This window comes from Shewanella sp. 10N.286.51.B2, from assembly GCF_041469265.1.
Lineage (GTDB): Bacteria > Pseudomonadota > Gammaproteobacteria > Enterobacterales > Shewanellaceae > Shewanella.
On record NZ_JBFRKH010000021.1, the window covers coordinates 1 to 57,671 of the forward strand.

Annotated in this window: 52 protein-coding genes; 20 read left to right on the plus strand and 32 right to left on the minus strand. The window is 41.1% G+C overall.

From position 1 onward, the window contains the following. The first annotated feature begins 143 nt into the window (after positions 1-143). The 3 genes from AB4140_RS05950 (at position 144) to AB4140_RS05960 (ending at position 3,565) form a co-directional block, all read left to right on the plus strand. Positions 144-647 carry a VC2046/SO_2500 family protein gene (locus AB4140_RS05950; RefSeq protein WP_372000138.1) on the plus strand — a complete coding sequence of 168 codons (504 nt, stop codon included), beginning with the start codon at positions 144-146 and terminating at the stop codon, positions 645-647. 199 nt (positions 648-846) lie between these two features. Then, positions 847-1,134 carry a DUF406 family protein gene (locus tag AB4140_RS05955; RefSeq protein WP_102435554.1) on the plus strand — a complete coding sequence of 96 codons (288 nt, stop codon included), beginning with the start codon at positions 847-849 and terminating at the stop codon, positions 1,132-1,134. Positions 1,135-1,387: 253 nt separating this feature from the next. Beyond that, a complete protein-coding gene (locus AB4140_RS05960; protein ID WP_102435552.1) occupies positions 1,388-3,565 on the plus strand; it encodes a bifunctional diguanylate cyclase/phosphodiesterase in 2,178 nt (725 codons plus the stop codon). A gap of 27 nt (positions 3,566-3,592) precedes the next feature. On the opposite strand, the gene AB4140_RS05965 is transcribed toward AB4140_RS05960, so the two are convergent. Together AB4140_RS05965 and AB4140_RS05970 are read right to left on the minus strand one after the other, a co-directional pair. Next, positions 3,593-4,075 (minus strand): YchJ family protein, encoded by a 483-nt coding sequence (locus AB4140_RS05965; RefSeq protein ID WP_102435550.1) that lies wholly within the window; start codon positions 4,073-4,075, stop codon positions 3,593-3,595. 128 nt (positions 4,076-4,203) lie between these two features. Next, positions 4,204-4,752 carry a nuclear transport factor 2 family protein gene (locus AB4140_RS05970; protein WP_241900987.1) on the minus strand — a complete coding sequence of 183 codons (549 nt, stop codon included), beginning with the start codon at positions 4,750-4,752 and terminating at the stop codon, positions 4,204-4,206. A 186-nt stretch (positions 4,753-4,938) separates the two neighbouring features. Here AB4140_RS05970 and smrA point away from each other — a divergent pair, with 186 nt between their 5' ends. After that, positions 4,939-5,529, plus strand: coding sequence for a DNA endonuclease SmrA (gene smrA, locus AB4140_RS05975; protein WP_102435546.1), 591 nt, complete (start codon positions 4,939-4,941; stop codon positions 5,527-5,529). A 113-nt stretch (positions 5,530-5,642) separates the two neighbouring features. Here the strand turns inward: smrA and AB4140_RS05980 are convergent, their stop codons facing one another. Further along, on the minus strand, positions 5,643-7,526 hold the full coding sequence (locus AB4140_RS05980) for a M2 family metallopeptidase (protein WP_102531115.1): 1,884 nt from the start codon (positions 7,524-7,526) through the stop codon (positions 5,643-5,645). 193 nt (positions 7,527-7,719) lie between these two features. Here AB4140_RS05980 and AB4140_RS05985 point away from each other — a divergent pair, with 193 nt between their 5' ends. Continuing rightward, complete coding sequence (locus AB4140_RS05985; RefSeq protein WP_076541009.1) at positions 7,720-8,361, plus strand: TetR/AcrR family transcriptional regulator; 642 nt, start codon at positions 7,720-7,722, stop codon at positions 8,359-8,361. A 12-nt stretch (positions 8,362-8,373) separates the two neighbouring features. Further along, positions 8,374-10,650, plus strand: a complete 2,277-nt coding sequence (locus AB4140_RS05990) for an acyl-CoA dehydrogenase (protein ID WP_102435542.1) — start codon at positions 8,374-8,376, stop codon at positions 10,648-10,650. Positions 10,651-10,855: 205 nt separating this feature from the next. Here the strand turns inward: AB4140_RS05990 and pyk are convergent, their stop codons facing one another. Next, entirely contained in the window at positions 10,856-12,295 is a 1,440-nt protein-coding gene (gene pyk, locus AB4140_RS05995) for a pyruvate kinase (RefSeq protein ID WP_102435540.1), read from the minus strand. A gap of 209 nt (positions 12,296-12,504) precedes the next feature. Continuing rightward, entirely contained in the window at positions 12,505-13,359 is an 855-nt protein-coding gene (locus AB4140_RS06000; protein ID WP_102435538.1) for a MurR/RpiR family transcriptional regulator, read from the minus strand. A 330-nt stretch (positions 13,360-13,689) separates the two neighbouring features. Here AB4140_RS06000 and zwf point away from each other — a divergent pair, with 330 nt between their 5' ends. The 6 genes from zwf (at position 13,690) to AB4140_RS06030 (ending at position 20,322) form a co-directional block, all read left to right on the plus strand. Next, positions 13,690-15,162 (plus strand): glucose-6-phosphate dehydrogenase, encoded by a 1,473-nt coding sequence (gene zwf / locus AB4140_RS06005; protein ID WP_102435536.1) that lies wholly within the window; start codon positions 13,690-13,692, stop codon positions 15,160-15,162. A 9-nt stretch (positions 15,163-15,171) separates the two neighbouring features. Continuing rightward, positions 15,172-15,870, plus strand: coding sequence for a 6-phosphogluconolactonase (gene pgl / locus AB4140_RS06010; protein ID WP_102476736.1), 699 nt, complete (start codon positions 15,172-15,174; stop codon positions 15,868-15,870). Positions 15,871-15,881: 11 nt separating this feature from the next. Beyond that, positions 15,882-17,708 carry a phosphogluconate dehydratase gene (edd, locus tag AB4140_RS06015; RefSeq protein ID WP_372000143.1) on the plus strand — a complete coding sequence of 609 codons (1,827 nt, stop codon included), beginning with the start codon at positions 15,882-15,884 and terminating at the stop codon, positions 17,706-17,708. 19 nt (positions 17,709-17,727) lie between these two features. Then, entirely contained in the window at positions 17,728-18,369 is a 642-nt protein-coding gene (locus AB4140_RS06020; protein WP_102435530.1) for a bifunctional 4-hydroxy-2-oxoglutarate aldolase/2-dehydro-3-deoxy-phosphogluconate aldolase, read from the plus strand. A gap of 137 nt (positions 18,370-18,506) precedes the next feature. Beyond that, positions 18,507-19,214: a class I SAM-dependent methyltransferase gene (locus AB4140_RS06025; RefSeq protein WP_372000145.1), complete on the plus strand. Its 708-nt coding sequence runs from the start codon at positions 18,507-18,509 to the stop codon at positions 19,212-19,214. Between the two features lie 4 nt (positions 19,215-19,218). Continuing rightward, on the plus strand, positions 19,219-20,322 hold the full coding sequence (locus tag AB4140_RS06030; RefSeq protein ID WP_303461513.1) for a hypothetical protein: 1,104 nt from the start codon (positions 19,219-19,221) through the stop codon (positions 20,320-20,322). A gap of 41 nt (positions 20,323-20,363) precedes the next feature. Here the strand turns inward: AB4140_RS06030 and AB4140_RS06035 are convergent, their stop codons facing one another. Further along, positions 20,364-20,960, minus strand: a complete 597-nt coding sequence (locus tag AB4140_RS06035; RefSeq protein WP_372000147.1) for a DUF1569 domain-containing protein — start codon at positions 20,958-20,960, stop codon at positions 20,364-20,366. A gap of 71 nt (positions 20,961-21,031) precedes the next feature. After that, complete coding sequence (locus AB4140_RS06040) at positions 21,032-21,880, minus strand: LysR family transcriptional regulator (protein WP_102519521.1); 849 nt, start codon at positions 21,878-21,880, stop codon at positions 21,032-21,034. Between the two features lie 139 nt (positions 21,881-22,019). Between AB4140_RS06040 and rimK the strand changes: the two genes are divergently transcribed. The 4 genes from rimK to AB4140_RS06060 are packed head-to-tail and all read left to right on the plus strand — an operon-like array spanning position 22,020 to position 25,307. Further along, positions 22,020-22,925 carry a 30S ribosomal protein S6--L-glutamate ligase gene (rimK, locus tag AB4140_RS06045; protein WP_102519522.1) on the plus strand — a complete coding sequence of 302 codons (906 nt, stop codon included), beginning with the start codon at positions 22,020-22,022 and terminating at the stop codon, positions 22,923-22,925. Between the two features lie 13 nt (positions 22,926-22,938). Further along, positions 22,939-23,961 carry a succinylglutamate desuccinylase/aspartoacylase family protein gene (locus AB4140_RS06050; protein ID WP_102435519.1) on the plus strand — a complete coding sequence of 341 codons (1,023 nt, stop codon included), beginning with the start codon at positions 22,939-22,941 and terminating at the stop codon, positions 23,959-23,961. Positions 23,962-23,972: 11 nt separating this feature from the next. After that, positions 23,973-24,398 (plus strand): RimK/LysX family protein, encoded by a 426-nt coding sequence (locus AB4140_RS06055; protein ID WP_102435517.1) that lies wholly within the window; start codon positions 23,973-23,975, stop codon positions 24,396-24,398. Between the two features lie 45 nt (positions 24,399-24,443). Further along, entirely contained in the window at positions 24,444-25,307 is an 864-nt protein-coding gene (locus AB4140_RS06060) for a mechanosensitive ion channel family protein (RefSeq protein ID WP_372000150.1), read from the plus strand. A gap of 164 nt (positions 25,308-25,471) precedes the next feature. Here the strand turns inward: AB4140_RS06060 and adhE are convergent, their stop codons facing one another. The 3 genes from adhE to yfbR all read right to left on the minus strand — a co-directional run bounded on the left by adhE (position 25,472) and on the right by yfbR (position 30,542). Beyond that, positions 25,472-28,084 carry a bifunctional acetaldehyde-CoA/alcohol dehydrogenase gene (adhE, locus tag AB4140_RS06065; protein ID WP_102435513.1) on the minus strand — a complete coding sequence of 871 codons (2,613 nt, stop codon included), beginning with the start codon at positions 28,082-28,084 and terminating at the stop codon, positions 25,472-25,474. Positions 28,085-28,475: 391 nt separating this feature from the next. Continuing rightward, positions 28,476-29,840, minus strand: coding sequence for an anti-phage deoxyguanosine triphosphatase (locus AB4140_RS06070; protein WP_102519551.1), 1,365 nt, complete (start codon positions 29,838-29,840; stop codon positions 28,476-28,478). A 93-nt stretch (positions 29,841-29,933) separates the two neighbouring features. After that, the gene (gene yfbR / locus AB4140_RS06075; RefSeq protein ID WP_102435511.1) at positions 29,934-30,542 is read right to left on the minus strand and encodes a 5'-deoxynucleotidase; all 609 of its coding nucleotides are present in this window, start codon (positions 30,540-30,542) and stop codon (positions 29,934-29,936) included. Positions 30,543-30,751: 209 nt separating this feature from the next. Here yfbR and AB4140_RS06080 point away from each other — a divergent pair, with 209 nt between their 5' ends. Beyond that, positions 30,752-31,660, plus strand: coding sequence for a hypothetical protein (locus tag AB4140_RS06080; RefSeq protein ID WP_102435510.1), 909 nt, complete (start codon positions 30,752-30,754; stop codon positions 31,658-31,660). 14 nt (positions 31,661-31,674) lie between these two features. Here the strand turns inward: AB4140_RS06080 and AB4140_RS06085 are convergent, their stop codons facing one another. Beyond that, complete coding sequence (locus AB4140_RS06085; protein WP_372000152.1) at positions 31,675-32,460, minus strand: endonuclease/exonuclease/phosphatase family protein; 786 nt, start codon at positions 32,458-32,460, stop codon at positions 31,675-31,677. 179 nt (positions 32,461-32,639) lie between these two features. Here AB4140_RS06085 and cls point away from each other — a divergent pair, with 179 nt between their 5' ends. Next, positions 32,640-34,091, plus strand: a complete 1,452-nt coding sequence (cls, locus tag AB4140_RS06090; RefSeq protein ID WP_102531127.1) for a cardiolipin synthase — start codon at positions 32,640-32,642, stop codon at positions 34,089-34,091. A 151-nt stretch (positions 34,092-34,242) separates the two neighbouring features. Here cls and AB4140_RS06095 read toward each other — a convergent pair whose 3' ends face one another. From AB4140_RS06095 to AB4140_RS06125, 7 genes are all read right to left on the minus strand, one after another. After that, entirely contained in the window at positions 34,243-35,457 is a 1,215-nt protein-coding gene (locus AB4140_RS06095) for a pyridoxal phosphate-dependent aminotransferase (RefSeq protein WP_102476748.1), read from the minus strand. A gap of 331 nt (positions 35,458-35,788) precedes the next feature. Next, positions 35,789-36,349, minus strand: a complete 561-nt coding sequence (gene efp / locus AB4140_RS06100; protein WP_076540967.1) for an elongation factor P — start codon at positions 36,347-36,349, stop codon at positions 35,789-35,791. Positions 36,350-36,395: 46 nt separating this feature from the next. Beyond that, positions 36,396-37,589 (minus strand): elongation factor P maturation arginine rhamnosyltransferase EarP, encoded by a 1,194-nt coding sequence (gene earP, locus AB4140_RS06105; protein WP_372000155.1) that lies wholly within the window; start codon positions 37,587-37,589, stop codon positions 36,396-36,398. Positions 37,590-37,710: 121 nt separating this feature from the next. Next, entirely contained in the window at positions 37,711-38,238 is a 528-nt protein-coding gene (gene fldA, locus AB4140_RS06110; protein WP_076540963.1) for a flavodoxin FldA, read from the minus strand. A 49-nt stretch (positions 38,239-38,287) separates the two neighbouring features. Next, the gene (gene ybfE, locus AB4140_RS06115; protein WP_076540961.1) at positions 38,288-38,560 is read right to left on the minus strand and encodes a LexA regulated protein; all 273 of its coding nucleotides are present in this window, start codon (positions 38,558-38,560) and stop codon (positions 38,288-38,290) included. Positions 38,561-38,568: 8 nt separating this feature from the next. Beyond that, positions 38,569-38,790, minus strand: a complete 222-nt coding sequence (locus tag AB4140_RS06120) for a DUF2788 domain-containing protein (RefSeq protein WP_076540959.1) — start codon at positions 38,788-38,790, stop codon at positions 38,569-38,571. Positions 38,791-38,899: 109 nt separating this feature from the next. Beyond that, positions 38,900-39,664, minus strand: coding sequence for an alpha/beta fold hydrolase (locus tag AB4140_RS06125; RefSeq protein ID WP_102435500.1), 765 nt, complete (start codon positions 39,662-39,664; stop codon positions 38,900-38,902). 307 nt (positions 39,665-39,971) lie between these two features. Here AB4140_RS06125 and seqA point away from each other — a divergent pair, with 307 nt between their 5' ends. After that, complete coding sequence (gene seqA / locus AB4140_RS06130) at positions 39,972-40,571, plus strand: replication initiation negative regulator SeqA (RefSeq protein WP_372000158.1); 600 nt, start codon at positions 39,972-39,974, stop codon at positions 40,569-40,571. A gap of 34 nt (positions 40,572-40,605) precedes the next feature. Next, entirely contained in the window at positions 40,606-42,246 is a 1,641-nt protein-coding gene (gene pgm / locus AB4140_RS06135) for a phosphoglucomutase (alpha-D-glucose-1,6-bisphosphate-dependent) (protein ID WP_372000160.1), read from the plus strand. A 91-nt stretch (positions 42,247-42,337) separates the two neighbouring features. On the opposite strand, the gene AB4140_RS06140 is transcribed toward pgm, so the two are convergent. The 14 genes from AB4140_RS06140 to hyaA form a co-directional block, all read right to left on the minus strand. Continuing rightward, entirely contained in the window at positions 42,338-43,501 is a 1,164-nt protein-coding gene (locus AB4140_RS06140; protein ID WP_372000162.1) for a DUF1501 domain-containing protein, read from the minus strand. Between the two features lies 1 nt (position 43,502). Beyond that, positions 43,503-44,909 carry a DUF1800 family protein gene (locus tag AB4140_RS06145; protein ID WP_372000164.1) on the minus strand — a complete coding sequence of 469 codons (1,407 nt, stop codon included), beginning with the start codon at positions 44,907-44,909 and terminating at the stop codon, positions 43,503-43,505. Positions 44,910-45,342: 433 nt separating this feature from the next. After that, positions 45,343-45,507, minus strand: coding sequence for a hypothetical protein (locus AB4140_RS06150; protein WP_198589276.1), 165 nt, complete (start codon positions 45,505-45,507; stop codon positions 45,343-45,345). Between the two features lie 59 nt (positions 45,508-45,566). After that, a complete protein-coding gene (locus AB4140_RS06155) occupies positions 45,567-45,914 on the minus strand; it encodes a hydrogenase maturation nickel metallochaperone HypA (RefSeq protein ID WP_102435491.1) in 348 nt (115 codons plus the stop codon). After that, positions 45,914-46,927 (minus strand): hydrogenase expression/formation protein HypE, encoded by a 1,014-nt coding sequence (hypE, locus tag AB4140_RS06160; protein ID WP_372000166.1) that lies wholly within the window; start codon positions 46,925-46,927, stop codon positions 45,914-45,916. The genes AB4140_RS06155 and hypE overlap by 1 nt, the downstream gene beginning before the upstream one ends. After that, positions 46,914-48,041, minus strand: coding sequence for a hydrogenase formation protein HypD (gene hypD, locus AB4140_RS06165; protein WP_372000168.1), 1,128 nt, complete (start codon positions 48,039-48,041; stop codon positions 46,914-46,916). Before hypD ends, hypE begins: the two co-directional genes overlap by 14 nt. Continuing rightward, the gene (locus AB4140_RS06170; protein WP_102435486.1) at positions 48,038-48,283 is read right to left on the minus strand and encodes a HypC/HybG/HupF family hydrogenase formation chaperone; all 246 of its coding nucleotides are present in this window, start codon (positions 48,281-48,283) and stop codon (positions 48,038-48,040) included. Before AB4140_RS06170 ends, hypD begins: the two co-directional genes overlap by 4 nt. Position 48,284: 1 nt before the next feature. Then, complete coding sequence (gene hypB, locus AB4140_RS06175; RefSeq protein WP_303446323.1) at positions 48,285-49,004, minus strand: hydrogenase nickel incorporation protein HypB; 720 nt, start codon at positions 49,002-49,004, stop codon at positions 48,285-48,287. A gap of 102 nt (positions 49,005-49,106) precedes the next feature. Continuing rightward, positions 49,107-51,485, minus strand: coding sequence for a carbamoyltransferase HypF (hypF, locus tag AB4140_RS06180; protein ID WP_372000171.1), 2,379 nt, complete (start codon positions 51,483-51,485; stop codon positions 49,107-49,109). 4 nt (positions 51,486-51,489) lie between these two features. Beyond that, the gene (locus AB4140_RS06185; protein ID WP_372000173.1) at positions 51,490-53,451 is read right to left on the minus strand and encodes a hypothetical protein; all 1,962 of its coding nucleotides are present in this window, start codon (positions 53,449-53,451) and stop codon (positions 51,490-51,492) included. After that, a complete protein-coding gene (locus tag AB4140_RS06190; protein ID WP_102476759.1) occupies positions 53,444-53,998 on the minus strand; it encodes a HyaD/HybD family hydrogenase maturation endopeptidase in 555 nt (184 codons plus the stop codon). Before AB4140_RS06190 ends, AB4140_RS06185 begins: the two co-directional genes overlap by 8 nt. 3 nt (positions 53,999-54,001) lie before the next feature. Then, positions 54,002-54,667 (minus strand): Ni/Fe-hydrogenase, b-type cytochrome subunit, encoded by a 666-nt coding sequence (gene cybH / locus AB4140_RS06195; RefSeq protein ID WP_076540932.1) that lies wholly within the window; start codon positions 54,665-54,667, stop codon positions 54,002-54,004. Positions 54,668-54,696: 29 nt separating this feature from the next. After that, positions 54,697-56,400 carry a nickel-dependent hydrogenase large subunit gene (gene hyaB / locus AB4140_RS06200; RefSeq protein ID WP_372000175.1) on the minus strand — a complete coding sequence of 568 codons (1,704 nt, stop codon included), beginning with the start codon at positions 56,398-56,400 and terminating at the stop codon, positions 54,697-54,699. A gap of 3 nt (positions 56,401-56,403) precedes the next feature. Next, the gene (gene hyaA, locus AB4140_RS06205) at positions 56,404-57,540 is read right to left on the minus strand and encodes a nickel-dependent hydrogenase small subunit (RefSeq protein WP_102435474.1); all 1,137 of its coding nucleotides are present in this window, start codon (positions 57,538-57,540) and stop codon (positions 56,404-56,406) included. Between the last annotated feature and the right edge of the window lie 131 nt (positions 57,541-57,671).

Sequence of the window (57,671 nt, forward strand, 5' to 3'; positions counted from 1 at the left end):
GGCCACTCGGGAACCCCTCCTCAATTGCGGCGGCAATAGTAGTCACGAATTAAATATAAGTAAAGGAAAAATCGAAAATAATGCTCAAGTATTTGTTTAAGTGGTCGATAAAATATCAACCTAGATAAATTTGATGTAATTATATGCAAATTGAGTCGCCATTAGTCAACGAACTGCAATTAGGCAATCGCCTTAATGATGCAGTTGAACACCATAGAAGAGGCGAATTCGCGCTACTACTTTCTATGTTGTCTAATGACGCTTGCGATATGTCGCAATTTCAAGTCGATAAAAATTTATCCATTGATGAAAAATTATATAAACAGTTACATATTCCTAAACCCCAAGCATTAGTGTGCGATATATCTCAGCAACAGGCGATTAATCATGCCGGTGATTTTTATGAAAGCGGTTTAAGCCAATTTCATTTACAGCAGGCGTTAAAACCTGAAGCTGTAGTGACGCGGGGAAAATATGATGAAGATTTGCAAATCACCTTAGCGAATTGTGATCTACTGACTAAACTTAAGCACCAACAATTAGTCCCAGATACATCAGCTCTAGCGCAAAATGAATTTCTTGAGCAATTAACCATACAAAGAAAGATGAGCGAAACCCTAGCATCACAACTTTATGCCGTTGCCTAGTTAATGCAGGTGCTTAGTAAATGCCGTGGCAGTGATTAAGCCGTTAATTGAGTTAGTTGCTACTAAGCGTTAAGCGCCCGCTGGTTAGACAGCCCCAATTAGGTGTATTACTGATTGGTAATATTGTGAGGCATATAAAAATTTTATTTCAGTTTTTGGGCTATGCTGACGTTTTAATGTGTATTGATAGGTGATAAAAGTGATAAAAACGATTACTAAGCAAGAAGTACAAGTCAGTGACAACTGTAATGATTGTGGCAGCTTTGTCGATATTGGTGCTGTTATCGAAGAAGAAGATACACAACTTATCTTGCAAGTTGATGGTGAAAACTTTCAGCAAATTGCAGATGACTTAGTTAGCAAAGCCAAAGAACGTTTTAGCAATGTCAAAGTACAGCAGCAAGTAACCGAGCAAGATGTGGTGGTTACTTTTGAGTTTGACGTTACGGTAGAAAAAATGATTTTCCAATTAGAAAACGGCCTTTAATTAGTCGTTTCTATGAGGTGTTGAAGGTTACAACTTGCTGTTTTAAAATAGGAAGTGTAACCTTCATTTACCGAAGTTGAGTAAAATTCAACATCATGATTTTGATAATAACATTTTTGTAAATATCTCTTTTTAGCAACACTTCTTAACATTTTTAGAGTGTTATTAACGGCTAAGTTCCGTTATTTTAAGTAGAAAAAACCTCCACAGAAAGAGGTTTACCCGACTGTTAAGTTGTCCTTTGGGAATAATAATGAAGCAAACTGAGCAACAACATTTATTAGAGTTAATTGTAAACTCTGTCGCCAAAGAACAAGGCGACTTTAAACAGACCTCAGAGTTAGTCTGTAAATTACTACTAAAGTTTTTTAATGCTAGTAGCGTTTCAGTTATTTCATTACGTAACAAGTCACTAAAGCAAGAAATCATTGCTTGTCTGTCTGCTGATGACAGCCTAAAACAATTAATTTACCAACACCGCAACGATAATCTTGTTGCAAATGCCTACTTTGATGATATACGCCGTTACCGTCATATTGTCAGTGACAGTTCTCAAACTGACACCCGTCTGCAGGGCTTAAGTGCTTATTATAAGCAAGCCAATGTTCACGCAAATTTAGATGTTGCCATCCGTATCAATGGTCATATAGAAGGGCTATTGTGCATTGAGTTTGAACATCCTCTAAAGCTAACAAGCGATCAAATACAATTTGCTTGTCAATTTGCCGATCAATTGGCTTTAACCCTTGCCACCCGCTATGCCTACGATAAAGATGAGCGAATAACACTATTTCATAGTGCTACAGAGCAAGCTAAGCATGTATTGATGCTTATTAATCTTAAAACCCAAATTATTGAATATATAAATCCAGCTCATGAAAAAATGACTGGCCTAAGTCGCGATATTGTTCAAGATAATCAATTAGTCAGCTTAGATTTTTTTCGTGGCAAACGAGAGCTTGCTGATGAAATGACCCAAGCGTTAATCAATGGCAATGTGGTAGAAGGTGAAAGTGAGCTAACTCGTCTTGATGGCTCGAACTACTGGGTGCAGTATCAAGCCAACCGCTTTGTCACAGAGCAAGGAAACGATTACGCCTTAGTGTCATGCCTTGATGTTACTGCTCAGCGTAAAAGCAAAGAGCAGCTTGAGCATCTTGCTTGGAATTGCAGCCTCACCGGCCTGAGTAATCGCCTTCATTTTACTCAGCAATTAGAAAGGCTCTCACAAGGCACGTTGATCCTTATCGACTTAATGGGCTTTAAGCGGTTTAACGATACCAATGGTCATGAGCAAGGCGATGCCTTGTTATCCGAAGTCGCTCGACGATTAAAACATTTTGCTAACAGCCATGATGCTATTGATGTGGCGCGAGTCGGCAGTGACGAATTTGCAATGATTTTACCGCAATTTGATGCTGCTGAATTACTCGAGAACAATATTAATAAGTTATATCAACAATTACTGGTCACCTCGGTAATTGGTCGTGAAAAAGTTGACCCTAAAGCGGCGCTAGCCATTGTTGATATAGCTGCGGTTGCAGATCAGTTTTCACCACTATCCTGTGCTGATATTGCTCTGCAGTACGCGAAAAAGAAGCCATCACTGAATTACCAAGTCTTTAATGATGACTTATTAGCAACCTTTAAAAATAACGCCGAAATAGAGCGAGATTTACAAACCGCGGTACGTAACAGGCAATTTGAACTGTATTATCAGCCACTGATGGATTTAAAAAATCATAAATTTATTGGCGCAGAAGCATTAATCCGCTGGCATCACCCCAAAAAAGGTGTGCTTTACCCGGGGGCATTTATTGATATCGCTGAACAAACCGGCATGATCACTGTCATTGGCGAATGGGTATTGGAAGCGGCCTGTAAGCAACTTAACTTATGGCAGCATAAGAATGTTGATATCGTCATGCATGTTAATGTTGCTGCAAGGCAATTTTTCAGTGGCAATTTATTTGAGCAAGTTTGGAGCTTAGTTACCCGCTACCGGATTAAACCACAAAGCTTAATTTTAGAAATTACTGAAACTGAGTTAATGGGAGATATTCGCCATGCAACCCGACTTTGCCAAGAATTAGCCGATTTAGGCGTTGGCTTAGCCATCGATGATTTTGGTACAGGTTACAGCTCTATGCGTTATTTAAAGCAGTTTCCAATTACTAAGTTAAAAATCGATCGCTCATTTATTGCCGATTTAACCACCAGTCATCAGAGCCGTGAAATTGTCAGCGCCATTATTGCTATGGCCAAGGCGTTAAATATATCCCTAACAGCAGAAGGGGTTGAAACCAAGGAGCAAGAGCTGTTCCTTGAAGATAGCTGTTGCCATCACGCACAGGGTTATTTATACAGCCCAGCCATAAGAGAAAACGAATTTTCACAGTTTATTTTTGAAAAAAATGAAGTCGTGCATTAGCACGACTTGTTGTTTTTTGATGGTGTGTTAGCCTGTTAACTTCATGCAGCAGGCTTTAAATTTTTTACCACTATGGCAGATACATGGGTCATTTCGCTTTGGTAAATCCGCGTTAAATTGCTCACCAGTGGTGTAAAACCACTTAGCGTCTTCTCGAACAAATTGTGATTTTTCATAGATCGCATCGATTTCACCGTCATGATAAAACCAAGCTTTAAAGGTCACCGTTGCCGTGGCGAGCTCATCTTGTGGCTCAAAATTAATCACCTCTAATCCAAGCCATCGAGTAAGCTCAGCCCCTTGAGACAAATCATTAATAGATAGGCCGCCGCGATAGTTAGCATGATGAGTCTCGATTAAATAGGGATAGTGTTGTAATACAAAGGCGCAATAACGCGAGCGCATCAGGATCTCAGCTGTGGCTGCAACTTGAACATTACTGTGGTATGGCTTACAACAATCTTCATAAGTTGAATCACTGCCGCAGGGACAATGTATTTTAGTCGTCATAGTAGCTGTCTTTTAAATGCAATGAGTAAAAATGGGTTAAAAAGTGTTGAAGGCTTATCTTTAATGGCTTAAAGCACTGATTATTAAACTGGTTAATAAGAGTTTTAAACTAGTGGCTTTAACAATTGCTATGGAATTCGATGTTCTGCTTCAACGGGTACAGAACCCACTTCAGCTTCATTTTCAACTGATATTGATTTAGCTTCAGTATTGAATTGGCGACCATAATATAAGTTAGAAATGGGTTTTGCCGAATAGTAAAGCTCAGGGTTCATTTTGGTGTTTGAATCAACAATAAACTGCCATTGATTGTTAGTATCTTTTTGTGACACAAAAACAAATTTACCTGAAAATACACTAATTTGATCGCCTGTTTCTTTTTTAGGGTGGAATCGAACCAAATAAAAGCCAACGTCAGTAGCACTATCGTTAGTTAGCTTTCTATTGATGACTCGAAAATCGACTTCAATACGGGCTTCTCTTTTAGCAATTTTTTCAAAAAAATGCTGATAAAGTTCAACTATTTGTGGTTTACCGGTAATGATACCTTGATTTGGTGTTTCAGAAAGGTACACCGCATCATCGGTATACATGGTCTCGATGATACTGATATCTAAATTTTCAAAACCTGACGCAAAAGTTTTATAGTTTTGGTTTATGATTTCGTTATCTGTCAAGGTCACAGCTTGATTGAAAAAACTGATTAATGAGAAGCAGGCAATAAAAAATATTTTATAATGAGGCATGCAATTATTTTGCTCTTAGTGATTCTAACAATAGTCATTACGACAATGGCAACACTATAAATTATTCGGTAGTGATACTAAAGTGGATAATCTTTACAAAGTGTGTAGGAACCAATAATGAATAACGATGACAGCGCACTGTTTTTAGCAGAAATGGCAGGGGTAAAACCCATTAAGGCCAGTGATAGTATTTTTAGCTTCGATTCCGACATCGCAACAGAAGCGCAATTAGCCAGACGAGCTGCTGCAGCGCAGAATGAGTACATTAGTAAACTTACTGTAGATCCGATGATGATTAGCGCGGTAAAACCGGAAGACATGGTGAGTTACAAGCTTGATGGGGTTCAAGATGAAGTGTTTAGTCATCTGCGGCTTGGTAAATATAAATATCAAACAGTGGTTGATTTACATGTTTATCGCTTAGCTCAAGCGCGGGAATACCTTATCGAGGCGATTATCAAAGCACATCATCGTGGTGAGCGTAATATTTTGGTTATTCACGGTAAAGGCTTTAAAAGTAAGCCATACCCAGGGTTAATGAAATCAGCAGTGTGCCAATGGTTGATGCAGTTAGACGAAGTGCAAGCCTATCATTCTGCTACTCGTACTCAGGGTGGCACCGGTGCAGTATTTGTTATGCTGGTTAAATCCGCTCAGCAACGAATTGAGGCAAGTGAAACTAATCGTAAAGGAAGCGGTTTTAGGTAGTCTATATTATCGGCATCACATAGCGTTATTACCCTTATAATAAGGCCTACTCACTAAAACAGTCAGTGGGCCTATTTGTTATTGGCAGTTCATTTCAAACAGCTAACGATGAGTTACCAACCGCATTGACGGTTTTGTTGGCTATTTTGCTTATCTAACCACACTTGTAATGGCGCAAAATAATCGAGTACCGCTTTAGCATCCATGTTTTTAGTGCCAGTGACGATATTTAACGCTTCAGGCCACGGCTGACTTAAACCTGACTCAAGCATTTGATTAAGCTTATCTCCGGCGTCTTTATTACCATAAATACTACAACGGTGCACTGGGCCTTCATTACCGGCGATCTCACATAATGCTTTATGGAACTGGAATTGAAGTACGTGGGCTAAAAAGTAGCGTGTGTAAGGAACATTGCCAGGGACGTGATATTTAGCGCCCGGATCAAAGTCTGCTTCAGTACGTGCTATAGGCGCTTTAACGCCTTGGTATTTTTCACGTAAATCCCACCAAGCTTGGTTATATTGAGCTGGGCTAATTTCGCCATTAAATACTTTCCAGCGCCATTGATCGATCATCAAACCAAATGGCATGAAGGCAATTTTATCAAGGGCTTGACGCAGTAACAGTCCGATGTCTTTTGATTCATCAGGCACTTCATCTAATAGACCGATTTGTTTGAGGTAACTCGGCGTAATTGATAGCGCAATCGTGTCACCAATGGCTTCATGGAAACCGTCGTTTGCAGAACCTTTAAATAGGTGAGGTTGGTTTTTATAAGCGCGCTGATAATAGTTGTGACCTAATTCATGATGAATAACGGTAAAGTCTTCGGCGGTTTTTTGAATACACATTTTAATGCGAATATCGTCTTCGTTATCTAGATCCCAAGCTGAAGCATGACAAACGACATCGCGATCTTTAGGTTGCACAAATAATGAGCGAGTCCAAAATGTTTCTGGTAGCGCTTCAAAGCCTAATGATGAGAAAAACCCTTCAGCTTGCTTAACCATTTTAATTTCATCATAGTTATTGGCCGCTAAAAGCTCGGTAACATTGTAGCCAGGATCTGCATCATCAGGGGCGACAGTATTGTAAATGGTTCCCCATTGCTGAGCCCACATATTACCCAATAGATGCGCAGGAATAGGACCATTATCTGGTGCTACCTCGTCTCCATATTGCTGATTTAGTTCGCCACGGACATAACAATGTAGTGAATCATATAAAGGTTTAATATCACCCCAAAGTCGGTCTAATTCGGCTGAAAACGCCTCAGGCTCCATATCATATTGACTACGCCAAAGTTCTGATAAATCGCTAAAGCCTAAATCTTGCGCGCCTTCATTAGCCAGCTCAACTTCACGTTTAAATAATGGACGCATAGGTTTGGCTATTTCACGCCATCCTTGCCATGCTTCTAATAGCACCGCAGGATCTTGAGATTCAGCCATCAAATTTGATAATTCTGGCTGGGTTAAGCAGCGACCATCGGCAAAACAGTATTTCCCTTTACCGTATAAGCCATTCAGTTCTGAGCTAATTTGTGCAAGCTCAGCGTTTTTAGCAGGATCTAATGGCGCAGGTAATACCAAGCTACTTCGTAAAATATGTAACTTGCGGGCGTTAACAGGATCTAATTCGACCTTGGCATATTTAGCCGCTTCGGTGGCAAAGCCAACTGACATCGAAGTCATTTTTTCACTAATTGCAGCAGAAAGCGCAGCAGTATCTTCAGTGATAAAATTGCTATAAACCCATTCGGTGCGTGCGCCTTCTACAGAGAGTTTGGCCAACTGTGCTTCAGCATCATTAATAAATGCGATTGCTGAAGCGCTATCAATTTTGGTTGTTTTTTCATTTGATTGGCTAGCTGGTGGCAGAGGATTTGTGGTGGTTAAATTAATCTCTTCATCCATTTGTTGGCAGGCTGAAAGGCCAAGCGCCATTGAAATAACAACAGCGATAGTAGACGGTTGTTTAAAAGTTAACTTCATCTTACAGGTTTCCTTATTTTTATTTTCGACGACAGTTTACATAATTAACTTAAATATTGCATTTTAGTTGCAACTTGGCGTGCAAAGGGTTGGTGCTATTGTGTTGAGATGTAATAGCTACAAGAAATTAGATTGACAACTGTGCGCTCAATGTTTAATTTAAACGAGTGTTTTAATTGATTTGGGTCATGGAATGGCAGGCAGAACAGATACAAAAACAAGAATATTAGATGCTGCTGAAAAACTTTTCGCTGAGAGGGGCTTTTCAGAAACATCTTTACGTCTAATTACTAGCAAAGCCGAAGTTAATTTAGCTTCAGTTAATTATCATTTTGGTTCAAAGAAAGAGCTGATTAGAGCCGTATTAGCACGCTATTTAGATGTGTTCATGCCAAGTGCAGCTGCTGAAATAGATAGATTATTTAAAAATCCACAACTAGCTAATTTGAATGAGATATTTTCATCTCTAATTAATCCATTATTGGAATTAAACCAAGTAAGGCAGGGTGGAACAACGATATTTCTGCAATTGTTAGGTCGTGGTTATATCGAAAGTCAGGGCCATTTAAGGTGGTTTATCACCACGCATTATGGTGATTATTTAAAAGTTTTCGTTAAAGCGGTATCAGAAAGTGCGCCGCATATTCCGCCTGCAGAAATGTTTTGGCGACTACACTTTACCTTAGGGACCATAGTATTCACCATGGCTTCAGCTGATGCACTTAACGAAATTGCAGAAGCTGATTATGGTGAACATAATGATACTGAAGCAATCATTCGTAAGGTGATTCCATATATGGCCGCTGGTGTTTCAGTGCCAATTTTAGCTAAGTAATAAGGGATTAACATGACTGTCGTTATACTGGTTTTAATAGCACTTGCTGTGTTATTTGGTGTGCGTAATTTAAGGATGCGATTTATCACGCGTCCGGTTTTTTCGTTTTTTAAGAAAGTACTTCCGCCATTATCTAGTACTGAAAAAGAGGCGATGGAAGCGGGTGATGTGTGGTGGGAAGGTGAATTGTTTGGCGGAAATCCAAACTGGAACACGCTTCACAATTACGGTAAACCCCAATTAACAGCAGCTGAGCAAGACTTTATCAATAACCAAGTGCAAACAGCGCTGAGTATGATTGATGATTATGACATTGTTCACAACCGCAAAGACTTACCACCTGAGTTATGGGATTACTTCAAAAAAGAAGGTTTTTTTGCATTAATTATTCCCACTAAATTTGGTGGTCGAGAGTTTTCTGCCTACGCCAACTCAACCATTGTCAGTAAAATTGCCTCTCGCAGCATTAGTGCGGCCGTTACGGTTATGGTTCCTAACTCTTTAGGCCCTGGTGAGTTATTAACTCATTATGGTACTGAAGAGCAAAAACAGCGTTGGTTACCTGCGTTAGCTAATGGTGATGAGCTACCGTGTTTTGCGTTAACTGGCCCAGAGGCGGGATCAGACGCTGGTGCAATACCTGATACTGGTATTGTGTGTCGCCGCGAATTTAATGGTGAAGAAGTATTAGGTTTAAGTCTTACTTGGGATAAACGTTACATTACCTTGGCACCTGTAGCTACAGTGCTTGGTCTTGCATTTCAAATGCGTGACCCTGAGGGCTTATTAGGTGATACGGTTAATCTTGGTATTACCTGTGCGTTAATTCCAACCGATCATCCCGGTGTTGAAATTGGTCGTCGTCATAATCCATTGATGATGGCCTTTATGAACGGCACCACAAGTGGTGAAGATGTATTCATTCCACTGGATTGGATTATTGGCGGCCCTCAGTTTGCGGGTAAAGGCTGGAGAATGCTGGTTGAGTGTTTATCTGCCGGCCGTGGTATTTCATTGCCAGCATTGGCAACTGCATCGGGTCATATGGCCACTAAAACCACAACAGCTTATAGTTATGTAAGACAGCAGTTCGGTATGCCAATTGGTAAATTTGAAGGTGTACAAGAAGCGCTAGCGCGTATTATCGCTAACACTTATCAATTAGAAGCGGCCAGATGTTTAACCACCACCGGTATTGATTTAAAAGTGAAACCATCGGTGGTTACCGCGATTGCTAAATATCACATGACTGAATTAGGTCGAGATGTGGTAGAAGATGCGATGGATATTCAGTCTGGTAAAGGTATTCAGTTAGGGTCGAAAAACTATCTCGGTCATGCTTATATGGCCAGTCCTATTTCTATCACTGTTGAAGGGGCGAATATTTTGACCCGTTCGCTGATGATTTTTGGTCAAGGGGCAACACGCTGTCATCCTTATGTATTGGCTGAAATGGAAACTGCGGCGATGGAAGATCAAAAAGCAGCCATTAACCGTTTCGATTCATTATTAATGGGCCATATGACTTATGCTATTCGAAATGGCGTCATGGCTTTCTTTAATGCATTAACAGCCAGTAAAACCAATTCATCGCCAGTTAGTGGTACCACTCAGCAATATTATCGTGATATGAGCCGTATCTCGGCAGCTTTAGCGATAATGACTGATTTAGCTATGTTGGTCATGGGCGGTGATTTAAAACGTAAAGAGATGATCTCAGCGCGTATGGGCGATGTGCTAAGTCAATTATACCTAGCATCAGCAACCTTAAAGCTGTTTGAAGATAATGGCCGTCAACAAGATGATTTACCGGCAGTGCATTATGTTATGACTGAAAGATTACATCTTGCCGCTAAAGCATTGGAAGAGGCTATTCGTAACTTCCCAAATAAGTTTGTTAGCGTATTGCTTAGAGTGATCATATTTCCATTAGGTAATCACTTTAATGCGCCAACTGACAAACAAGCAACGACCTTAGCAGATGGTTTCATGCAACCTTCGCCAGCAAGAGATAGGTTAACTTTCTTATGTGCTGATTTTGACGGAGATAGCAGCGGCATTGCTGAAGTTGAGCAAGCATTTACAGCTAAATATGCTTGTAAAGGTTTGTACTCTCGCCTTAAGAAAGCCCAAAAAGCGGGGACTCTTGATGCGAAACAGCCAATGGTTGACTTGTTTAACCAAGCTTTAGCCAATGACGTGATTAATCAAGCAGAGCTTGAGCAGCTACTTGATGCCAATGAAAAGCGCTTAGCTGCGATTCATGTCAATGATTTTGAAAGCCTATAATCGAAAGTTAACTGACGTTTGACTGTAACGGTCTAGCGTTACCTGAGGTTTGAATGTTAAACAAGTAATGTTTATGCCTTGGGTACTGTTAGCCTGAAATAATGACGACACACAATTTTCTAAATCAAAACACACATATTTAGCACATAAAAAAACCACCTAATCAGGTGGTTTTTTATTAGCTATTTGAAGCAATTAACTCATATTAAGCAACAACAAGTACTTTACAAGTGTTAGTGCCACCAACAGTTTCCATTGCATCGCCTTTAGTCATTAATACCATGTCACCTGATTTAAGGTAACCAGCAGCTGCAACCGCTTTTAACGCTTCTGATGCTAATGCATCAGCTGGGAAAGCTGTAGAATCAAACTGAACTGGCATAACGCCACGGAATAAAGCTAATTTTGCTAAGGTCTTTTGATGACGAGACAGTGCGAAAATTGGTAATGCAGAGCTGATGCGCGACATTAACTTGGTGGTTTCGCCTGATTCAGTCAAGCTGATGATAGCTTTAACACCTTTTAAATGGTTTGCAGCATACATAGTTGAAAGGGCAATGGTTTCTTCAATAGTATCGAATGTTTCGTTCATTCTATGCTTAGAAGACATCACTGATGGATGCTGTTCTGCACCAGCACAAACATTGCTCATTGCTAACACAGTTTCTTCAGGGAAGTCACCGGCAGCAGTTTCAGCTGAAAGCATCACAGCGTCAGTGCCATCTAGTACGGCGTTCGCTACGTCCATAACTTCAGCACGAGTTGGCATAGGGCTTGAAATCATTGATTCCATCATTTGAGTTGCAGTAATCACAACTTTGTTCAATTGACGTGAACGACGGATAAGTTTCTTTTGTACTGCAACCAATGCAGCATCGCCAATTTCAACACCTAAGTCACCACGTGCAACCATTACCGCGTCAGATGCTTTAATGACATCGTCCATCGCTTCATCAGTACCAACAGCTTCTGCACGTTCTACTTTTGATACAATAAGTGCAAAACTGCCCGCATCTTCAGCAAGCTTACGTGCTAAATCTAAATCAGCGCCAGTACGTGGGAAAGAAACGGCTAAGTAATCAACCTGAATTTGCGCAGCCGTTAAAATATCTGCTTTGTCTTTTTCAGTTAGTGCAGGGGCTGTTAATCCGCCGCCTTTTTTGTTGATGCCTTTATTATTAGATAAAGGACCCGCAACAGTAACACTAGTGAAAACTTTACGACCTTCTACAGATTCAACTTTAAGCTGAACACGGCCGTCATCAAGCATAAGAATGTCACCTATGACAACGTCATTTGGCAATTCTTTATAATCGATACCAACTTGTTTCTCGTCACCTTCACCTTTAGCAAGATCTGCATCTAAAATGAAAGTATCACCTAAATTCAACTGAATTTTTTTGTTATCTTTAAAGGTAGATACACGAATTTTGGGGCCTTGCAAATCACCTAATACAGCTACGTGAACACCTAACTCTTTTGCAATATTGCGAGCGTCAGTAGCACGTTTAAGATGATCTTCTGGTGAGCCGTGTGAGAAGTTAAGACGTACAACATTTGCACCAGCGGCAATGATTTTACGTAGGTTATCATCGCGGTCGGTTGCAGGTCCAAGTGTCGTAACGATTTTAGTTCTGCGGAACATAGGATACTCCGTTAATTTAAAAGAAAAAGAATTCGGTACTAAATATTATGGACTTATATTAACAGAGATTTTCGAATTATGTAGGAAAGTTACGAACAAAAAGATCGTTTTTGAGATATATATCTGTGACTGAGTCGTATAAATTCAATAAAAAAGGCCGAACAGGTAATATTGTTCGGCCTTTCGGACAGGTAATTATTTAGTAATAATTAGATGGTGAGATCTTTATTTATCCGAGATTCTTTCAATACTTCTTTAACACGTTTTAGATTATCGCGAAAACGCGGGCCTCTTCTCAAGGTAAAGCCTGTGGCTAACACATCAATAGTAACCAGCTGTGCTAAACGTGAAGCCATAGGTAAATACATGTCAGTATCTTCTGGCACTTCCATGGTAACAGGCAACGTACATTCGTGAGACAGTGGCGAGTTACGAGCAGTAATCCCAATCACCGCAGCGCCATTTTCACGGGCAATTCGGGCTATTTCGATTAATGATTTAGTACGGCCAGTGTGGGATATAAGCACCACAACATCACCTTCATCGCAGCCAATACAGCTCATACGTTGCATTAATACATCATCAAAACAAATGACCGGTACGTTAAAACGGAAGAACTTATTTTGCGCATCGTGAGCAACTGATGAGGATGCTCCCAGGCCAAAAAACGATATTGTTTTAGCTTGCGTTAAAATATCTACGGCTTTATTGACTGCAACCACATCAAGGCTTTGACGGGCAGTATCAAGGGATGCCATTGAAGATTCGAAGATTTTTGTTGTATAGGATTCAGGAGAATCATCTTCTTCAACATGGCGGCTTACATAAGGTGTACCGTTAGCAAGACTTTGGGCCAAATGTAACTTAAAATCAGGGAAGCCCTTAGTATCAAGTCTGCGACAAAAACGGTTCACAGTGGGTTCGCTGACGTCAGCCATTTTGGCAAGCGTTGCAATACTAGAGTGAATCGCCGTTTGCGGAGAAGAGAGAATGACCTCTGCAACTTTTCGCTCTGACTTACTAAATTGTGTAAGGCTTTTTTGCACCTTCTCAAGGGTATTCATAAGTAATTGTCCGCTAAAATGGATGATGTAATTTTATATCATAAATTACAATTTAGGAGGAAATGAAGTAATTTTCATACCTCTAAAAACGATTATAAGCCGTTTTGTTTTATTTTTTGTAACTAATCTATGATAGTAAAGTAATTTAACAACTAAAATACTATCAGGTTTTATGTGAAAAAGGCTAGATGTAACCAATATCAATAATTGTAAAATTATAATGCACAAATTTAATTCTGTTGTTATATTACAACAAAAGTGTGCTTTTATTCACTGGCAACTAAAAATGGTTTGCCTGTGAACACGCATAATAAAGGAGTATTTTAAGCAATGAGTAACTCATCAATAGGCGCCAAGGCTTGCGACTTTGTACTTTTTGGCACCAAAGGCGATTTAGCACGCCGTAAGTTGTTACCTTCTCTCTATCAGCTTGATAAAGCGAATCTATTAGATAAAGACACCAAAGTTATTGGTGTCGCTAAAGATGCCTTTACTCAAGAAGAGTTCATTGAACTTGTCAATAAAGCATTAAACACTTTTGTAAAGGACGAGTTATGTGAAGAGACCCTCGCTCGCTTTATTGCTCGTTGTCATTATATCGGTACTAATTTTACCGATTCTGAAGGCTACAAAGCTTTCCATGGTCTTTTAGAGCCAACTAAGCGTGTAATGGTCAGCTATTTCGCCACGCCTCCGTCAATCTTTGGTGAAATCTGTCGTTGTCTTAATGAGCAAAACCTTATTCATTCCGACACCCGTATCGTGCTTGAAAAGCCAATTGGCACTTGCCTTGCGTCATCAAAAGTCATTAATGACAAAGTTTCTGAATTCTTCAATGAAAATCAAGTTTACCGAATTGACCACTATTTAGGTAAAGAAACCGTTCAAAATCTCATTGCCCTGCGCTTTGCGAATTCATTGTTTGCTTCTAAGTGGGATAACCGCACGATTGATCATGTACAAATCACCGTAGCTGAAGAAGTCGGTATTGAAGGTCGTTGGGGATACTTTGATACTGCAGGTCAAATGCGTGACATGATCCAAAACCATTTACTGCAAGTGCTGACGCTTGTGGCAATGGACCCGCCAGTAAATTTAGATGCTGATAGCATTCGTGATGAAAAAGTAAAAGTACTTAAGTCATTGCGTCCAATTACCCCAAACAACGTGTTTGAAAACACGGTTCGTGGTCAATATTCTAGTGGTTATTTAAAAGGCTCACCTGTTCCTGGTTATTTAGAAGAAGAGGGCGCCAATGTTAAATCTAACACTGAAACCTTTGTAGCGCTTCGCGTTGATATTGATAATTGGCGCTGGGCTGGCGTGCCGTTCTACTTACGTAGTGGCAAACGTATGCCGTTTAAGAGCAGTGAGATTGTGGTTTACTTCAAAAACCCGCCGCATAATTTATATCGTGACACCATGCGTAACTTACCACCAAACAAGTTGACTATTCGTTTGCAACCCCATGAAGGTGTTGAAATTCAAATGATGAATAAAGTCCCTGGTCTGGAAGAAAAGCAACGCATCCAAACCACCAAACTTGATTTAAGTTTCACCGATACCTTTAAAAACGAACGCATTGCCGACGCTTACGAACGTTTATTACTTGAAGCCATGTTAGGTAATCAAGCATTGTTCGTGCGCCGTGATGAAGTTGAGCAAGCCTGGACTTGGGTCGATGGCATCATCAATTCTTGGGAAAATGGCGGCGAGAAGCCTAAGCCATATCCAGCAGGTACATGGGGCCCTGTGGCTTCAGTTGCTTTAATCACTAAAGATGGTCGTTCTTGGGACGAGTAAGGAAATATTATGATTAAAGAATCTGTATTTAAAGCATTTGCAACCCCAGCGGATCTCGAAGCCAAATTAGCTGACAAAATTGCCAGTCAGTTGCAGGATGCGGTTGATAGCCGTGGTAAAGCAAGTCTTGTTGTTTCAGGTGGCTCGACACCGCTTAAATTATTTCAATTACTAAGCAATAAAGCGATCGACTGGAGTGATGTTTATATCACACTTGCCGATGAACGTTGGGTAGATGCAGAAGCTGCAGATTCTAACGAGCGCTTAGTAAGAGCACATTTATTACAAAATCGCGCAGCAAGTGCCAAATTCCGTGGTTTAAAGAATATGTTTGATAGCCCTGAAAAGGGCTGTGACATGACGATTGAGTCTCTGGCTAACTTCCCTAAACCATTTGATGTTGTGGTATTAGGCATGGGTACAGATGGCCACACTTGTTCGTGGTTCCCTTGCAGTAAAGAATTAGAAAACGCTTTTACGACTGATTTACTTTGCGCAGCCGTTAATCCAACGACTGCTCCACATGCACGTATTACCTTATCTAAAGGTGCCATTTTAAACAGTCGCCAGATTTATCTGCATTTAGTAGGTGAGTCAAAACTATCCGTATATCGCCAAGCTTTGGAAAGCGACGATGTGAATGCAATGCCAATTAGAGCCGTATTAGCGCAGCGTAAAACGCCCGTTGATGTGTTTTATAGCGCGTAAAGGAGTTAACCATGCACTCAGTAGTTCAAGCTGTTACCGATCGAATTATCGCTCGTAGCCAAGATTCACGTAAAAAATATCTCGAAGCATTAAACGATGCTCGCGCCAAAGGCGTACATCGTAGTGCATTAAGCTGTGGTAACTTAGCCCACGGTTTTGCGGCTTGTAAGCCAGATGATAAAGACTCTTTACGTCAATTAACCAAAGCGAATATCGGTATTGTGACGGCATTTAACGACATGTTATCTGCTCATCAGCCATATGAAGATTACCCAAATTTCATTAAAAAAGCCTGCCAAGAAGTCGGTAGTGTTGCTCAAGTTGCTGCGGGCGTTCCGGCAATGTGTGACGGTGTTACCCAAGGCCAACCTGGCATGGAGCTAAGCTTACTGAGTCGTGAAGTGATTGCAATGTCAACGGCGGTGGGTTTATCTCACAATATGTTTGACGGCGCCTTATTATTAGGTATTTGCGACAAGATTGTTCCGGGTTTATTGATTGGCGCGTTAAGTTTTGGTCATTTACCAATGATGTTTGTGCCAGCAGGTCCAATGAAATCTGGTATTCCAAACAAAGAAAAAGCCCGTGTACGTCAACAATTTGCTCAAGGCAAAGTTGATAGAGCTGCATTGTTAGAAGCTGAATCAAGCTCTTATCACAGTGCGGGTACTTGTACTTTCTACGGTACTGCTAACTCTAATCAGTTAATGCTTGAAATGATGGGCTTACAGTTACCTGGTTCTTCGTTTGTGAATCCTGATGATCCACTACGTGATGAACTAACCGCAATGGCAGCTAAACAAGTGTGTCGTTTAACTGAAATGGGTACCCAATACACCCCAATCGGTGAGATTGTTAACGAAAAATCAGTGGTTAATGGCATTGTAGGCATCCTTGCAACAGGTGGTTCTACCAACCTGACTATGCACATTGTTGCTGCCGCACGCGCCGCTGGCATCATTGTCAACTGGGACGATTTTTCAGATTTATCTGATTGCGTACCATTATTGGCCAAGGTTTATCCAAATGGACATGCTGATATTAACCATTTCCACGCCGCAGGCGGCATGGCATTTTTAGTCAAAGAATTGCTAGATGCAGGGCTTATCCATGAGGATGTCAACACTGTTGCGGGCTTTGGTTTACGTAAATATACCCAAGAGCCGCGCATTCTTGACGGCAAGTTAACTTGGGTTGATGGGCCAACAGAAAGTTTAGACAAAGAAGTGTTAACTCACATCGACACACCTTTTCAAAATAACGGCGGTCTAAAATTACTTAAAGGTAACCTTGGTCGTTCAGTGATCAAAGTCTCTGCTGTACCAGCTGGCAACCGAGTTGTTGAAGGTCCAGCGGTTGTGATTGACGACCAAAACAAGCTTGATGCAATTTTCCAATCAGGTGGTTTAGACCGAGATTGTGTTGTGGTGGTAAAAGGCCAAGGCCCGAAAGCTAACGGTATGCCAGAGTTACATAAACTCACGCCATATTTAGGTACCTTACAAGATAAGGGCTTCAAAGTGGCGCTTGTTACAGATGGCCGTATGTCTGGCGCGTCAGGCAAAGTGCCTGCAGCGATTCACTTAACGCCAGAAGCATTAGATGGTGGCCTTATCGCTAAGGTTGAAGATGGCGACATGATCCGTGTCAATGCTGATACCGGCGAGCTAAGTTTACTGGTGGATGAAGCCACTTTAACTGCACGTGTAGCAGGGAAAGTAGATCTACATCACTCAAGTTATGGCATGGGCCGTGAATTATTCGGTGCTTTACGAAATAGTTTAAGCAGCCCAGAAACAGGCGCTCGTAGTACCAGTGCCATTGACGAAATTTATTAATTAAAAGGAAGATACTCGAATGCTTGAGAATAACTGGACGTTACAGCCACAAGATATTTTTAAACGCAGCCCGATTGTTCCTGTAATGGTTATCAATAAAATTGAGCATGCAGTACCGTTAGCTAAAGCATTAGTAGCGGGCGGCATCAGTGTTTTAGAAGTCACTTTACGCACAGAATGTGCTTTAGAAGCCATTGCATTGATTGCTAAAGAAGTCCCAGAGGCGTTAGTGGGGGCAGGTACTATTTTAAATGAATTGCAACTGCAGCAAGCTGTAGATGCGGGTTCACAATTTATTATTACGCCAGGTGCTACCGTTGACCTGTTAAAAGCAGCTAAGCGTGGTAATGTGCCGTTAATTCCAGGTGTTGCGAGCATCTCAGAAGTCATGGCGGGGATGGAGTTGGGTTACACCCATTTTAAATTCTTCCCAGCTGAAGCTTCTGGCGGCGTTAATGCACTGAAAGCCTTCTCGGGTCCATTGGCGAATATTCGTTTTTGTCCAACAGGCGGTATTACGCCGACAAGTTATAAAAATTACTTAGCATTAGCTAATGTTGATTGTATTGGTGGTAGCTGGATAGCGCCTACTGATGCAATGGAACAAGAAGATTGGGGTCGTATTACCCAGCTCTGTAAAGATGCCATCGGCGCTTTATAACCCGAGCGTTTAACTAACGATTAATAAAAGCCACTTTCGAGTGGTTTTTTTGTTTTTAAAATAAGTCCGATCATCAATTTTATAGTGTATAAATTAATACTGGTGAATTAACATTATAAAAATGGACACTTCTTTAAATGGACAAGTACCAGCAAACGGTAAACGTATTTGACAAAGCAGCTGATAAATATCAGCAAAAATACATGGATTGTGCCTTATATGCTGATAGTCTTAATCGTTTTGCTGCGTTAATAGACACTCAATTCAACATTGAATCTAGTTCTAAATCGGCATTTAAAACAGAAACGGGTATTTCTGTATACGATATCGGTTGCGGACCAGGTAACGCCAGTTTGTATTTGCAACAAGTATTAGCTCAGCAACGAAATGTCCCGATAAATATCAGTGGAATAGATTTATCTACGGCGATGATAACGATTGCCAAGCAGCAAAACCCGACGGGGAAATTTGAGGTTAACGATATTCGCCAGATTGCGGCAACAAATAATAGATTTAATGTACTGCTGTGCTCATTTTGTCTGCCGTATCTTGCAAAAACTGATATAGCGCCTTTTATTGAATCTTTAGCTAAGATATCGACAGCACAAGCGTTGATCTATATTGGCTTTATGCAAGATGATTACAGTCAATCATGTGTGCAAGAGTCTGCTGAAGGTGACAAGCTACATATGTATTTTTATCAACCTGAATTTATAGCGTCTTTGCTCTGCCAATATGATTTTGAAATTGTCACCAGCTTTACCCAAGATCATATCGTCGATGGTCAGAAGATGGCCACTGATAGGTTTTTATTTGCTAAGAAAACAGTGTTAATTAAGGAGTGATCGAATGCGAACATGGCCATTAGCTTCCAAAATCCCTTTTATTAGTCTGCTAGTTCTATCGTTTGCCTGGTTTTTATTTTATCAAAACGATATGTGGATTAATGATTATGGCGCAGCAAAATTCGATTGGTTGTTACTCATTGACGCTGCTATCATTTTACCCATAATTTGCTTTTTGTGTATCAAATCTACCAAGTTAGCACTCGTTAAGGCACTCGGTTATTTTGCTATTTTAATACTGCTTGGCAGTTATATTATTCCCTCAGAGCAACAAATATTATGGCCTTATTTAACTCAGATCCGTTACCTGTTACTGACGGTATTTGTATTAATTGAGGTATTTTCAATTACCTGCGTGATATTTGCCATAAAAACGGCGCTTAAATCAGGAGTTGATCCTGATATTGCAATTAAGCAGCCAATTAGTGCTTTATTTGGTAATAACTTGGTAGCCGATATCATGATTTTTGAAGCCAGAGTTTGGAGCTTCTTTTTGTGTGGCCATTTAATCAAACCGTCAACATATCACGGTGATTCACAATTTAGTTATCATCATAAAGACGGTAATCAGTCTAACGCGCTAGGATTTATAATGATGATAATGTTTGAAATACCGCTGATGCATTTACTGGTTCATTTTATGTTTTCAGCGTTCAGCGCTAATGTGGTAACGGCATTAACCTTGGTGAGTTTAGTATTCTTTATTGCTGAATACCGTGCTATGTCACGCAGACCGATCACAATAGAGACTTGTGCAGCCTCATTAGTCACTGATAATTACAACCCAAACACTCAAGCTGAGCTTGGCCTCGCAGATTTAAATTCAGGCTCAGGAGCAAGCGTCATAATTCAGAATAAATTACATATTCGCTACGGAGTGTTTAATAGCTTTAGCATTGATTTAAGTAATATTAAAACTGTCGAACCCAACAAATTAGCCATTCGACGTGCTGAAACGATAAAACGCTTTAACTTTTCTGGCGCTCCCAATGTCAAACTAACCTTAGTTGAGCCTATTAAAGGTATTGATAGTGTATATATTGGAGTCGATCAACCAGATGCGCTTATTGGTGAACTAACACTAGGTCTCGTTAAACCAAATTGCTGACACTAGGCCAATATAATGGCTGTTATTGACCTTATATAGTTTCAGCTTAACGTGCGCAGCTGTATTTGCTGCATATGATTATTAAAGTGCATTACATGGGCAAGGGCGTAGTCTTGTTTACTGAGCTTGCCATAAGCAAAGTGGGGCTGTAAATGGCCAGTATATTGTTGAAAATCTACGAGCGATTGTTGCAATCTTTTGAGGGCTAGCAAATAATCAGCCTGCTTTGAAATTAAAGGTGCACCGGGTATGACTTCTGCAAGGTTATGAGTCATCTTGCCTTTAGCACTGAATAAAGCAAATGCGCTAGCCCCAATAGTGTGTTTAAAAATCTCTGCTTTTTGCTGGGGATAACCTGTCATTGAATACTCAACACTTTGGGCGCAATGAGTAAAAATTTGGTTTAAATCCCAACCTGCTGATGTCGTGCTTAAAGTAGCCTTTGCTGCTTGCTCTGGGTTGTTGCCAATGACGGCTGCAGCAAGCAATTGCGCTATTTGAGATAAAACATTCTCTATAGTTAGCGGCTGTGGTGCTGGGCTGATACTAAACCAAGTTGCTGTTCCAGCAATCGTGGTGCCAGCGACTACAGCAGCACTGCCTTTTGCCAAGGTTGTTAAAAATGATCTTCTATCCATAGTAATCCTTGTTGGGCTTTGTTATTACCAGACTAAAAAAACGTGTAACAAATGCTAGTTGTCCATTAGCTTTATGTTTTTAAATAGGGAAATAGCTGTAGCGTTTGTTCAATAATATCCACTTTATGACCTTTTTCTAGATACACTGCATAAATTTCTCGAGAAAAAACCGGCGCATCTTCGACAATAAAAAGTCTATTGCTTTCAATATATTCAAACGCCATTTGTCTTGGCAGGTAGGCGCAGCCACCGACATCCAATAAAAAATTAAGTGCAATCCTTGGTTGGTTCATCGAGTGTTTTGCTGGCGGTGAGTCTTGAAAACTGCGGCGGTATTGGCTGTTAATCGACTCACCATAGTCCACCATAATGTAGTTTGCTAATGTCGACTTTTGTTTGGCACGATTTGATTCTGTGCTCACTAGGTATAACGGCACAGTCGCAACCTTAGTGATGACAAGATCTTCTACATAAGGCGGCTCGAATAAAAAGGCCACATCAATAACGCGACTTAACAGGCTTTTTCTTAATTCAACGGGCGATAGGGTACTGGTTAATAAACTCATCCCTTCGATATTGAGGTGAATTTTGGTGAGCCAGCCTTGTAGGACGATATCCCATATAGACATGATAGAACCTATGGCCAGTTGGTGGTTATCACCCTCAGCAATCCCCACATCTTGCTTGGCTTTTTGCCACATCAATAGCAGCTCATTGGCATGCTTAATTAAGCGGTTACCCTCTGGTGTTAATTTAAGGTGTTTCTTACTGCGATCAAACAGTAACACCCCCAAGTCCTCTTCTAAAAGCTTGATTCTGGCACTGACAGCAGATTGAGTGATAAACAAATTTTCGGCAGCGACTCTAAAATGTAGCGTATGGCTAACTTCTAAAAATGTTTTTAATAATTCTACTTTCATCAAAATCCTTTAAAAGCTGTGATTAAATTTTTTAATTAAACACATCAAAATATAACGTTATATTTATGAGAGAGATACTCTTACACTCAGCGAATTACAGCACCTTTGTGCAATAAAAGAAACATGTTCAGGACATATTATGAGAATTGCCATTCTATCAAGAAACCCAAATTTATATTCAACTCGCCGCTTAAAAGAGGCCGGTGAAGCTATGGGCCACACAGTGGATATTATTGATACATTACATTGCTACATGGATATTACCAGCAGCAAACCAACCTTGCGCTACGATGGTAAAGAGCTTCCTATGTATGATGCTGTGATCCCGCGTATTGGTGCATCAGTGACATTTTACGGTACAGCTGTGGCCAGGCAATTTGAAATGATGGGCACCTTTAATATTAACGAATCTGTCGCCATTAGTCGCTCTCGCGATAAATTACGTTCATTGCAATTATTGTCACGTAAAGGCATTGGCTTACCACGTACCGGTTTTGCTAACAAGCCTGACAATATCAAAGATTTGATTAAAAACGTTGGTGGTGCGCCTGTTGTGATTAAGCTACTAGAAGGCACCCAAGGTATCGGGGTGGTTCTTGCTGATACCGCTAAAGCTGCTGAAGCCATTATCGAAGCCTTTATGGGGTTAAAAGCCAACATTTTGGTACAAGAATTTGTTAAAGAAGCTGGTGGTGCCGATATTCGCTGTTTAGTGGTTGGCGGTAAGGTTGTTGCGGCAATGAAGCGCCAAGGGGCAGAAGGTGAGTTTCGTTCCAACTTGCACCGCGGTGGCTCTGCTGTAGTGGTTAAATTATCTAAAGAAGAGCGTGAAACAGCAGTTAATGCAGCCAAAATTATGGGGCTAAACTTATGCGGGGTTGATTTACTGCGCTCACAAAATGGCCCTATGGTGATGGAAGTTAATTCATCACCAGGGCTTGAAGGTATTGAAACGGCAACGGGTAAAGATGTCGCGTCAATGGTATTTCAATTTTTAGAAAAGAATGCCAAGCCCCATAAAAACAAAACCCGTGGTAAAGGCTGATTAGGACGTCATTATGGATAAGTTAATTATTGGCGATTTTACCATTTTACCCGGTGAGCAGCGCAAAATAGAGCTACCGGTAGCAAAATTATATACCGATGCTGATGTTTCTTTACCGGTACATATCATCCGTGCCAAAAAGCCGGGGCCAACAATATTTATCAGTGCGGCGGTACATGGTGATGAATTAAATGGCATTGAAATTATACGAAGGCTAATTAAACAAAATAAATTTAAGATCACTTCAGGGACCCTCATAGCTGTACCTATGGTCAATGTGTATGGGGTTGTGAATCAAAGCCGCTACATGCCAGATAGACGGGATTTAAATCGCTGTTTTCCTGGCTCTGCGAAAGGTTCATTAGCTGGGCGGGTAGCACATATATTTCTTAATGAAATCGTTAGACATTGTGATTACGGCATCGATTTACATACTGGCGCGATACACCGCTCTAATTTCCCGCAAATTAGAGCGGATATGGACGATGAGGAAACCAAACTACTTGCCGAAGTGTTTGGCGTGCCGGTTATTTTAAATTCAAACCTAGTGGATGGTTCTTTAAGGGAGTCAGCTGTTAAGAATGAAACCAAAATCCTCTTGTATGAAGCAGGTGAAGCGCTAAGATTTGATGAGTTTTCAATACGTGCAGGCATGAAAGGCATTTTAAATGTGTTGCAGCACTTAGGCATGATTAGAAAATCATCATCAAAAGCAAAGAAAAAGCGCGCCCCATTTATCGCCAACGGCAGTCAGTGGGTACGTGCCAATGCCAGTGGGATTGTGCATAACATTGCTAATTTGGGTGAACAAATTACTAAAGGGCAAGTTTTGGCTGAAATTGGTAGCCCCTATGGCGAAGTGATTGACTCGGTGATCGCATCACGCTCTGGCATATTAATCGGTAAACAAAACATACCGCTAGTGCAAGAAGGTGAAGCCATGTTTCATATTGCTTACTTTAGCGAAAATGATGAAAAAATTGCTGAACACATTGAAAATGTTCAAGAACAACTATTACCAGATTCTGTAAATTAATGAGTTTCGATATGAAAAATAAAACGATTATTGGCAACTTAGAGTATATCGCTCTGCCTAAATTGGGTATCACCGAGTTACAAGTACGTGTGGATACAGGGGCTAAAACTTCGTCTTTACATGTAGATAATATTAAAAAGGTGCTGATAGATGGCGAGCATTGTGTCTCGTTTGATATTCACCCAGATTCACATAATGTTGATACGGTAAAAAGCTGCCATGCTCCTATTAGTGATATCCGTAAAATTAAGTCATCTAATGGCACCTCGGAGCAACGTTATGTGATTAAAACGCCAGTAGTTCTTGGGCAACAAAAGTGGTCGATTGAAATTACCCTTACCGATCGCTCAGACATGAGTTATTTAATGCTATTTGGTCGTGAAGCTTTAGGTACACGGTTTTTAGTGGATCCGTCAGCGGTATATTTAGGATCTTGAATCTAAATATGAATTCAGGTTTAGTAATAACGACGAGGTGCAATAATGGATTTCGTACAAGTTGAACAATGGCTAAATTTGACAGTGTTTACTGTTGCACAACAGCCAATTACCTTAGGTGGGTTATTGATCATTCCGGTGATCATAATTGTCGGTTTGTTCATCACTAAATTGCTAGTAAAACTGCTCACTAAGCGGTTAACGTCTAAAAAGACTGACCCTAATATTATCCATCTGTTGCAACGTATATTGTATGTCATCGCCATTGCAATATTATTAATTACTTCGCTTGATTTAATTAATGTGCCCATTACCGCATTTGCATTTTTGTCCGGTGCCATTGCAATCGGTTTTGGTTTTGGCGCGCAAAACATTATTAACAACTTCATTAGTGGTTGGATATTAATGTGGGAACGCCCCACTAAAATTGGTGATTTTCTTGAAGTTGAAGGTGCTAAAGGCATAGTCGAAGCCATTAATAATCGTTCGACTCGTATAAGACGGGTTGATGGCGTTCACTTGTTGATCCCCAATAGCACATTATTAGAAAACACTGTGGTGAATTGGACACTAGTTGATAATTTAGTCAGGTCAAATGTGCGGGTTGGCGTAGCTTATGGGACTAAGGCAAGAGTTGTCGCAGATTTGTTATATGAAGCAACTATCGCACAAAAAGAGGTATTAATTGAGCCTAAACCTGTGGTGAGTTTTGAAGACTTTGGTGACAACGCGCTAATATTTGAAGTTAACTTTTGGATTAACTCCACTGTAGAAGGGGGGTTAAGGGTGACGCGAAGTAATATTCGTTTTGCACTGGATGAATTATTAGAGCAAAACAATATTGTGGTGGCATATCCACAACGTGATGTGCATCTGGATGGCTCACTGACACTAATAAAGCAAAGGTAAACAGTAAATTATTAAATAAAAATACCGCTGATACATTTGATGATAATCAATATTGTATCAGCGGTTAATTAATCGCTACTGTTCAAGCCAGTTCTTTTATAACTCTAGCTTGTGTAGACTTGTACCAGAGCCAGTGCCGAAAAGTAGCAACTAGAACATAGCCATTAGTTATCTTGATATGGCTTACCATAAAAGCTATCTAATAATATCTGCTTTAACTCACTAATAAGCGGGAAGCGCGGATTGGCGCCAGTACATTGATCATCAAAAGCGTGCTCGGCTAATTCATCCAATTTGGCTAAGAAATCGGCTTCATTAACACCAGCTTCCTTGATAGATGTCGGAATACCGACTGCGGTTTTTAACTGTTCTATTTTACTTATTAGCAATGCTACCTTGTCTTTATCAGTGGTGTTTGAGTCAATACCTTCAAGCTTTAGGGTTTCAGCTATCTTTGCATAACGACATAAGGCTTTTGGGCGGTCGTACTGACTAAAAGAAGCTTGCTTGGTCGGCATATCGGTGGCGTTAAAGCGAATAACATTACTGATTAACAATGCGTTTGCTAACCCATGGGCTAAATGAAACTCAGCACCGAGCTTATGGGCCATTGAGTGGCAAATGCCTAAAAAAGCATTAGCAAAGGCAATACCTGCGATAGTGGCGCCGTTATGGACTTTTTCTCTGGCTATGGGGGCTTTAGCGCCCAGTTCATAAGCTGCCGGTAAATGCTCACATAATAATTCCAGTGCTTGTAAGGCCTGACCGTCACTAAATTCATTTGCCATCACGCTAACATAAGCTTCTAATGCGTGAGTTACAGCGTCAATGCCACCAAAAGCGGTTAATGACTTTGGCATATCCATTACTAAATTGGGGTCGACAATTGCCATGTTAGGAGTGAGTTGATAATCAGCAATAGGGTATTTCATGCCGCTCACTTCATCGGTTACCACGGCAAACGGGGTCACTTCTGAGCCTGTGCCAGAGGTGGTCGGTATTGCCACCATTTGCGCTTTAACCCCTAATTTGGGGAACTTATAAATACGTTTGCGAATATCCATAAAACGCAAAGCTAAGTCAGCAAAATCAACGTCAGGATGTTCATACAATACCCAAATTATTTTAGCCGCATCCATAGGCGAACCACCACCTAATGCTATGATGACATCAGGTTGGAAACTTTGAGCAACTTTAGCGCCTTGTTTCACAATGGCTAAAGTAGGATCCGCTTCAACGTCATAGAATACTTCTGTTTCAAGCCCCTGAGCTTTTAAGATTTTAATGGTTTCATCGCAATAGCCGTTATTAAACAGAAACTTGTCAGTGACAATTAAGGCGCGTTTTTTAGTTGATAGCTCTTCTAATGCAATGGGTAAACTGCCTCGGCGGAAATAAATTGAAGAGGGTAGTTTGTGCCACAACATATTTTCAGCCCTTTTAGCGACAGTTTTCTTATTAATTAAATGGCTTGGGCCAACGTTTTCAGATATTGAGTTACCGCCCCATGAACCACAGCCCAAAGTCAGTGATGGCGCTAATTTAAAGTTATATAAATCGCCAATACCTCCTTGTGATGCTGGAGTGTTTATTAATATCCGCGCAGTTTTCATCCTAAAACCAAAGGCTTTAACTCTTTCTACTTGGCCATCTTGGTCAGTGTATAACCCTGAGGTATGACCAATGCCGCCTAATGTCACTAATGCTTCAGCTTTGTCCATGGCATCATTAAAATCAGTGGCGCGGTACATACCTAAAAGTGGTGATAACTTTTCATGGGCAAAGGCTTCAGCTTCATTGATATCCGTCACCTCACCAATTAATACCTTAGTCCAGCTTGGGACAGTAATTCCTGCCATGTTGGCAATGGTTGGGGCACTTTGACCAACGATGTCAGCATTTAACCCACCATTTTTAAGAATAACCTCTTGCATGGCAGCGGTCTCTGAATCGGATAACAGGTAACCGCCATGAGTTTCAAAGCGTTGTTTAACTTGCTCATAAATACTGTCTACCACGATGATGGCTTGCTCTGAGGCGCACACGACGCCGTAATCGAAGGTTTTTGACATAAGGATTGAGCTTACTGCGCGTTTTATATCAGCGGTTTCATCAATCACGATTGGGGTATTACCCGCACCAACCCCAATGGCAGGTTTACCCGATGAGTATGCAGCTTTAACCATACCGGGGCCGCCAGTTGCGAGGATAAGGTTGATGCTATCGTGTGTCATAAGTTGGTTAGACAGCGCCACTGAAGGTTCGTCAATCCAGCCGATAATGTCTTTGGGTGCACCAGCGGCAACGGCGGCATCTAAAACAATACGTGCTGCAGTCGTGGTGGATTGCTTGGCTCTTGGATGTGGCGAGAATATAATACCGTTACGGGTTTTAAGGCTAATCAGCGCTTTGAAAATGGCAGTTGAGGTAGGGTTAGTTGTGGGCACTATGCCGCAAATTATCCCTACAGGTTCGGCAATGGTGATGGTGCCAAAAGTGATGTCTTCAGCGATGATACCGCAGGTTTTATCGTCTTTATATTTGTTGTATATATATTCAGATGCAAAGTGATTTTTAATGACTTTGTCTTCTAATAAACCCATGTTGGTTTCAGTTGCTGCCATTTTAGCAAGTTTAATACGAGAATCAGTGGCGGCAAGCGCTGCTGCTCTGAATATATTGTCGACTTGTTCTTGGCTGAAATTGGCATATTCTTTCTGCGCTTTAGCGACTCGCTCTACCAGTAGCTCAAGTTGTTCGGTGTTGTTGACAGTCATCATTACGTCCTCAAAAATTGTTAACTAAAGCGTTTTAGTTAACAACTCTTAGCAGCTGTTATAGCTGTGACCTTGGCAAATTATTAGCGCCTACGTGATAAAATTACTCCTTTAGCGGTATATATGTCGTGATCCACAGCACAAATCACTACGAATGGTAATTTAATTACACAAAAAGGCTTAGTTAAGTGATTATTATCATGTCAGCAAAGCTGGCGGTTAATTCACTAAGAGTGTTTTACCTTTGAATTAATAGCATAAAAATTTAAGCTAACTGAGTGTGCTTTGGCTGGAAGTGAATTGAAGTTTTATTACAGTGTTAGTGACTTTAGATGCTTAACTCTCATCAAAGCCACTAACACAGGGGTCTCATCTTGATAGGTAAGTAAGGTTATCTTTCTAAGCTAATCTCAAAAATGCCAGAAGACTTGGGGCCAAATAATTGCTGATGCAACTTACCGGCAAATTCATCGGTCATTCCAGAAATATAATCTGCAATAATTCGCATTGGATTAAGGTTATTCTCCTTGGCATGTAACCAACGTTCTTGAGTGTTTAATGGCAGCAAACGTTGTGGATCAGACTCAAAGGCTTCAAATAATTCCATGACAATTTGTTGGCCTTTGTATTCGAGCATTTGCATTTCAGGTTTACGGATAACGTACTTATAGACAAATTGTTTTAAAGTATGCAATGCGATGGCAAAGTCAGGCTCTAGGCTGGCATTGTATTTTAATAAAGGTTCATCAAATTTGTCGTCTTGCTCGATATTAATGGCAGTGACAAAACCATTCACTAAGGTACCTATGGCATCTTTACGTAAGTGATGTTGATGGGAAAATAATTTATCTGCGATATGGGTAAATTCGTGAGTAAGCCATGGGTCATTACTTTGGCTTAATTTGTCAGCGACATCCTGCTGCCATTGCAAAGGCGTGACTATGCCCATGACAATAGCATCTTCTAAATCATGGACTGCATAAGCGATATCATCCGCCAGTTCCATGATGGAGCAATCAAAAGATTTATACTGGGTTCTGTGGTGAGGATAGTGTTGATTAGTGCTGTTTTTAATGCTGATAAAGCGGTTTCTATCATTTACACTCAAACCTGAAAGCACCCAATCGAAGATATCTTTGTCATCGTTAAAAAGGCCTTTTACCGATGGCCACTGTGAAGGTCTTAATTGTCTGTGGCTGGTTATTTCTGGGTGACCTAAATCGACATGTAACTGGCTATATAAAGCGGGATACTTTAACACTCCAAGTAAGGTTCGCCTGGTTAGATTCATGCCCCAGTATTCGGTGTAGGGTTCAAGTCTGGCTAAAATTCTAAAAGTTTGACCGTTGCCTTCAAATCCGCCGTGATGGCGCATCATATAGTTCAAGGCCACTTCACCGCCGTGACCAAATGGCGGATGACCAATATCATGGGCTAAGCATAGTGACTCTATTAAGCTCATTGAATCTAATAGTTGCTCAATGTCAGGGAATTTACGTTTAAGCTGGGCAGCGATGCCTGTGCCTATTTGTGATACTTCTAATGAATGGGTTAAACGAGTGCGAAAAAAATCGTTCATGCCAATGCCGTGTACCTGAGTTTTAGCTTGTAGGCGACGAAAGGCGGCTGAGTGCAGTATTCTTGCTCTGTCACGCTGAAACGGACTGCGGTGATCATTACGGCGTAATTTATCTTCACCTAGGCGGCGTTCATGCCATGGATTTATCTTAGTGCTGCCCTCAATATCAGCGTTCATTTGTTTGTCATTGATGGCAGCTAATTCATTTTCAGTGACATCACTACTGTGTATTTCATTGTCTGACATTGATCATCCTTTACTGTGTGAGCATCAGTTAGTTAATTCGTTTTCAGTCAATTTATCTAATGTGGAAGTGCAGCTATCGAGGAAAATTTCGATAAAACATTTTACTTCAGGTAAATCTTGTTCCATTTGCTTAAGCTTTTTATCCAAGTTAATTTTTACATGTTGAAACTCGTCATTGTTAAAGCGTAGCTCATTCATGGTTTTCACATAGGCTTGTAAAATATCTGCGGCTTTGACGATAGCTTTGTATTCTGGGTCGACTTGGGTTTGAACTAATAGTGGCTCCATTTCTTCACGCAGATCTTCAGGTAACGAGGCTAAGCATTCTTTTTCAGCCAGATCTTCAAGCTTTTTAAAGGCTTTGGTAAATTCAGGACTGTGATATTTGGTGTTGGAGTTGATATCTTGGAGCTTGGTTTCTGATACTTCATGGTAAAGGGCGATGGTAGCCGCTTTTTCTGGATTTAGCTTACCGCCAAAGCGTTTATTTTTAATGACCACCAATAAGTGCGCAATCACAGCGACTTGATGACAATGCTCTGATACGTTTTCTTTTTGAAAACAATGCATCAAAGCCCAACGTTCTAACAATGGCATACGGGTGATCCATGCCATAAAAGTACTTGGTTTCATAATCTGCCTCGGTAATAGGATTAAGGCGAATAGCAGATCCGTGTCACTAATGCATACGGATTACGGCTAAAAAGCTATCTGTCTACTGTAATCAACTACACTGCGCCATACAACTGTATTTTATATTAACAATTAACCAAGATTTACGTTAGCATAACAACGGATAAGCTTGATTATGAAAGAAAATGTTAAGTTAAATGAGATTAAATATGGATGATGCTCGCTGTTTGCAATTAGATAGATTAGTCACCAACGAAGAGCTTTATATACTCGACAATGTAAAATCACTTAATTTTGTTTGCGATGAATGCGCTGTGGCGCTTATACCTTGCTCTTACAAAAAAGCGGTTAACTTACGTAGACCTTATTTTAAAACCTCAAAAAACGTTGAACATGAGCAGCATTGTTACGCTAAAGCCAGCAGTAAAATTAAGCAGCAAGGCAAAACATCACGGCTGAGCAGTGATGAAGGCTTTCCGTTAGCCTATCCAAATCGATTTACTTTAACCGCCGCAAAGTCCGTTAAAGCGGTGAGTACTACCGAGATTGCCGCTGATGATGTTAATCAATTAACAAGGTCGAAGGCCGCGAAAACTGTAAGCAGTAAGCGTAAAGCGAATTATCTGACCAGCTCTTTTCAAAGCATAGTCGATCAGTATTTTGACTTTCCTTACGATCGTGACAGGGCGCTTTCATTTGAAGGGGTTGAGGGAAACCAATATGGGCAGATTTTCACAAAAATCATTAACCCAGTAGGCAAGCAAAAGTTTCGTTTTCAAACTGACAATAATGATACCAAGGTGTTTTACAGCACCTTAGCATGGGATAAACCACAAGTTGAAGCTGACTATATTATGATTAAGTTATCCGCTGGCTGGTGGCAAAAAGTGGATAATAAGAATAAAAACCTCAGACCCTATGTTGTCAAAATTCAAACCAGTGCATGGCCTGAAGCGGTAAAGACAAATTTTGTAAAACGCTTAACTCAAATACGAGAACTGGTAAAAGGCACCGACAAAAAAGCCTTGGTAGCATTTGTTGGCAAGCAAGATCAGCAAGAGGATTTTTATCGCTTTTTTGCTGAAGAAGCCAAATTGATTAGTTTTAAAGTGGTTTAATTTTGCTCAGGGTGTTATTGCAGGATAAACTCTGTTTGGATCGGATTATGATCTGAGGCTGAGGTTTCGTTAGAGTCTGCATTTATTAAGGTTAAACCGCGATAAAATAAATGATCAAGTGGTAAGCCAAACACCCGTTTACGAAAATCTGCTTTGTATTTAGCTTCTGTTAGGCTCAGGCCATGAGTGAGTTGCCTTACGATACTCATTCTACCTTCTCGCCAGGTATTTAAGTCTCCTGCTAAAATAACCGGCCCCTGATGTATGGCGACTTTTTTTAGCACTTTTTTCAGTTGTGATTCGTAACTATTTAGTCGCCAGTCAAAATTAACGCCGTGTAAATTGACCACCAGTAATTGCTGGCCATTAGATAATGGGTAGGCGGCCACAAGAGTCGATTTGGCGAATCGGATTAACGGTTCTGCAGTTTGATAGGCACAGGCTTCACTAGCTGGTTGAGATGAAATATTCATAACCCCCATTGGTACGTTAAGCAGGTTAAACCCTTTGGCCATTACCACATGGTGCTGGGTATCGGCTAAGTACTTTGAGAAACGACGATTAAGTTTGGCTTCTTGCAGAAGTAACAAATCTGAGCCTTGAGTGATTTGCTGTAATTCAGTTTGCCAGTTTCTCTTTTGTTGTTTATAAATGTTCCAAACAGCAATACGTAAGCGTCCTTGTTGATCAAGGGGCTTGCTGACTGTTTGGGATAAACATTGAGACACAAACATGGGTTGTAGTTCACTCATCATAACCTCGGCTTCGCCATTGAATTTCGTCACTACAAATAAATACAAACCGCCACTTAACAATAGCCCGATCATGATCCAATATTTTAATTTGTTAAGGTTCAATGTTACCTCGAGATAGATGTATGACAGCTGAATGATTAGCTTTGCTATATGCTTGCTTGTTTAAAGAGTACAATCAACTTTACTATTAACTTTTCAATACACCTAGGAATACTGTAAAAACTATGGATCAATTGACCCAAATTATTGCCATTGTTGGTGTGGTGCTTTATTGGCTTATTTTAGGTGTGGTGGCAATTCGAATCGTTATCAAACGTCGAAGTATCGGCGTGTCATTTTCTTGGTTGTTGATTATTTACTTTTTGCCTTTTGTTGGGGTGTTTGCCTACTTATTATTTGGTGAATTGCATTTGGGTAAAACCCGCTCAAATCGTTCAAAAGCCATGTATAAACCCTATGCCGAGTGGTTTAAAGCGTTATATGAGCATAATGCCCATAAACCAGAAAGCCAAAGTCATTATGCTATTCCTATTAGTCATTTGTGTGACACCCAATTAAGGATCCCATCTCTTACTGCCAATGAAATGGTGTTAAAACATACTACCGATGACATTTTAAACTCAATAATTAGCGATATAAATAAGGCTAAAAATTGTATTCATATGGAGTTTTATATTTGGCATCCCGGTGGTCTTGCAGATGAAGTGGCTAATGCATTGATTGCCGCTAGCCAGCGTAATGTCGCCATTAAATTACTATTGGATGCCGCCGGCAGTCGCCAGTTTTTCAAATCATCATGGCCAAAGTTAATGACAGATGCAGGAATTAAAGTGGTGCCGGCATTGATTGTTAGTCCACTGCGTATGCTGTTTAGGCGCATGGATCTGCGTTTGCATCGTAAAATTGTTGTCATAGACAATACCGTGGGCTATACCGGCTCAATGAACTTAGTTGATCCTAAATATTTTAAGCAGTCCAGCGAGGTGGGAGAGTGGATTGATATGATGGTGCGGATCACCGGACCTGTTGTACCAGTGATTAATACCGTAAGCAGCTGGGACTGGGAAGTTGAAACCAATGAGCGCTTTTTACCTGAGCAGCCGCCAGAGGCAGAGTCGACTCATACATCGTCATTAGTTCAAGTTATTCCATCGGGCCCAGGGATGCCGGAAGATGTTATTCATCAAGTATTATTACAAAGTTTATATCAAGCCCGTACACGCATTGTTATTACCACACCTTACTTTGTACCCAGTGAATACTTGTTAGTGGCCTTAGTCACCGCAGCGTTAAGGGGAGTTGATGTTAATATTATTATCCCAAGGCGCAACGATTCCACTATGGTCAAATGGGCCAGTAGTTCGTTTTTCACTGAACTGTTAAATGCTGGCATAAAAGTTCATCAGTTTAACGGTGGTTTGCTGCACACTAAGTCGGTGTTGATTGATGATGAACATTGTTTGATTGGTACGGTAAATATGGATATGCGTAGCTTGTGGCTAAATTTTGAACTCACTTTAGCGGTTGACGATGTTAAGTTTGCTTATAAATTACAGCAGTTACAGCAAAGCTATATTGATGATTCTGAGCAACTTACTTTAGCACAGTGGAATAAACGCCCTTGGTACAAAAGGGTGATTGAACAAGTTTTTTATTTGTTTAGCCCTTTACTATAGCTTTTCACTTTAGCCGTTCACTTTAGCTGGTTGCTATAGAGTTTCGCGTAATCGATAGCGCCTTGTCATGAGCATATAAAAACAGCCACGATAAAAACTATAGTGGCTGTGTTTGTTATGACTATTACTGATAAATACGGCAGTAATTTGATTACTGTGAGTAGTTCTCTAAAAAGTTGCCAAAATCTGTGAGTGCCTTAGTTAAGTCTTCTTTGTGGGGTAAAAATACCACTCGCAGATGATCTGGCTCTGGCCAGTTAAAGGCGGTACCTTGGACTAAAAGCATTTTTTCAGATTTTAATAAATCCAGTACCAGTCTTTCATCGTCTCTAAGATTAAATTTCTTTAAGTCCAGCTTAGGGAAGGCATATAAAGCTCCCTTAGGTTTTTTAACGCTAACACCGGGTATTGAATTAAGCACGTCATAACAGACGTCTCTTTGGGCGGTTAAACGGCCATTTGGCAGTATTAACTCGTTAATACTTTGATAGCCACCTAAAGCAGTTTGTATCGCATGTTGATTAGGTACGTTTGAACACAAGCGCATTGAGGCCAACATGTCTAAACCTTCAATATAATTTTTGGCGGCTTTTAAATTGCCACTGAGAACCATCCAGCCAACGCGAAAACCTGCAGCGCGGTAAGCTTTAGATAAGCCATTAAACGTCACTGTCAAAATATCATCTGAAAGCGAAGCTGCATGTACATGCACAGCTTCATCATAAAGAATTTTATCGTAGATTTCGTCGGCGAATAAAATGATGTCATGTTGACGGCACAGTTCAACCACCTCTAACAATAACTCACGACTGTATACCGCACCTGTAGGGTTATTGGGGTTGATGATCACAATGCCGCGGGTGCGCGGGGTGATTTTACTTTTAATATCGTCAATATCCGGAAACCAGTCTGACTCTTCATCGCAGCGATAATGCACCGCTTTACCGCCAGCAAGGTTGGCAGCAGCGGTCCATAGCGGATAATCAGGTGAGGGGATCAGTACTTCATCATCGGTATTAAGTAGACCTTGTAATGCCATACAGATAAGCTCAGATGCACCGTTACCGATATAGACATCTTCGATATCAATACCAAAGATCCCTTGAGCTTGATAATGCTGCACAATGGCTTTACGGGCTGAAAATAGCCCTTTTGATTCACAATAACCTTGAGCGCTTGGTAAGTTTAAAATGACGTCACGGACAATTTCTTCAGGGGCTTCAAATCCAAAAGGGGCAGGGTTGCCGATATTAAGTTTTAATATTCTATGACCTTCATCTTCTAGGCGGCGTGCCTCTTTATGAACAGGTCCTCGAATATCATAGCAAACACTATCGAGTTTATTGGATTTGATAATAGGGCGCATACTTGCCTCAAGTTACTAATACGACATAAGAATCCGAACAATAACGAATTAATGGCAGTGAGAAAAGGATTAATTGAATATTTTATTGAGTTTATTAGCGGATTGTACTGTGCGGCTTATATTATCGATACTCGGTTAGGTTAAATGACTAAATTGGTGAGCATGAGTAAGATGAAACACTGAATTGCTGGTTTTTTTGAGTGCAACTCTCTTATTAAAGATAAGCTAACTAAGTGCATAAAATAAATACAAAAAACAAAAAAGCCAGCAATTGCTGGCTTTTAGACTTTTAGGGTGGTTCCGTTAAGGGCCTCCCTAATGATAGCGATAATTAAACGCGTTTTTTGAACTCGTTAGTACGAGTATCAATTTCGATTTTATCACCGATTTTAACGAATTCAGCTACCGTAACAGTACCACCACCAGTAATGGTTGCTGGCTTCATTACTTTACCTGAAGTATCACCACGAGCAGCAGGTTCAGTGTAAGTTACTTCACGAACGATGCTAGTCGGTAATTCAACAGAAATCGCTTTACCTTCGTAGAAAGTGACTGAACATTCTTCTTCCATACCGTCAACGATATAAGCAGAAGCATCACCTAAGTTGTCAGCTTCAACGTCATATTGGTTGTACTCAGCATCCATAAATACATACATAGGATCTGCGTAGTAAGAATAAGTACATGCTAAACGTTCTAGGATGATATCTTCCATTTTGTCATCACCTTTAAAGGTGGTTTCAGTGGTAGAGTCTTGTAGAACGTTCTTTAATTTGATTTTAACGATTGCAGCGTTACGACCAGAGCGAGTTGTTTCAGTTTTCTGAACAACCCATGGGCTGCCATCTAACATGATCACGTTACCAGGACGGAGTTCATGAGCAGTTTTCATTACTTTATTCCTATATTTTAGGTATTAATTTTAATTGCGCAGTATCTTAGCTGGTTTTAATAAATTGAACCAGACGTGTAGCAAGATCTGCATCATTTTTAGCATCAACTGCCCAATCTGTAGCATGACGCTGCATAGGCAATTGCACTGAAATAAGTTGTTGCCAATAATCTGAGATATCGGCACGTTGCTGATTGAATGCAAAATTTACTTCCGAGAAGATATTTGCAAATCTATCATCAAGTTTGTGGGTATAGATATTAACAAAAGCCTGCAGTTTTACTAGGTGATAATCTTCATCTTGTGGGTAAATATGCCAAATAAACGGCCTAGCTGCCCACTGAGCGCGCAAAAAAGAGTCTTCTCCGCGGACAATGTTGATATCACAGCTCCAAAGCAGTCGGTCAAAGCCGCTTTGATCTGTCATAGGCAGAATGTGAATAACCAGATTTTCCAGCTGATATTGCTGACCTGGTTTAATGTTTTCTATGGTCACTGGCAATAAATCAATGATGCTGGTTAAGCTTTTGCCCACGGGAATTAACGCATGCATGGTTTGGCTTGATTGACGCCAAAGCTTGACCAAACTTGCTAGGGCTTGTGACTCATAACTAAATACTGATACGACGACATCTTCAGCGTTAATGCCTGATAAACCTAATTGGCGAAACAATGACAGTTTATTACTGCTATCAGCTTGCCAAGCATTACGTTGACTAAATAAGTCTTGCTCGCAAATCAATCCGCCACTTTTTGCAGTAAACCCAGGAAAATAAAAATACTTTTTAAGGCCACTTTGTTGCATTGAAGGTAAACCGTGACAGCCGTCTACCCAATCTTCAGCGCAAAGGTATTCAAGGTTTATCCATAGCGGTGGAGTAGGTGATGAGGTTGAAGTGTGGTGTTTATTATGATTATGGAGTTCTTCAATACTGCTTTTAACTTGTGAAGGTAATTCACAAGCAAAAGCTTCAATCAATACGCTTCCAGCTTTGTACTCTATATCTAATGGCTTGTTCCATTGAAAAATATTAACACCGCAAAAGTATTGCTGGGCTATAGCTGGGTTTAATTGCGGCAAAATATGCGAAAAACTGTGTAAGTCATCGACCCATAAATTGATTTCAATACCGTATTCTGCGTGCAATTGTTTGGCTAAACGCCAGGTGACACCGATGTCGCCGTAGTTATCAACAACAGCGCAGAATATATCCCAATGTTGATTGCTTGATTTGTTCACTTTTTTCTCTCAACACAGCAGCTAGCTATTTGGCGCTAAATGTCAGCGCTAAAAAAAGCGGCTATGGCCGCTTTTTAAACTGTTTTTACTTAACAGTAAAAACAAAGTTAGAGACTCAATATTAGTCTTCTAATTCAGCTAAGCACATTTCTTCATAAATTTGCTTAACCCAAGCGTCAACACGCTCTTCAGTCAGTTCAGGTTGACGATCTTCATCAATACCTAAACCAATAAAGTGTTTGTCGTCAACTAAACCTTTTGATGCTTCAAAGTCGTAACCTTCTGTTGGCCAATGACCAATAATGATCCCGCCACGCTCAGATACGATATCACCAACCATGCCCATAGCGTCAAGGAAGTACTCAGCGTAATCTTCTTGATCGCCACAGCCAAAAATTGCGACTAACTTATCAGTGAAGTCAACTTGTTCTAGCTCTGGGAAAAAGTCATCCCAATCGCATTGAGCTTCACCGTAATACCATGTTGGAATACCAAATAAGATCAAATCGAACTCAGCGATTTGCTCTTTGGTGCTTTTGGCGATGTCTTTGACATCGACCATTTTTTTACCCAACTTCTTCTGGATCATTTTGGCTACAGCCTCGGTATTACCAGTGTCACTACCGAAAAAAAGACCTACAGTTGCCATTGTCTATCCTTTAAATATCATGTTCGCTTTGCGAATTTAAAAAAACGGTTCAGTTGTCGATTTGTTGTTGCAAGATTAATTCGATTAACTGGCTACGGCTGATGTTACTGGCCAATGCTTGTTCGTTCAAGGCGTCATATAAAACTTGTGACACCTTTAACTCTATTCGTTTTAATCCGTTAGCGCGATCACGTTGTATTTGATTGCGCTTATTGACCTTTAACTGTTGTTCCCGACTTAAGGGGTTGCTTCTAGGACGTCCACGACGCTTCTCTGAAGCAAACAGGTCAATGGTGGTTCTATCTGTTGTTTCTTTTGCCATCGTTCTGTTTAACCGATCCCTGAACCTTCCCAGGTGATCTGAATAATACCTTTTGCTACAAACCCGGCACAGCCAAGGAATAATACTAACCATACGATGTAACGTCCAAATTTGGGCACTTGGCCTTGCTTAAGGACATCGTGAATAGCCATACCAATAAAGAAAAATATTAAAGCAAAAAACAAGTTTAGACCTAATGTCTCAATTTGATCCATATACTGATTCAACATGTTTTTTCCTTTAGTAATGCTTTAAGGCTAAAAGAGGGCGGGAATATATCACATAGATATACTATGAGCCATATTTGTTGGCTTCTATTAATGAAAATTTACAAGTTAATTATTGGCTATTGCTATCGATAAACTCAGCAACTAATCGATTAAATATTTCAGGTTTTTGGGCATGTAACCAATGACCTGTACCATTGATGGTTTTGGCACTGACACGAGGGAACTGCGTCATGATGGCATTGGTGTGCTCTGCAAGCACGTATTGAGAGTCACCACCACGGATAAAGAAACAGGCCTTATCGTATTGTTTGTCGGTGATATCCCAAGCAATGATTTGCGGATAATTCTCGATTAAACCGTCAAGATTCATTTTCCACTCAAAGCCATTGTCGGTTCGCTGCAGGTTTTTAAGCAAAAACTGCGCGGTACCTAAATCAATATCAGCGCTGATTAAATGCTCTAATGCTGATTTTCTGTTGGTGGATTGATCTAGAGTTAAGGATGTTAACCCTGCAAATACGGTTTGATGACGTGGTTCATAAGCCACTGGGGCGATATCTGCAACCACTAAGCTAGTGACTTTTTCGGGATGTAATAACGCTAAAGCCATGGCGACTTTACCGCCCATCGAATGGCCAACAAAATGTGCTTCGGTTAAATTCAAGCTGTTTAGCAACTCTACGCAAGCTTCGGCAAGGAGTGGGTAGTCCAAATATTGCCAATGTTCACTTAAACCATGGTTAGGTAAGTCGACACGAATAACCTGATGGTTTGCTTCCAGTGCATTTGCGAGGTTTTTCAGGTTGTCCAAATTACCAAATAAGCCATGAATTAAAACCACTGCAGGGCCAGTACCTGATGAAACGTAATGCATTGAAATGTCCATTTTGATTGTCAACGAAGGCGTGATTTTGCCTGTAAAAGGGGATGATGATCAAGAACTGAAATGAATTAGTCAGTTGTTATATGTTCATTAAAGCATCCATCAGTGCCATTGATGATGTGAAATTGACTAATTTTGAGATGTTTAGCTGTTTTTACTCTTTACCATCGGCGTGAGATGGGTAGACTGTCATTATATAAAGATCGATCTAAATCGATCGGTAATGCCACTGGTCATTATTCAATGTCGTAAGTGGCTTGACGTTTTTGACTATAGATTAAGACCAAAGGAAGCATTAATGAGTAAATATATTGAGATAGACGAAGAACTCTATCGTTATATTGCAAGTAAAACAGAACGCATTGGTGAAAGTGCATCTGATATTTTACGCCGTTTGTTGGATCTTTCTATTGAATCAATCGAACCTGCTGAGCCTTTAGCCATCAGTGAACCTAGCCTAGAAACTGCCCATGCCGTTAGCGTTACTGAGGTTGAAGTTAGCGCTGAAGTCATCAAGCAAGAAGTTGTTGACCCCATCATTGTTGAAGAAGTAAAAACAGCTGTGGATTTCAACACAGTGGTTCATGAGCATATGTTATCGCAACAAAAAGGCGCAGTAGGGCGCTTTATGTTTTTGTTAGAGTCACTTTCTGCAATGACGCCAGCCACTTTTGATCAAATATTAAAAATCCAAGGCCGAGGCCGTTTATATTTTGCTCGTTCAAAAGCGGAATTATTAAAAGCCAGTCAGTCTGCTAATCCGAAGGAAATTGGTACTAGCGGTTATTGGGTTACCACTAATAACAACACCGCCAAAAAGCGCACTATTTTATCAGAAGTGTTATTGCAACTCGGCTGTAATGAAGAGCTGGCAAAATCAATTTCAGACAGAATCTAAGGCAATTTTAAATTTCTAAAATAGGGAGTATACCGTGGCAATTCATGACAGAGCAGGCACTGTAGCAATACAAAAGGATTTGATTAATTTACCCAAATTGATGAGCCACTATTACCGCATCATACCCAATGTTGAAGATGTACAACAAAAAGTGACTTTTGGTACATCAGGTCATCGCGGCAGTTCACTTAAGGCCAGTTTTAACCAAAATCACATTTGGGCCATAACTCAGGCTGTGGTTGATTATCGTCAACAAGCGGGTATCAGCGGGCCTATGATTGTAGGTTTTGACACCCACGCCCTATCGTATGCAGCTTATATGTCGGTGCTTGAAGTACTCACAGCGAATCAAGTCGCTGTAAGAGTGCAAAAAGATGAGGGTTTTACCCCAACACCGGTCGTCTCACAAACTATTGTGAGTGCCAATGTTAATGGCGGCGACCTCACTGACGGTCTTATTATTACACCATCGCATAATCCGCCTCAAGATGGTGGTATTAAATATAATCCGCCCCATGGTGGACCTGCTGAAGGCGAGATCACTAAACAAATTGAAACTGCTGCCAATGAATATTTAGCTAATCAATTAAATGGCGTTAAAAAAGTCAATTACGGTACTGCTGTAGAGTCAGGCTGGATTAATGAAGTTGATTTTATCGCACCTTATGTTAATGCATTAAGCAAGGTTATTGATCTCGAAGCGATAGCAAAAGCTAAAATTAAAATTGGTGTCGATCCATTGGGGGGCTCTGGTATTTACTATTGGTCTCACATTGCTGAGCAATATGGTTTAGACATTACCTTAGTTAACGACAAAGTCGACCCAAGTTTTGGTTTTATGCCGTTAGATAAAGATGGAAAAATCCGCATGGATTGTTCATCACCTTATGCCATGGCGGGATTACTGGCACATAGCGAAAACTTTGATGTGTGTGTAGGTAATGATCCAGATTACGATCGTCACGGTATTGTTTGCCCAGGTTTTGGATTAATGAACCCAAATCATTACCTTGCTGTCGCTATAGATTACTTGCTGACTTACCGCAAAGATTGGGCGGCAGACTTAGCCATTGGTAAAACCTTAGTATCAAGTGCAATTATCGACAGAATTTGTCAATCACATCAACGACATTGTTTAGAAGTACCAGTGGGCTTTAAATGGTTTGTTGACGGTCTTGCTAACAGCAGTATTGCGTTTGGCGGTGAAGAAAGTGCCGGCGCTGCCTTTTTAAATAAAGATGGTTCTACTTGGTGTACCGATAAAGATGGTTTTATTCTGGCTTTGTTAGCCGCTGAAATTTTAGCGGTAACAGGTAAAACGCCTGCCCAGCGTTATGTCGAGCTAACTGAACAGTTTGGTAAGAGTTACTATACCCGTATCGATAGTCCTATAAGCCTGAAGAAAAAAGCCAAGTTTGAGACCTTATCGTCAGATAGCTTTACCGATACAGTCCTTGCAGGTGAAACCATTACGGCTATTTTATCTCATGCGCCAGGTAACAATGCGGCAATTGGCGGCATTAAAGTCACCACCGAAAATGGCTGGTTTGCCGCGCGTCCATCTGGCACTGAAGCATTATTTAAAATTTACGCTGAAAGCTTTGTCAGTGAGGCGCATTTAGCTGAAATTATCAGTCAGGCACAAGTGATGATTGATAGTGCGTTAAAAGCCTAAAGTTTAAACCAAAGGGTTAATAGCCTTAGATGATAAATGCCTGACTTAGCAATAAGTCAGGCATTTTTTTAGGGATTGTATTGCTACGGGTTTAGCTAATGATAGGTACATCATAGGGTGTGTTGTTTGGCAGTATGTGATTTATCTCTTCAGTTGTTAATTGCCAATGTTGCTGCATCACAGTCGATATCCAGCTAAAACTATTACTGGTAGGTTGTAAGTCTCGATTTTGAAATAACTGCTCAGGTTTAAGTCCCGGCCATTGCCCTAAGACTTTACCGCCTTTTACTGCGCCACCTGCGATAAACATAGCACTACCAGTGCCATGATCCGTACCATAGGTGCCATTTTCTTTTACAGTGCGGCCAAACTCAGTAGCAACAATTATCACAGTATTTTGCCATTGATTAACTAAAGCGCTTTTAAGTGCTTTTAGGCCTTTATCTAATTGGCTCAATTGACGGTTAAGGCGACTATGTTGGTTGCTATGGGTATCCCAGCCGCCCATTTCTAACATGGCGCAATCTATTTCATCACTTTGGTTTAAGAAATTACCACAGGCTTTAGCTAAGGCGACAAATTTACGACTCTTATTGCCACCACCTCGCATGGCCATTTCTTTCAATGAGATCCCATCCATTAGGTTTTGAGATAATTTTTTGTCTTGTTGATAAAGCACGGCTAACTGCTGATAAATATCTTCATCAGCGGGCTCTCCTTTAGTGGGATACCAAGTATTGACACTATCACTCCCGCGTAAACTGATAGGGATAGCGTTTGATATGGCAATAGCGCTATTGTTTTTATGATCTAGTGAAGCACTTATGGCTCGTCCTAACCAGCCAGACTCAAGCTCTTTAAGTTCTCCACCGCTTTCTAAAAAGTCTTGTCCAGCAAAATGTGACCGCTCAGGGTAACCAGACGATACTGCCACAATAGGTAACAGTTGCTTGTCGAGATACCACTGATGCATATTGGTTAATACTGGATTTAAACTAAATTGTGGGTTTAACACGAGTTTTGAATTGGCGACATTACCTGCTAGCGTGGGTCTTAATTGAGAAAAGTTAGGCTCCTTTAGTGGCACTATGGTATGCAATGGGTCAAGTGCGCCGCGAAGTATGACCCAGACGATATTCTTTTTAGTTTTAGCTGAGGACGCGGATGTTGCATTCGCCACAGAGCTAGGCGCTAGGCCGCTGCTTAACATCACTAAACTGGCACTGATCCCTTTAATAAATTCACGACGTTGCATGTTATCTCCTTAAGAACTCAGGGGTAAGTAATAATAACGCTAAAGCTTGTTCACGACTTTCTGCACGGGTAATGGTATTAAATGATAATTCAGATAATGAGTTGCCATATACGGTATTAATTGCCTGAGCTGTATCAGAATCTCGTTGGGAGGTAGCAAATTGTGTGGTCCAGTTGATTTTGGTCATTAATGCATTAGCACTGTTCCAGTCTGGTTCTAGATCGCCAAATCCCTCAGGGGAGCCCGCTTTAAAAGGCTGTTGACCCATTTCACCTAACTGCTTAAGTAATTTTTGCATGTTAGTGACAGGCTTATTAACTGCGCGGTAACTAGAGATGACATGTTCAACGGGGGTTTTAAACTTCAGCTGTTCAGGCTGCCATGACTCGTCTGCATTAATTAAGGTCAGCATAACTTGTTTGATGTTGCCATTGGTGCTGTTCCATGTTTCAACAAGCTTGGTTTGCAGTGTTTCAGAAGGATTATCACTTATAAAATATTTAACTATTTTATAGCACAGGTGGGTTGCAGTTTGTGGCTGTTTGGCAATACCAGCCAGCATAGCTTGACCCTGTTTAACGCCAGAGGCATTGTCTTGTGCGGCAGGATATTGTTTACCAAGTAGGGTTCTAGGTCCTGGCTCATGGCCATTGACTCGATAGATAAAACCTGTGGCATTATCTTTTCTGGGGTTGGCAATGCTCCAGCCGCTAATTCCGTTTGCTAGCTCAATGACATCAGCTTGAGTGTAACCACCATTAACTCCAAGGGTGTGCAGTTCGAGGATTTCTCGAGCTAGATTTTCATTTAACCCTTTGCCTCGCTTGCCAAGAGGGGAATTTGCACCGAACGACTTTTCATTATTGAGATAACGTATCATGGCAGGATGACTGGTCACTGCCAGTAGCATGTCTGCAAATGATCCTAATAAATTTGGCGCTATGGCTTCACGCTCTAATGTGGCGGCAAGTGCTGTCATCACTCGTCCACTGACTGTGACACTAAAATGATTTGAAAAAAAATGTAATAAACGCCAGCTTAATGAGTTTGGAGAATTGATTGCGCTATTAAATGCACTGGCTGTTAGCTGGTAATAGGCTTGTTTGTGTGGCGGCAGTGGCTTTGGCCCGTTAAATTTCTTTTTATTGTTGGCTTTATTTGCATTAGATTGACCTTGCATGGACATCATATTTTCAGTTTGACGGTTTTTTTTTGCTAGCTGCTCTTGTCTTAAAAATTCGCTTACTTGACGGATTATTTCGTCAGAGTTGAATTCAGTTGCTTCAAACTCTGGGATCACCAATTGTTTAACTAAGTAGGCTTTTGGATCGTTAGTCGCTAGGGATAGTTCGTTTGGCCTCGCGCCAAGTCCAAATCGGTTAGTGGCAATTATCGCAGCTGCTGACATAGTACATCCTTGGATCAGTTAACTTGTGGTCTTGGTGAAATATTACCTTAAGCTAAACAAAGCCGATTTATAAGCGTGAACTAGATTTTTTAGATGGTTTTATGAACAAATTAGCCTTAAGAATGACATAAACTACACAAAATAGAGGGTAATATCATTTTTGGCTTGATAGACGCTTGCACTGCTGAGGATTTATTTTAACCACGACTGTTTCAAGATAGAAGGTGAGGCAGCTTAGCATAATTGCCAGACAAATTAGTTATGTTTGCGGGGCTGGCTGATAAATACAAAAAACTACCCATTGAGCGCAGTGGGGAGCTCTGGCTCAAAGGGATAGCATTAAAAGTAAGCCGGCTGTATCTGGCTAACTAATATTGACTAAGCGACTTTTGTTAAAATAAGTGCTGTTTTAAATAAGTGCTGTCTAAGCAAGTTATCGCGTTTTGTTGTAAATAACTAAGGCGACAATGGCTACTAATGCAATAGCAGGTGCGAGTTCATACAGATGATGAAATAGACTGACTGCGCCATGACCTTCGTGGGCAAATGCAAGAGTAGGGGATGCAGCCATTAGCATTGCGGTTAGTTTCGTTTTCATTGTTAGTTCCTCAATAATTCTTTTTTAATTGGTTAATAAAAGTTATTACAAATTGAGCTTTAATCGGTATTCATTTCAAGTTGCATTAACATCATCTGCTCACCATCTATTACCTGAGTATTGGTACTTAAACATCTTGGGCAAACAATATTACGTTCGGTTAATTCTGATTGCGTGTCACATTGGCGGCAGTGAATGATTAGCGCCTGTATATTCATATCCAGCATAGCGTTGTGGCAAATCCCTTCAAGTTTGAAAGTTTCAAACGCCGTGGCCAATAAACGTGGCTCGACGCCACTTAACACCCCAACTTTAATCTGTACTCTGATGATTTCATTAGCTTGATTTTGGGCCGCTAATTGCTCAATTTGCTCCAATAATGACATCACAATTGAATACTCGTGCATTAGCAAATCCTTGGTAATAGCTCACCTTGGGGAACATCTAAATAGCGGCTACTGCCCCATGGTGTGGTTAATACTACTTTGCCAAGGTGTTGATTAGTCACATTGCCGATAATGCAGGCTTGATCGCAGTGGCAATATTGTTTCATGATAGTTAAAGCCTGCTCAGCTCTCTCCTGTGGCAGGGCCATAATAAAGGTGCCTTCATTTGCTAAATCAAAGGCTTCAAAACCATAAAGTTCACACAGGCCTTGGACTTGTGGCGATATTGGAATTAATTTTTCATCGACTTCAATGCCAACAGCAGATGCATTGGCCCATTCATTTAATACCGCAGACAGGCCGCCGCGAGTGGCATCTCTCATGGCATGGATTTCGATATTCGCTGCAATGAGTTGCTCGACTATGGGCCAGAGTGTGGCGCAATCACTGGTGAGTTCAGACTCTAAACATAAGCTATCACGTGCCATTAAAATGGCTGCTCCGTGCCTTCCAATGTCGCGGGATACGATAATAGCGTCACCTTGTTGCAGGTTTTTAACTGAAATACCGGGTTTTAAAATTCGGCCCACACCTGAGGTATTGATAAATATGCCGTCAGCGCAACCTTTAGGCACTACTTTAGTATCACCACAGACAATACGTGCACCAGATTTATGTAATTCAGCGGCCATGCTTTGCACTATGGTATTCAGATCTTTAATGGCAAAGCCTTCTTCAATTATAAAGCTGCAGCTTAAATATTCTGGCTGCGCTGCCATCATGGCTAGATCGTTGACTGTGCCAGCAACGGCCAGTTTGCCGATATCACCACCAGCAAAAAATAAAGGCTCAACGGTAAAAGAGTCGGTAGTAAATGCACAATGGCCAGTTAAATTTAAATCCGCAGCATCTTCTTGAGACTCCAAAATTGGATTTGAAAAAGCTTTAAAGAACATATCAGTAATTAAACTGTTCATTTCTTTACCACCGCCGCCATGGCTTAACTGCACTTGTTGATATTTATTCGCTGGCATTCGTTACTCCTGTATAACGATAATATGCATTGCAGGCACCTTCAGAGCTGACCATACAACTGCCCAATGGATTGTCTGGAGAGCAGACTCTGCCAAAGACTTTGCAATCTTGTGGATTGGCGAGACCGCGCAAAATATCACCGCATTGACAGGCTTTGTGGTCATCAATTTCTACAGTGGGTAGCTGTTGTTTGAATATAATTTCGGCGTCGCGATGGGCGTACTGGGGTTTTAAGGTCAATGCTGATTTTGCAATCGGCCCTAAACCACGCCACCTAAATGATGCTCTAAGGGTTAAGTATTGGTCGATTAATGCCTGCGCTGCTTGATTACCCTCGTAACTGACCGCGCGGCTGTATTGATTATCAAGCTGGGCAATATTTTGCTGTTTTTGTTTTACAATTCTAAGAATCGATTCCATCACATCCACAGGTTCAAAACCCGCTACTACCACTGGTGTGTTGTAGTTATCTACAGCCGCTTGGTAAATTTTAGCGCCGCTAATCACGCTCACATGGGCAGGTCCTATAAAGGCATTTACTTTAGCTTGTGGGTTGGCCATCACGGCATCAATCGCTGGTGGCACTAGTACGTGGTTGATATGAAATAACAGATTATTTATTTGCTGTTTTTCAGCTTGGTCAATTAACACGGCAGTCATTGGGGTTGATGTTTCAAAGCCGATGGCAAAAAAGATAATGGTTTTATCGGGATTGTCTTTTGCGATACTAAGGGCATCCATAGGGTCGTATAAAGGCCGAATATCACAACCTTTAGCACGAAATTGAGCAAGGCTACCTTTTGAACCAGGCACTCGGATCATATCGCCTAGGGTCAATAATATAACGTCATCAAGCTGTGCTAATGCAGCAGCGTGGTCGATGCGCTCTTTTGGCATAATACACACAGGACAGCCGGGTCCATGAATAAAATTGATGTTAGCTGGCAGCAATTGCTTTAAACCATATTTCATTATGGTGTGGGTATGACCGCCGCATACTTCCATTATGTTAATATCAGTATCTATCTGACTAGCATGTGAGTTTATCTCTTCTGCTAACGCTTTGATGGTGTTAGGATTGCGAAACTGTTGATATAGATCAGTGAGGATCATAAATCATTTCCTTCATCATTAAGTTTATCAACAATCTCTTTATAGAGTTCCAAACTTAATTTGGCATCTTCTGTATCGATTTTATTCATCACAAATCCGATATGGATCAGCACAAATTCGCCCACCTTTAATGGCTCTGTCATTAGGTGACTACTGACCCGGCGTTTAACCCCTAAGGTATCGACGGTGACACTAGTATCATCGTGAACAGCGGTAATTTGAGAAGGCACTGATAAGCACATATTATTGCGCTCCAATTGCGCTGTTTATCCAATCAGCCACTTGGTTAAGAGATTGTGGGTCTTTGACTGAAATGGGTAATAAGGTCACATCAGGATTGAGTTTTTTTAGTTGCTGCTCGCATTCGGTTAAGGAAAAGTCAAAATGCTCGGCTAAATCCATTTTGGTTATGAGTACCAAATCTGCACGGCGAAACATCACCGGGTACTTTTCAATTTTATCGTCACCTTCAGGCACAGATAACAGCACGATATTTTTGTGGGTGCCGACATCGTAACTGGCGGGGCAAACAAGATTGCCAACGTTTTCTACGAAGCAGACATCAATAGGTTTAAGGTCAATATGGTGCAGCGCTTGATGCACCATAAAGGCATCTAAGTGACAGGCTGAGCCGGTTTGAATTTGATAAGCACTAATGCCTTTAGCGATTAAGCGGTCAGCATCACGAGAGGTTTCTAAGTCGCCTTCAATGACCGCGAATTTAGCCATTAAATGAGTGGGTAAATATTCCAGTAAAGTGGTTTTACCGCTACCAGGGCTACTCATTAAGTTAAAAGCCATGACGTTATTGGCTTCAAAATGCGCACGGTTATGCTGGGCTTCATGATCATTCTTATCTAATATTTTATGAATAACAGATAAGGTCTTAGTATCATTAAGCTGCGGGTTAGAGTGTAGGCTATGTTGATGATCTGTAATTGAACATCCGCAATCTTGGCACATATCAATATTCCTTATTCGAAACGCCTCTTGCTATATCTCAGTATCAATGGCGGTTAAAAATTATTCTTTGATTAACATCAGCAATTAATCGTTATTTAAATATTAATTGGCTATTTGTGTTGTTTGTTGTTGTAAATAGGCAAACCATAATTGCCCTAAAGAGATGCCGGCATCGTTTATAGGGATAAGTTTACTGGGTAGTATTTGCCGCTGCTTTAACGCTTGCTGACATTGTGTTAGTAGTAATTTATTTTGAAACACACCGCCGCTAAACACTAAAGCATATTCAGGGTACTGATTAGCAACATCAGCGACAGCTCGGCTTAAACTCGCTGTGAATGCAAAACATAATTGTTCGGTCGATGGCGGCTGTTTAGCCGTGATAAGCCCGATAACTTGTTTGATTAATCCGCTGCTATCCCAAACTTTAACTGCAGAAGCAGCTACTGTTGGCTCTGGAGACAATGCCAGTAATTGCTGCTCAGTGTTGGCAGTATTTGTTGTATTAGATGCTATTGATTGCTTGAGCCAGTTATTAGCACAAGTTTCAATTAACATGCCTGCTTGGGCTTCAAACTGATTCGTTTCAATAAGATTAAGTGCAACAGCAATGGCATCAAACAGCCGTCCTATTGAGCGTGATTCAATGCAAGCACTATTGTTAAGCCACATACGATGTAAATTATCTAAGGTATGAGCAGGCATTGTTTGAATTGCCTCGATGGGCAGGTTTTTTATTTGAGCAAGGCTGAAGTGCTCGAATAACAAGGCTAATAAAATCCTTACGGGATGTTTAATCGCTTGCTCGCCACCAATTAACTTAAATGACTTCAAGTGAGCGACACTGCGATAATTAATGCCATCAAGCAACATGCACTCACTGCCCCAAAGGCTGTCATCATCACCTAAGCCTGTGCCATCAAAACTAAATCCTAATACTGGTTTTTGGTAGTTATTGATCGCCAGCACACTAAGGATATGCGCATGGTGATGTTGAACCTGTGAAATCGGGACATTGTGTTGATTATTAGCCCATTGGCTAGATGCATAATCAGGGTGCTTATCAGTGATGATTTTCTCAGGGCTAAAACGATACAGTCGCTTAAATGTGTTTAAGGTGTGTTCAAATAATTGGTTAGTTTCGAGGTTATACAAGTCACCAATATGCGGGCTAATAAAGGCATGTTGTTTAAAAGCAAAGCATTGAGTATTTTTTTGCTGCGCCCCGACCCCAAGAATTGGATATTTAATGGCGCTGGGTAAGGCAATACTTAATGGCGCATAGCCTCTTGCTAATCGAATAACCTGAATTTGCTCGTTAATTACTTGAACAACGCTATCATCACAAGGGTTTACAATGGCTCTGTTGTGGTCAACGAGGCCATCAATCACATGGCCTAGTTGCGACATAATCTCGTTGGCGTCGGTAATAATGGGTAAGCCTGAAAGATTTGCGCTGGTGGCAACAATAGGTTTGGTAAAGGCATTAAGCAACAGATGATGCATGGGAGTGTAGGGCAGAAACAGTCCTAATTTATCTATGTCGGGTGCAATTAACTTGCTGATAAAATTATCAATATTGGCGTGTTTAGCCATTAAGGTGATAGGTTTTTCAGCACTACTTAAGAGTTGCCATTCAGTTTTTGTGCCAGTAACGAGTTGTTTGGCTTGCTCGATATCTGCTGCCATAACGGCAAAGGGCTTTGCTGGGCGCTTTTTACGTGATCTTAGCTTTTTAATGGCCTCATCATTAGTGGCATCACAAATAATATGAAAGCCCCCTAGACCTTTAACTGCTAAAATTTTGCCATTATTTAACGCGCTGATGATGGCTGAAAACACTTGCTGTTGATCAGTAATAACCTCAGTTATCTGCCCATGGGTAAGCATGTCAAAACGTAACTTGGGGCCGCATTTAGGGCAGCTCACTGGCTGAGCATGGTAGCGTCGATTTAAGGGATCTTCATAGGCTTTTCGGCAGTCATCACACATAGCAAAATTAGCCATTGAGGTAAGATGGCGATCATAGGGAAGTTGCTTAACAATGCTGTATCTTGGCCCGCAATTGGTGCAATTTGTAAAAGGGTATTGGTAATGACGATTATTTGGATCTGCGATGTCAGCTAAGCAATCTGTGCAGCTACTTTTATCGGCTGAAATTGACACTATGGCTTGTTGATTAGACTGACTTTGGCTGATTGTAAAGTCGGCTAGTCTTGTATCGATTCGTTCTTCTACCACATTCAGTTTATCGATTCTGGCTAATGGCGGTGGATTAACTCTTAACTGATGGATCACATGATTGATATCAGTATTTAATCCTTGTAGATGAATGCATACACCTTGCTCATTATTTAGCACACTGCCGAGCAAATTAGACTGAGTGGCTAATTGATAAACGTAAGGGCGAAAACCAACCCCTTGGACTATGCCGTTTATATTGAGTTTTACCTGTTGAAGATAGGCTTGATGCATTCCCATAGGCTTACCTTAACCCACGTCTTTTGGCGAGATACAAACCACCAATGGCAATGTTGGCGCCATCGAGATCTAATTGATGGTTTACCACTAGAGGGTAATTCTTTTGTAGCCGCATACATAGGCGCTCAGCAAGTACGCTATAGACTAAATCGTTGCCTGCTAACACCACGGCATCAATTCCTTGTTGCTGCTCCAGATGATCAAGCCAGTTACTAAGATAATCAGCCAGTGAATCAAAAAAGCCAAAAGCTAAAATGGCGGGATTGGCGCCAGCTAATTTAAAACTCATTAAGCTGGCAAAGGTACGGCGCCAATTAATGCTCCTATAGCCGTTTTCTGAACAAAGTGGAAAATCAATTCTAGGGGCATTATTACCATGATACTGCTGCGCCAGTGCATGAAACGCATCTGCTTTCGCGTCAATACTGGTTAATTGATTTAAGGCCTCATCATCTAAAATCAACATGGCAGCTAGGCCAATAAAATGTTGAATATTATCACTAGCTTTATCCAGTTTGGTTAGTGCTAATTGATGGATTTGTTGTGGAAATGCTAGGGTAAACTTAGCGAGTACTTTTGATTCTTCGTGCTGTAATTGCGCAATAATATCAGCGCCATGTTGCTCAAAAGTCGGTAATCGTAAAAACTGGGCAATTTTTTGTTGTTTATTTTGGGTAATAACTACACTGGGGTTGTCATGGCTGAAATAGAGTGTGGCACTGGTGATGGATTGTTTGTCTGTTGCTGCTAGCGTTTGATTCGACAGCATTCGATTGGAAATTTGACTGATCACAGCTTCAGACAAATTCAGCAAACCTGCGTGCATGGCGCAGCTAGGCGCGTCTATTCCAGTCACTGTTATTTCAGTCACAGCGGTGTTATCAGCTGCTGACATACGGCAATGGATCTGTTTGTTGTTCCAGCTGGCTTCATAGTGTTTGTATTGAGCAACATCATGTAATGGGCTGGCGCCATTAATGGAGAATTGGTGATTGCTGGCGATTTCTACCCAAGCATTATTGATGCGAGTTACGCTTGGCTTAGCTATGGACTTAGTTAAAGGCTTGTGTAAGTCGTTATGAGTATCAGCGCTAACTGAATCGTTTATATCAATATAGACCCAATCAATACCAATAGTGTTTAGCTGATCAGCCAGTGCCATAAGTAAACGACTGTCAGCAAAGCTCACTTGATAGTATGGATCAGTAAGTGTTGGCTGGACTTTACACTTAGCTTGATGTTTAGCAGTAGTAACACCTGAAAAGACTGCTGCATCAGCTGACATCAGTTTGAGTCGCGGTTTTTCTAAACTGGATAAGGCGAGGGTATGGTACTGCTGCACTGCAAAATACTTACTTAAATGCTGGGGGTTACAGATTAAAATATGTTGTTGGCCAGCGTTTTTGGCAAAAGGTTGTAAGCTCAAACTGAAATTTGAACTTGGATCCGAACTTGATACAGAACTTAATTCAGAACTTAAATAAGTGCTGCCACTGCTGCTTAAACTAATCTTGGTGTCATTTTTTAACCGCTCTGTAATTGCAATAAGATCTTGCGGCGCCATAGATTGCTCTAAGGTGCTTATACGCTCATGTCCGTGACAATGGGGACAAACTAGATCAAGCTTTAAAAAGTTAGCATCTGCGGCATTAACCATCTGCGGCTGGCATTCACTACAGTAACTGATGTTGAGCTCAGCATGGGCTAGCGGCTTTTGGCTGCCTTTACGGGTTTTGATGACACCGACATCAGCAGAGCATAACCAGATTGAATATAAAAATTTGGCGGCAATCTCATCGGCAAGGGCGGCGAGTTGTGGCTCTGTGGCCTCAACTTCTAAAAAATAGCGATTGTTGTTAAAACCCGCGCTAAAGTCAAAGCGGGTATCGGCTATATATTGATTACAAAGCTGCGCATAAAAGGCCACTGGGCGCTGGCAGGTAAAATTAAAACTGACTTTATGCATAGGGCTGACATCCACGTTTATAGGAATCAGGGATTAAGTCGTTAATATTAACACTGTGTTTTTTTGTATAGCTAAAACCTGCTTTTTCAAGGTGTGCCAGTAAGGCTTTTTCCATCGTCGGCACCGCAGCTTGTATTGACTCAGTTAAGCCTAATGTCATCGGCTCGATGACTGTCGGCGTAACTCCAATCACGTGAGTATTGGGTCTATCACCGACCATGTCCATCATGATCAGGGTTTGCAGCATCTCAACCTCATGGGCACTGCCTTGCCAATCAATTTCGGGTGGCGCTTGATCAAAATTAAATGAATACACCTCTCCGGGCTTTACCCCTGGACTGTTTACGGTATCCACCACAATTAAGTTGTCATATTGACAAAGAATAGGGATAAGTCCTTGAGCAAGGGTGCCACCATCTAAAATATCGAGTTGATGGTTTGGCTGATAGAAAGCGTATTTTTCATCGATATAATTAACAAAATGTACGCCGATCCCTTCATCAGCGTACAAAACGTTTCCTATACCTATTAGTAAGCTAGTAGACAAAGGCTAGTGATCCTTATGGTAGTCATAACCGGAGACGATAGAGTCAACAGAGTTATGCTTAAAGCGTATGCCTGACCAAACCGCCATATAGATATGAATAACCACAAATATAATGAAAGCCCAGGTGACTATGTGATGCCAAATTCGTACTTGTGCTAACCCGCCCATTAAGGCCGTAAACCAAGCTGAAACTTCCCATATAGCGCCACCTAACCCTTGATGATAAACATTGGCATAAAGCACCAAGCCAGTGATACACATGAATAAAGCCGCAAATGATATGGCAACGTATGTCACAAACTGCAAAGGTCCGTATACGCCAGCTTTATCTAAGTGTCCCATCCAGATATAGGATTTAATTTGTGCTATCCAGCTCTTCAGGCTTAAAACATCTCTGATTGAACGTCGTTCAATGGCGCTTTTAGCAAAAAAGAACAAGTAAAAACGTACTATGGTGATACTGGTAAGTACAAAGCCAAACACGAGATGTACAAAGCGGATCCCGCCTTGAACCAAGACATCAGAAGATGCGGGCGCCACCAAAAATGGCCATGAAATGTAAAAACCAGTTACCACTAACATCAAAATAGACAGTGCTCTAAGCCAATGGAATATCCGTATGGCAGGTGAGAAGATGAGTTCTCTGCGATGGGTTGCAATTTGAGTCATAATCCTTTCCTCTTAGATCCGCAAACTTGCTAAAACCCGTTAGGATCGATGCGGAATTCACCTAAATCATTACCTTTATAATCCAATACGTGTACCGCGCAGGCCATACATGGATCAAACGAGTGAATAATTCGAATGACTTCCAGTGGTTTGGTTGGATCTTCAAGTTCAAGCCCAATCAGTGATGCTTCATAAGGGCCAACTTTACCGTCAGCATCGACAGGGCCAGAATTCCACGTGGTCGGAACAATAGCTTGGTAATTTTCTATCTTACCGCCCTTAATCCTGATCCAGTGACTGAGCATTCCACGCGGCGCTTCAATCATCGCATGGCCGATGTAATCGCGATCTGAGTCTATTTCTGGTGTCACATAGGTAGATTCATCCGATTGCATATTGGTTAACATGGCATCAAAAGTTTTTAAGCCTTCTTCAGCCACAATCACGGTTTGCAACATGCGTGCAGCGGTGCGGCCTAAGGTGGTGAATAATGCTTCTATAGGCAGGCCTGTTGCGGCGAGCAACCCATTAACACTATCAACAACAATCTTGTTGCCACGGGCATAGTTCACCAGTAAACAGGCTAACGGCCCAACTTCTACGGGTTCGCCCTGATATCGTGGGGATTTAACCCAAGAGTATTTTCCATCACCATCGACTGTCGGTAATTTGCCATACACGGTATCGCGCTCAACAAATCCGGTGTAATTTGGAATCGTTGTGCCGTCATAGGGGTGCTGGGCGGTTTTTGCGTCATACCATGAGTGGGTGACATCTTCTTTTATGGCATTGGGATCTAAATCGCTCACCCCGGCTAAATCTCCATTCATTATCACGCCTTGCTCAAACAGATATTGACCATCAGCTAAGATAAAGTCATCGGTGGCTAAAAAGTTTTTAACATTGACGCCGCCTAACACACTTGGCTCGCCACCAAAGGCGGCAGCTGCCATAACGATGTCGGCTTTATAAGCGCGGATAATAAAGTCATGGACGATAGCGTGTTTTTGTTTCCACTCTTGTAAACGTGCAGGACTTAGCATGTCTCTAACAGAGGTAACACCGCCAACTACAAGGGATTGCGGATGCGGCGACTTGCCGCCAAATATTGCTAGCATTTCAGCTGCTACACGCTGAACTTCTAACGCTTTAAGGTAATGGGATAGGGCAATGAGGTTTTGCTCTGGCGTGAACTTGTAGGTTTTATTGCCCCAATAGGCATTAGCAAAAGGCCCAAGCTTTCCGGTATCAACCAAGCCTTTGACTCTTTGCTGTACGGCGCGTAATTCACCTTCGCCAGTGGCGATAGGGTTTTCGGTGTATTTATTGGCTTCTTGGGCGGCTAATGCCGGATCGGCACTTAAGGCTGACACCACATCAACCCAATCTAAACCATGTAAATGATAGAAGTGCACAATGTGATCATGCATATACAAAGAGGTTTGCATTAACGAGCGTAAGTACTTTGCGTTGAGCGGGATTTTAACCCCTAAGGCATTTTCAACCGCTTCAGTACCGCAGCGATAATGAGAATAGGTACATACCCCACAAATACGTTGCACAATTAGGCCGACATCCATAGGAGTACGGCCTTTTAAAATGACTTCAATACCACGCCAAAGGGTAGAAGATGACCAGGCCTTTTGAATAACATTATTTTCATCAACTTCAACTTCAACACGTAAATGGCCTTCGATACGGGTGATAGGATCGATAACGACTCGTTTACTCATGGTTTATTCCTCTAGCGGCTTAGCAAAAAGACTAGTTACTGCGTGAGCACCTATGCCCACAACGGTCGCACCAAGAATGACGGTACCAATGGTATCGGCAGTGGCATCAATACCGTGGAGCAACTGTCTGCCTAATGGCTTTTCGAAATCCGCCATATCATCCCAAAAATTAGGTTCAGCGCAGCCAATACAGCCATGACCTGCAAGTACTGGCCAACTGGTATGATGATTAAAGCGTTCAGTGGGGCAGTTGTTGTAGGTATAAGGGCCTTTACAGCCCATTTTGTATAGGCAGTAGCCATCTTTAGCACCTTGATCGCCAAAGGTTTCTACAAATTCGCCAGCGTCAAAACGACCACGACGTTCACAGTTATCATGCACTCTAGCGCCGTATGCCCATTTAGGGCGATTAAACATATCTAACGCGGGCAGTTTTCCGAACATGATGAAATACATCAAGGTACCGACAATGTTCTTTTCACTAGGAGGACAACCGCCTAAATTAATCACCGGTTTATCAATAACCTCTTGCACACCTTTAGCACCAGTAGGGTTTGGGGCTGCAGCTTGTACGCCGCCAAATGCGGCGCAAGTTCCAACAGAAATAATTGCAGCCGCCCCAGCAGCTGCTTCTTTTACTATCTGCATTCCGGTATGGCCTTTACAGCCGACCGTTAAATAAGTGCCATTATTAGCCGTTGGTACAGCACCCTCTACCGCTAATAAGTAATTACCTTTATATGCCTCCATAGCATGCTCAAGGTTTTCTTCCGCTTGCCAACCGGCTGCAGCCATCAATGTTTCATGATATTCCAAAGAAATATGATCAAAGATGAGGCTGTCTAAATTAGGGCTGTCGGTTCTGATAAGGGATTCTGAACAACCGGTACATTCGGCCATATGCAGCCAAATCAGTGGTACTCGATCAGCAAGCTCAGCGGCTTCGGCAACTAGATTGGTGAAAGGCAGGGGCAATGCGAGTAGTGCGGTAACAGATGCACTCCAAGTCATAAACTCACGTCGGCTAATGCCATTTTTTATTAATTTATCTTTTAGGCTAACGCTGTGACGTGGTTGTAACTGCTGCAATTGCGCAATTCGTGTTTTACATCGTTGATATAAAGCTGCATGTGTATCCATCTGATAACCTTATCCATGTTGGAGGATCAAACTGCTTTATTAAATATAGATCTGTTAGGGATAGGTATATTGATACAGATCAATCATTGTTCACTTATTGAACACATATAAAAATAGAGTGTTTCGCTATT

What these genes read in the sequence shown, in the direction of transcription:
- AB4140_RS05950 (WP_372000138.1), top strand. Translation starts at nt 144, where the DNA reads ATGCAAATTGAGTCGCCATTAGTCAACGAACTGCAATTAGGCAATCGC.
- AB4140_RS05960 (WP_102435552.1), top strand. Translation starts at nt 1,388, where the DNA reads ATGAAGCAAACTGAGCAACAACATTTATTAGAGTTAATTGTAAACTCT.
- AB4140_RS05965 (WP_102435550.1), bottom strand. Translation starts at nt 4,075, where the DNA reads ATGACGACTAAAATACATTGTCCCTGCGGCAGTGATTCAACTTATGAA.
- smrA (WP_102435546.1), top strand. Translation starts at nt 4,939, where the DNA reads ATGAATAACGATGACAGCGCACTGTTTTTAGCAGAAATGGCAGGGGTA.
- AB4140_RS05980 (WP_102531115.1), bottom strand. Translation starts at nt 7,526, where the DNA reads ATGAAGTTAACTTTTAAACAACCGTCTACTATCGCTGTTGTTATTTCA.
- AB4140_RS05985 (WP_076541009.1), top strand. Translation starts at nt 7,720, where the DNA reads ATGGCAGGCAGAACAGATACAAAAACAAGAATATTAGATGCTGCTGAA.
- AB4140_RS05990 (WP_102435542.1), top strand. Translation starts at nt 8,374, where the DNA reads ATGACTGTCGTTATACTGGTTTTAATAGCACTTGCTGTGTTATTTGGT.
- pyk (WP_102435540.1), bottom strand. Translation starts at nt 12,295, where the DNA reads ATGTTCCGCAGAACTAAAATCGTTACGACACTTGGACCTGCAACCGAC.
- AB4140_RS06000 (WP_102435538.1), bottom strand. Translation starts at nt 13,359, where the DNA reads ATGAATACCCTTGAGAAGGTGCAAAAAAGCCTTACACAATTTAGTAAG.
- zwf (WP_102435536.1), top strand. Translation starts at nt 13,690, where the DNA reads ATGAGTAACTCATCAATAGGCGCCAAGGCTTGCGACTTTGTACTTTTT.
- pgl (WP_102476736.1), top strand. Translation starts at nt 15,172, where the DNA reads ATGATTAAAGAATCTGTATTTAAAGCATTTGCAACCCCAGCGGATCTC.
- edd (WP_372000143.1), top strand. Translation starts at nt 15,882, where the DNA reads ATGCACTCAGTAGTTCAAGCTGTTACCGATCGAATTATCGCTCGTAGC.
- AB4140_RS06020 (WP_102435530.1), top strand. Translation starts at nt 17,728, where the DNA reads ATGCTTGAGAATAACTGGACGTTACAGCCACAAGATATTTTTAAACGC.
- AB4140_RS06025 (WP_372000145.1), top strand. Translation starts at nt 18,507, where the DNA reads ATGGACAAGTACCAGCAAACGGTAAACGTATTTGACAAAGCAGCTGAT.
- AB4140_RS06030 (WP_303461513.1), top strand. Translation starts at nt 19,219, where the DNA reads ATGCGAACATGGCCATTAGCTTCCAAAATCCCTTTTATTAGTCTGCTA.
- AB4140_RS06035 (WP_372000147.1), bottom strand. Translation starts at nt 20,960, where the DNA reads ATGGATAGAAGATCATTTTTAACAACCTTGGCAAAAGGCAGTGCTGCT.
- AB4140_RS06040 (WP_102519521.1), bottom strand. Translation starts at nt 21,880, where the DNA reads ATGAAAGTAGAATTATTAAAAACATTTTTAGAAGTTAGCCATACGCTA.
- rimK (WP_102519522.1), top strand. Translation starts at nt 22,020, where the DNA reads ATGAGAATTGCCATTCTATCAAGAAACCCAAATTTATATTCAACTCGC.
- AB4140_RS06050 (WP_102435519.1), top strand. Translation starts at nt 22,939, where the DNA reads ATGGATAAGTTAATTATTGGCGATTTTACCATTTTACCCGGTGAGCAG.
- AB4140_RS06055 (WP_102435517.1), top strand. Translation starts at nt 23,973, where the DNA reads ATGAAAAATAAAACGATTATTGGCAACTTAGAGTATATCGCTCTGCCT.
- AB4140_RS06060 (WP_372000150.1), top strand. Translation starts at nt 24,444, where the DNA reads ATGGATTTCGTACAAGTTGAACAATGGCTAAATTTGACAGTGTTTACT.
- adhE (WP_102435513.1), bottom strand. Translation starts at nt 28,084, where the DNA reads ATGACTGTCAACAACACCGAACAACTTGAGCTACTGGTAGAGCGAGTC.
- AB4140_RS06070 (WP_102519551.1), bottom strand. Translation starts at nt 29,840, where the DNA reads ATGAACGCTGATATTGAGGGCAGCACTAAGATAAATCCATGGCATGAA.
- yfbR (WP_102435511.1), bottom strand. Translation starts at nt 30,542, where the DNA reads ATGAAACCAAGTACTTTTATGGCATGGATCACCCGTATGCCATTGTTA.
- AB4140_RS06080 (WP_102435510.1), top strand. Translation starts at nt 30,752, where the DNA reads ATGGATGATGCTCGCTGTTTGCAATTAGATAGATTAGTCACCAACGAA.
- cls (WP_102531127.1), top strand. Translation starts at nt 32,640, where the DNA reads ATGGATCAATTGACCCAAATTATTGCCATTGTTGGTGTGGTGCTTTAT.
- AB4140_RS06095 (WP_102476748.1), bottom strand. Translation starts at nt 35,457, where the DNA reads ATGCGCCCTATTATCAAATCCAATAAACTCGATAGTGTTTGCTATGAT.
- efp (WP_076540967.1), bottom strand. Translation starts at nt 36,349, where the DNA reads ATGAAAACTGCTCATGAACTCCGTCCTGGTAACGTGATCATGTTAGAT.
- fldA (WP_076540963.1), bottom strand. Translation starts at nt 38,238, where the DNA reads ATGGCAACTGTAGGTCTTTTTTTCGGTAGTGACACTGGTAATACCGAG.
- ybfE (WP_076540961.1), bottom strand. Translation starts at nt 38,560, where the DNA reads ATGGCAAAAGAAACAACAGATAGAACCACCATTGACCTGTTTGCTTCA.
- AB4140_RS06120 (WP_076540959.1), bottom strand. Translation starts at nt 38,790, where the DNA reads ATGTTGAATCAGTATATGGATCAAATTGAGACATTAGGTCTAAACTTG.
- AB4140_RS06125 (WP_102435500.1), bottom strand. Translation starts at nt 39,664, where the DNA reads ATGCATTACGTTTCATCAGGTACTGGCCCTGCAGTGGTTTTAATTCAT.
- seqA (WP_372000158.1), top strand. Translation starts at nt 39,972, where the DNA reads ATGAGTAAATATATTGAGATAGACGAAGAACTCTATCGTTATATTGCA.
- AB4140_RS06140 (WP_372000162.1), bottom strand. Translation starts at nt 43,501, where the DNA reads ATGCAACGTCGTGAATTTATTAAAGGGATCAGTGCCAGTTTAGTGATG.
- AB4140_RS06145 (WP_372000164.1), bottom strand. Translation starts at nt 44,909, where the DNA reads ATGTCAGCAGCTGCGATAATTGCCACTAACCGATTTGGACTTGGCGCG.
- AB4140_RS06150 (WP_198589276.1), bottom strand. Translation starts at nt 45,507, where the DNA reads ATGAAAACGAAACTAACCGCAATGCTAATGGCTGCATCCCCTACTCTT.
- AB4140_RS06155 (WP_102435491.1), bottom strand. Translation starts at nt 45,914, where the DNA reads ATGCACGAGTATTCAATTGTGATGTCATTATTGGAGCAAATTGAGCAA.
- hypE (WP_372000166.1), bottom strand. Translation starts at nt 46,927, where the DNA reads ATGCCAGCGAATAAATATCAACAAGTGCAGTTAAGCCATGGCGGCGGT.
- hypD (WP_372000168.1), bottom strand. Translation starts at nt 48,041, where the DNA reads ATGATCCTCACTGATCTATATCAACAGTTTCGCAATCCTAACACCATC.
- AB4140_RS06170 (WP_102435486.1), bottom strand. Translation starts at nt 48,283, where the DNA reads ATGTGCTTATCAGTGCCTTCTCAAATTACCGCTGTTCACGATGATACT.
- hypB (WP_303446323.1), bottom strand. Translation starts at nt 49,004, where the DNA reads ATGTGCCAAGATTGCGGATGTTCAATTACAGATCATCAACATAGCCTA.
- hypF (WP_372000171.1), bottom strand. Translation starts at nt 51,485, where the DNA reads ATGGGAATGCATCAAGCCTATCTTCAACAGGTAAAACTCAATATAAAC.
- AB4140_RS06185 (WP_372000173.1), bottom strand. Translation starts at nt 53,451, where the DNA reads ATGCATAAAGTCAGTTTTAATTTTACCTGCCAGCGCCCAGTGGCCTTT.
- cybH (WP_076540932.1), bottom strand. Translation starts at nt 54,667, where the DNA reads ATGACTCAAATTGCAACCCATCGCAGAGAACTCATCTTCTCACCTGCC.
- hyaB (WP_372000175.1), bottom strand. Translation starts at nt 56,400, where the DNA reads ATGAGTAAACGAGTCGTTATCGATCCTATCACCCGTATCGAAGGCCAT.
- hyaA (WP_102435474.1), bottom strand. Translation starts at nt 57,540, where the DNA reads ATGGATACACATGCAGCTTTATATCAACGATGTAAAACACGAATTGCG.